Source organism: Pseudomonas sp. S04, assembly GCF_009834545.1.
Classification (GTDB): domain Bacteria; phylum Pseudomonadota; class Gammaproteobacteria; order Pseudomonadales; family Pseudomonadaceae; genus Aquipseudomonas.
On record NZ_CP019427.1, the window covers coordinates 1,465,001 to 1,522,671 of the forward strand.

The window sequence follows — 57,671 nt, forward strand, 5'->3', positions numbered from 1 at the left end:
TCACACCATGGGAGTGGGTTGCACCAGAAGTAGCTAGTCTAACCTTCGGGAGGACGGTTACCACGGTGTGATTCATGACTGGGGTGAAGTCGTAACAAGGTAGCCGTAGGGGAACCTGCGGCTGGATCACCTCCTTAATCGACGACATCAGCTGCTGCATAAGCTCCCACACGAATTGCTTGATTCATTGAAGAAGACGATAAGAAGCAGCCATAAATTGGGTCTGTAGCTCAGTTGGTTAGAGCGCACCCCTGATAAGGGTGAGGTCGGCAGTTCGAATCTGCCCAGACCCACCAATTTTGTGTGGGAAGAACCTGTAGAAATACGGGGCCATAGCTCAGCTGGGAGAGCGCCTGCCTTGCACGCAGGAGGTCAACGGTTCGATCCCGTTTGGCTCCACCACTACTGCTTCTGTTTGTTGAAAGCTTAGAAATGAGCATTCCATCATTGTGATGGTGAATGTTGATTTCTAGTCTTTGATTAGATCGTTCTTTAAAAATTTGGGTATGTGATAGAAAGATAGACTGAACGTTACTTTCACTGGTAACGGATCAGGCTAAGGTAAAATTTGTGAGTTGCTCTATGAGCAAGTGCGAATTTTCGGCGAATGTCGTCTTCATAGTATAACCAGATTGCTTGGGGTTATATGGTCAAGTGAAGAAGCGCATACGGTGGATGCCTTGGCAGTCAGAGGCGATGAAAGACGTGGTAGCCTGCGAAAAGCTTCGGGGAGTCGGCAAACAGACTTTGATCCGGAGATGTCTGAATGGGGGAACCCAGCCATCATAAGATGGTTATCTTAAGCTGAATACATAGGCTTAAGAGGCGAACCAGGGGAACTGAAACATCTAAGTACCCTGAGGAAAAGAAATCAACCGAGATTCCCTTAGTAGTGGCGAGCGAACGGGGACTAGCCCTTAAGTGGCTTTGAGATTAGCGGAACGCTCTGGAAAGTGCGGCCATAGTGGGTGATAGCCCTGTACGCGAAAATCTCTTAGTCATGAAATCGAGTAGGACGGAGCACGAGAAACTTTGTCTGAATATGGGGGGACCATCCTCCAAGGCTAAATACTACTGACTGACCGATAGTGAACTAGTACCGTGAGGGAAAGGCGAAAAGAACCCCGGAGAGGGGAGTGAAATAGATCCTGAAACCGTATGCGTACAAGCAGTGGGAGCAGACTTGTTCTGTGACTGCGTACCTTTTGTATAATGGGTCAGCGACTTATTTTCAGTGGCGAGCTTAACCGAATAGGGGAGGCGTAGCGAAAGCGAGTCTTAATAGGGCGTCTAGTCGCTGGGAATAGACCCGAAACCGGGCGATCTATCCATGGGCAGGTTGAAGGTTGGGTAACACTAACTGGAGGACCGAACCGACTACCGTTGAAAAGTTAGCGGATGACCTGTGGATCGGAGTGAAAGGCTAATCAAGCTCGGAGATAGCTGGTTCTCCTCGAAAGCTATTTAGGTAGCGCCTCATGTATCACTGTAGGGGGTAGAGCACTGTTTCGGCTAGGGGGTCATCCCGACTTACCAAACCGATGCAAACTCCGAATACCTACAAGTGCCGAGCATGGGAGACACACGGCGGGTGCTAACGTCCGTCGTGAAAAGGGAAACAACCCAGACCGTCAGCTAAGGTCCCAAAGTTATGGTTAAGTGGGAAACGATGTGGGAAGGCTTAGACAGCTAGGAGGTTGGCTTAGAAGCAGCCACCCTTTAAAGAAAGCGTAATAGCTCACTAGTCGAGTCGGCCTGCGCGGAAGATGTAACGGGGCTCAAACCATACACCGAAGCTACGGGTATCACTTAGGTGATGCGGTAGAGGAGCGTTCTGTAAGCCTGTGAAGGTGAGTTGAGAAGCTTGCTGGAGGTATCAGAAGTGCGAATGCTGACATGAGTAACGACAATGGGTGTGAAAAACACCCACGCCGAAAGACCAAGGTTTCCTGCGCAACGTTAATCGACGCAGGGTTAGTCGGTCCCTAAGGCGAGGCTGAAAAGCGTAGTCGATGGAAAACAGGTTAATATTCCTGTACTTCTGGTTATTGCGATGGAGGGACGGAGAAGGCTAGGCCAGCTTGGCGTTGGTTGTCCAAGTTTAAGGTGGTAGGCTGGAATCTTAGGTAAATCCGGGATTCTAAGGCCGAGAGCTGATGACGAGTGTTCTTTTAGAACACGAAGTGGTTGATGCCATGCTTCCAAGAAAAGCTTCTAAGCTTCAGGTAACCAGGAACCGTACCCCAAACCGACACAGGTGGTTGGGTAGAGAATACCAAGGCGCTTGAGAGAACTCGGGTGAAGGAACTAGGCAAAATGGCACCGTAACTTCGGGAGAAGGTGCGCCGGTGAGGGTGAAGGACTTGCTCCGTAAGCCCACGCCGGTCGAAGATACCAGGCCGCTGCGACTGTTTATTAAAAACACAGCACTCTGCAAACACGAAAGTGGACGTATAGGGTGTGACGCCTGCCCGGTGCCGGAAGGTTAATTGATGGGGTTAGCTAACGCGAAGCTCTTGATCGAAGCCCCGGTAAACGGCGGCCGTAACTATAACGGTCCTAAGGTAGCGAAATTCCTTGTCGGGTAAGTTCCGACCTGCACGAATGGCGTAACGATGGCGGCGCTGTCTCCACCCGAGACTCAGTGAAATTGAAATCGCTGTGAAGATGCAGTGTATCCGCGGCTAGACGGAAAGACCCCGTGAACCTTTACTATAGCTTTGCACTGGACTTTGAATTTGCTTGTGTAGGATAGGTGGGAGGCTTTGAAGCGTGGACGCCAGTCTGCGTGGAGCCAACCTTGAAATACCACCCTGGCAACTTTGAGGTTCTAACTCAGGTCCGTTATCCGGATCGAGGACAGTGTATGGTGGGTAGTTTGACTGGGGCGGTCTCCTCCTAAAGAGTAACGGAGGAGTACGAAGGTGCGCTCAGACCGGTCGGAAATCGGTCGTAGAGTATAAAGGCAAAAGCGCGCTTGACTGCGAGACAGACACGTCGAGCAGGTACGAAAGTAGGTCTTAGTGATCCGGTGGTTCTGTATGGAAGGGCCATCGCTCAACGGATAAAAGGTACTCCGGGGATAACAGGCTGATACCGCCCAAGAGTTCATATCGACGGCGGTGTTTGGCACCTCGATGTCGGCTCATCACATCCTGGGGCTGAAGCCGGTCCCAAGGGTATGGCTGTTCGCCATTTAAAGTGGTACGCGAGCTGGGTTTAGAACGTCGTGAGACAGTTCGGTCCCTATCTGCCGTGGACGTTTGAGATTTGAGAGGGGCTGCTCCTAGTACGAGAGGACCGGAGTGGACGAACCTCTGGTGTTCCGGTTGTCACGCCAGTGGCATTGCCGGGTAGCTATGTTCGGAATAGATAACCGCTGAAAGCATCTAAGCGGGAAACTAGCCTCAAGATGAGATCTCACTGGGACCTTGAGTCCCCTGAAGGGCCGTCGAAGACTACGACGTTGATAGGTTGGGTGTGTAAGCGCTGTGAGGCGTTGAGCTAACCAATACTAATTGCCCGTGAGGCTTGACCATATAACACCCAAGCAATTTGACTACTTCGAAAGAAGCATCAGATTGCGGTGTGTGAAGACGAAACGAACCGAAAGTTCGAATCTGCTCAAAGCAACGCACAACACCGAAAGCTATCACATACCCAATTTGCTGAAGCGAGGCCGTCTGGCCACGACTCAGTACCCGAATTTCTTGACGACCATAGAGCATTGGAACCACCTGATCCCATCCCGAACTCAGCAGTGAAACGATGCATCGCCGATGGTAGTGTGGGGTTTCCCCATGTGAGAGTAGGTCATCGTCAAGATTAAATTCCGAAACCCCTATCTGCGTATGCAGGTAGGGGTTTTGTTTTTGTCCGCGAAAAACTCAGCGTCCTTCCCACGCGATCTTTGTTCAGGTAAACCCAAGAATCTTCACCGATACCTTCAAGGGATTGCCCTGTCCGGCCGATAACCCGATGGACGGTAGTCTCATCCGATGCCAAACCGGGCAGCGAAGTTGAGCACGTCCTTGTGGTTCATCTTTTTAATTGCCTGGAATCTTCGATGCTGGCGTACCACCAAAAGAGCTTTTTGATCGTCGATGATTTCTCGGATTTCCGCAGTTCAGTCCGATCGATGTTGCGCGAGTTGGGTGTGAAAGATGTCGACACGGCCGACACCGGCGAGGTCGCGCTGCGCATGTGCTCGCAGAAGCGCTACGACTTCATCCTGCAGGATTACCATCTGGGCGACGGCAAGAAGAACGGCCAGCAGGTACTCGAAGACCTGATGATCGAAAAACTGATCAGCCACGAAAGTATCTTCGTCATGGTCACTGCCGAGAGCAGCCAGGCCATGGTGCTCAGTGCCCTCGAGCACGAGCCGGATGCCTACCTGACCAAGCCGTTCAACCGCGCCGGCCTGGCCCAGCGCCTGGAGCGGTTGCAGCAGCGCAAGACCCTGCTCAAGCCGATCATGCAAGCGCTTGATCGCGGCAAACCGGTCGAGGTTCTCAACGCCTGCATCGCCCTGTGCAGACAGGACCCACGTTACTCGCCGCTGTGCCTGCGTTATCGCGCCGACGCATTGCGCGACATGAACCAGAACGAAGTGCTCGAACGTTTGTACAACAGCATCCTTGCCGACCGTCCGTTGCCCTGGGCCTACGTGGGGTTGGGGCGCCTGCTGTTCAAGCGCGGCCAGGTCGCCCAAGCCAAAGCGTTGTACGAAAAGGCTTTGAAGGTCTTCCCGATGATGCCCGGTCTGTACGATGGGCTGGCCGATGTCCTGGTGGCGCAAGGCAACAGCAAGTCGGCACAACGGGTGCTCGAAGAGGCAGTGCGTCTTTCCCCGCTGGCGGTCCGTCGGCAATCGTTGCTAGGCAAGCTGGCCATGAGCAACGAAGACTTCGATACCGCAGCCAAAGCCTATCGCCAGGCGGTCTCGCAAGGCGCGCAGTCGCGCTTCAAGGATCCAGAGAGCAACCTCGGCCTGGCCCATGCGTTGATCAGCAAGGGCAGTGAAAGGGGCCTGGACACCCGTGCCCGCCTGGAGATCAACCAGACCTTGAGCGCGGTCGCCAAGGAAAACCCCAGTGATCCCGGGTTACAGATTCGCGCGCGGCTGATGAAAGCCACCAGTTTGCTGATCAACGATGCGGAAACGGCCGACAAGCTCACCGAGCAGGCCCTGACTCGCCTCGACGGCATGGAACAGTTCATGAGCGCCGATGCGGCCTTGCTGGTGGCCAAGCAGTTGAAGATGTTGGGGCAGGCACAGGCCAGCGACTCGATGCTCAAGAACTGTGCGGAAATCTACGGCGATGACCCCGCGGTGATGCGCGGTATCGCCAGGCAGACCGATGATCCGGCGATTCTCAACTCGGGTACGGCCGCCGCAGACCTCAACCGCCAAGGCGTGCGCAGCTACAAGGCCGGTGCCCTGACCGAAGCCCGCGAGCTGTTTCGCGGTGCCTTGTTGCTGCAGCCGAAGAACATCAGCATTGCCCTCAACATGGCGCAGGCGTTGTTGCATGGGGTCACGGCCGATCTCGATCCGGGATTGCTAGAGGAGTGTCGCAAGTGTTTGAAGATGGTCGGCTTGATGCCCGAGAGCGACTCGCGGTATCCGCGTTATCAGAAGCTGCAGAACAAGGCGTTTGAGCAATGAGTGAGATTGATCAGGGGCTGGATTTTTCCACGGTGATTGCCTCCACCGTACACGACATGAAGAATTCCCTGACGGTGCTAATGCAAGCGCACGGCCAGTGGCTCGCCCGGCTGCCCAGTGCCCAACAGCAAACCGATGAGCAGGGCGTGATCGACTTCGAATTCGCTCATCTGAACGGCATGCTGGTGCAGTTGCTCGGTCTGTACAAGCTCGGCGTCAATCAGTTGCCCGTACGCCCGGACTACCATGAGTTGGACGATTTCATCGAGGCCCAATTGGCGGCGCATCAAGAGGTGTTCAAGAGTCGCGGCATTCTCGTCACCTACGAAGTCGATCCCTTGAGTCCGCTGGGTTTTTTCGACCGCGAATTGATCGGTACGGTGCTGGCCAATGCCATCAACAACGCGATCCGTTTTGCCCGGCAGTCACTGCTGATCAGCGTCGGTGAAGAAACCGGGCAGTTGGTGCTGACCATCAATGACGATGGCGAAGGCTATCCGGCCCAGATGATCGAGCGCCAGGAGCAGTACGTACAGGGCATTAACCCGGCCAGCGGCAGCACCGGCCTTGGTCTGTACTTTGCCGCGCGTATTGCCCAGTTGCACCAGCGCAACGGCGTGCCGGGGCGTACCGAAATCAGCAATGGCGGGCCTTTGGGCGGCGGCTTGTTCAGTCTCTATCTGCCTTGAGGCGTGACAGAACCTGTGCCAACAGAGTCTGATTGAGCTTTTCAGCGGTTGTGCTTGATATTCCGAACGGCTGATGCCTATTTTGTGCGGATCGCCATTAACGGCCTGCACAATACCAAGGATAGCGTCATGACGACCGATGGCCAGGGTTCTCTCGCACAGCGATTGACCGGCATTGATGAAGTTGAATGTGTCACCCCGGACCTCAATGGGGTGCCGCGCGGCAAGGTGATGACTGCCGCAGGATTTCTCGAGGGGCGACGGTTGCAGATGGCACGGGGGGTGCTGCTGCAATGCATCATGGGCGGTTATCCCGCCCCACGTTTTTACGGCAGCGACGACGGTGACCTCGCGCTCAATGCCGATCCGCAACAGATCCATCGTTTGCCCTGGAGTGCCCAACCGCGCGCGCTGGCGATCTGTGACGCCGACGAGTTGAGCGGCGCAAGCTCCCGGCTGTCCACCCGTGGCCAGCTCAAGGCCGTGGTTGCTCGTTATGCCGCGCTGGGCCTGGCGCCCGTGGTGGCGACCGAGATGGAATTTTTTGTGTTCGCTCCCAATACCGACCCGACCCAGCCGTTCCAGCCGCCCATTGGCCTGGACGGGCGTCGCGAAGACGGCCTTTCGGCGTTCAGCATCAGTTCCAACAATGGTTTGCGTCCGTTCTTCAATGAGGTCTACGCCAGCATGGCGGCGTTGGGGTTGCCGCGGGACACCTTCATGCACGAAATGGGCGTCAGCCAGTTCGAGATCAACCTGCTGCACGGCGATCCCCTGTTGCTGGCCGACCAGACGTTCCTGTTCAAGCACCTGCTCAAGGAAGTGGCGCTCAAGCACGGCTTGACCGTGGTCTGCATGGCCAAGCCCCTGGCCCACACGGCCGGCAGCTCGATGCACATTCACCAGAGCGTGGTCGAGCTCGGCACCGATCGCAACGTGTTCAGTGACGAGTCCGGCGAGCCAACGGCGATGTTCCGTCACTTCATCGGCGGCCAGCAGGCCGGCATGGCCGACTTCACAGCGCTGTTCGCACCGAACGTCAATTCCTACCAGCGCCTGTGCCATCCCTACGCATCACCCAACAACGCCTGCTGGTCCCATGACAACCGCGCCGCCGGATTACGTATTCCCGCCAGTTCGCCAGCCGCGCGCCGGGTCGAAAACCGCCTGCCGGGCGCCGACGCCAACCCTTACCTGGCGATCGCCGCCAGCCTGGCCGCGGGGCTGCACGGTATCGAGCAGCAACTGGAACCGACCCCGGCAATCCAGGGCGAATTCAGCGTGCCGGAAAGTTTGTCTCTGCCATGTACCTTGCATGCGGCTCTTGAACGTCTGAAACGTAGCCAATTGGCGAAGGAACTGTTCGGCATGGAGTTCATCGAAGGCTACATCGCCTCGAAGACCATGGAGTTGACCAGCTTCTTTGATGAGATCACTCCCTGGGAACGGCGCGTTTTAGCTGCCCAGGCCTAACCGACCCGCCGCTGTCGGGCTATCGTAGAAGGTAGCCTGATCCTCACTGCAAGGAGCCGCTCGGAACGCCGATGCGCCAAATCTGGAAATCCTTTCGAGCGCTGTATTTCGCCTCGCTGATGATGTTGATCGGCTCGGGCTTGCTTAGCACCTACCTGGCCCTGCGCCTGGCCGCCGACCAGGTCGACGGCCTGTGGATCGGTGCATTGATGGCGGCCAACTATTTCGGCCTGGTCCTGGGCGGCAAGATCGGTCACCGGTTGATTGCCCGGGTCGGACACATCCGGGCCTATTCCGCCTGTGCCGGGATAGTCGGGGCCGCCGTGCTCGGGCATGGCCTGGTGGACTGGCTACCGGCCTGGCTGATTCTGCGGATGGTGGTTGGCCTGGGCATGATGTGCCAGTACATGGTCATCGAGAGCTGGCTCAACGAACAGGCCGACGCCAAGCAGCGGGGCATGGTGTTCAGCGGCTACATGATCGCCTCCTACCTGGGCTTGGTGCTGGGCCAGTTGATTCTGGTCATGCACCCGTCCCTGGGCCTGGAGTTGCTGATGCTGGTCGCCTTGTGTTTTGCCCTGTGCCTGGTCCCCGTGACCCTGACCCGACGCATTCACCCGGCGCCCTTGCATCCGGCGCCGATGGAGCCGCGCTTCTTCATGAAGCGGGTGCCACAGTCCCTCAGCACGGTGCTCGGGGCGGGGCTGATCGTCGGCTCGTTCTATGGCCTGGCGCCGCTGTATGCCTCCCAGCAAGGGCTCTCCACCGAGCAGGTCGGCCTGTTCATGGGTAGCTGCATCTTTGCCGGCCTGGTGGTGCAATGGCCGCTGGGCTGGCTGTCGGATCGCTACGACCGGGCGGTGCTGATTCGCAGCTTCGCCATTTGCCTGGCGTTGGCTGCGTTGCCTCTGGCGATCATGCCCAAGGTGCCGCTGGAAGTATTGTTCATCGCCGGGTTTGCCTGCTCGCTGGTGCAGTTCTGCCTGTATCCGCTGGCGGTGGCGTTCTCCAACGACCACGTCGAGGGCGATCGGCGGGTGTCGCTGACCGCGATGTTGCTGGTGACATACGGGGTCGGGGCGAGTATCGGGCCGTTGGTGGCGGGGGTGCTGATGAAGTTTTTCGGCAGCCAGATGCTCTACGCGTTTTTCAGCTTCTTCGCCCTGGTCCTGGTCTGGCGCATCCGGCCCAAAGCGGTGACCAACCTGCATCAGGTCGATGACGCGCCGCTGCACCACGTGGCGATGCCGGACAGCATGTCCAGTTCGCCACTGGTGGCTGCACTCGATCCCCGGGTCGACGAGCAGGTGGTGCAGGACCAGATGCAGAACGGTGCCAGTCCTGACCCCGAGCCTGAGCCGGAGACCGAAGCGGGGACCGAGGCCGAGCAGACGAATACCGATCCGCCGCCGGACGATGAACATCCCCACACTTTCACTGGGGCCAGGCCTTGATCTGAAGGCAAAAAAAACGGGCAGTCACCGCAAGGGGCTGCCCGTTTTTTTTGCCTGGCGAATCAGAAATCGTCTTTATCGAAACGCCGGGCTTCACGCTGCAACTGATAGACAAAACGCTCGACCTGGCGCTGCACCAGGCCGCTCATGTTGTGAAAGCGCACGCCGGCGAAGGTGGTGTCGATCCGCTCTTCGTGATGCAGGTAACGCAGCTCCACCGAGGTGGTCATGCTGCCGAAGGGCAGGGCGGCCAGGAAGCGGTCGTAGACCTGGCCCAATTGCAGCCCGCTGGTGATGTCGCCGTCAAAACGCAGCTTGCAGCCGGTGGCGGAGATGTCCAGCAACTTGCCGCTCAGGGGCACCTTGAGCTTCTCGCCAGCCAGTTCAATATTGACCAGTTGCGCCAGCTTCAAGGCCGCGCGAAAAGCATTGCGGCGCTGGTGGTAGACCACCTCGTCGGGCAGCGTGCCGCGGTAGCAGCGGCCACCGTTGGCTTCGTCGATGGCCAGGGTGCCGTTGCTCTCCCAGGCGATGCGCACGCCTTCATGAAAGCCTTCGATCCGGAACGGTTCACCCGCCAGCAGGAAACGCTCGCCATCGCGCGGGATCATTTCGTCGAGGGCAATCATGGCGCTTTCGCGATCGACGTCCACCAGGTAGCTCTGGAAGCGCTGGCTGCGCTCGTGGAACGTGATGATCAGGGGATCATGGCTCTCTTGCAGCATGCGCAGGGTGCTGGCGATTTCCAGAGGTGTCGTGAGCACTTTCGGTGGCTGCGGAGCATCTTCCGCGTTTGAGGCATTGAACACGGTTTATCACTCTCCAGACAGAATACGGTCACACGCAAGAGCCAGCATTCTGCCAGCATGTTTCGCGCCTTGATAGAGCGCGCTCAGAGGCGAGGTCAAGCCTGGCTGAGTGGGCGCGGCTTCACGAGCATGGCGGTTGAGCCGCGTGCGTCATAAAGGGTCGGAGACTCGCCGCCATTGAGGATTCTCAATTGATGGGCAGTGGAGGCTTGTTGCACCTGGATCGAGCGGCCGTTGTGCGCGTTGGCGCTCTGGCACTCGTTAAGCAGATGATTGAGCGCCTCGCTCTGGGCTAGCAGTTGCTCGCCGAGGCTGGACTGGGCGGCCAGCTGTTGCAGGCCGCTGGTGTCGGTTGGCAGGTTGAGGCTGGCGAGTATTTCGCTGCGCCGACGACCATGCTGATCGAGCAGGACGATCAGGCCTTGCTTGCTGGCAAGGATCTGCTCCAGCCGTTGCATGTCGCGACCGTGCAGTGCCAGGGATTCTTGCCCCAGCAAATCGAGCAACTGTTGAGCTGGCTCAAGGTCGTCGGTGATCAGTTGCAGTAAATTGTTATCGTGCATGGCTGGCCTTGGGTTTTAAGCGTCCAAAAGCCTGGCGCAAGCCTGGTGGGCTAGCGCTGGGCTTCGAAGTTGAGCAGTTTGCTGGCGACGCGGTTGCTGTCGACTTTATAGCTGCCATCGGCAATCGCGGCTTTCAACTCGGCCACACGGGCTTTGTCGACTGCGGGCTGATCGCGCAGCGTGTCGCTGATCTTCTGCAACTGCTGGGCCTCGTTGCTGAAGTGGACTGATTCCCCGCTCTGTTTGGCCGCGACCTGTTGGGTCTCGGTCGACAGCGGCGCGTTTTGAGCGGCGTCAGCAGATTCCTGGCTGGCACTGGTGCGCGTGCTGGTGAGCGTGGGGGAGCTGTTCAAACGGCTGAAATCGATAACCATGATGCGAAAAACCTCTGGGAATTTGGACGCTTGCCATGTTTTCGGCAAAATCGCGAAAAACTTTAGGCTCATTTCTCGATGAGCACGGGCGCGTCGGCATTTGCCCTGCGTGAGGCACAGTTTAGGGAATGGCTGGCACCTTCGCCAGTTATCTACATGGCCACTTCAACCTGGCCGGGGGCGATCACCTGAGCCTTGATCACCCGCTGGGAGTTCAGGTTCTTGACCCGGATCTGTTGGTTCATGCCGCCATTGGCCAGCGCCTCCCCGGGCATTCGTACGCTGAGCGTGCCACTGCGGGCGGTGATCACCACCTGATCGCCCTTGCGTACCACTTCGGCCTGCTCCAGGTGGACCAGGGTAATGACCTGGTCATTGACCATTGGTCGGACAATTTTTTGCCCGATCGCCTGGTCGACATTGGTCAGGTAACCCTGGTTGATCAGGCTGATGTCGCGCTCACGCAGGATAACGTCCGCCGGCTCGATGATTGCGGCGCGTTTGAGCGGGCGGGTGCTGGTCACCACCTCGCGGAACAGCCGGACTTGCGCGGGCACGAACACGGTCCAGGGCGAAGTGCCGTCGCAACGGACCTTCACCGTGACTCGGCCCACTGGCTTGGTCGGGCTCTCCAGGGACGCTGTCAATTCCTTGTCGCAGGTCGGCAGGCGCAGACGGGGATCGAGTTGCTTGACCTCGATCTCGTAGCGGCCTTCGGTTTGGCTGGACGCCAGATAGTCTTCAACAGTGAATTCAAGAAAGCCCTGAGTGACGCCGATAAGTAGATCAGGCAAGGTAAGCGGATCTGCAAGGGCAGGGCTGCCAGCGTTGAAAAGGCACGCCGCCGCAACCGCGCCGAGCAATCGGCGGCAGGTTGAGGTCAGGCGTCGGAAAAATGTCGTGTTCACGTTCATAGCGGTTAAAAAGCAAGCGCCGTGCCGTTTAGTGATGAATGTGCGTCGCAACACACTTAGCGTTGGTGTAGGGGGCTGGGCATGGCTGGTGTAATGGATTCAGTAAACCAGCGCACACAACTGGTGGGGCAGAATCGCCTGGAGCTGTTGTTGTTCCGTCTCGACGGTCCGCAGCTCTATGGCATCAATGTGTTCAAGGTTCGGGAAGTGCTGCAATGCCCGAAACTGACCCTGATGCCCAAATCCAATCCTGTCGTGTGCGGTGTGGCAAGTATTCGGGGCGCAACCATTCCGATCATGGACCTGGCAATGGCCACGGGGTCGGGCGGGTTGCAGGACCAGAGCAATCCCTTTGTGATCATCACCGAGTACAACACCAAGACCCAAGGGTTCCTGGTGCGCTCGGTCGAGCGGATCGTCAACATGAACTGGGAGGAGATCCATCCGCCACCCAAGGGCACGGGCCACGATCACTACCTGACGGCGGTGACGCGGGTCGACAATCAGTTGGTGGAAATCATCGACGTCGAGAAGGTCCTGGCCGAAGTGGCGCCGGCACCGGAAGCGATTTCCGCCGGGGTGGTGGATGACGAGACGCAACACAAGGCGCTGTCGCTGCGGGTGCTGACGGTCGATGACTCGTCGGTGGCGCGCAAGCAGGTTTCCCGTTGCCTGCAGACGGTCGGGGTCGAGGTCGTGGCGTTGAACGACGGCCGGCAGGCGCTGGACTACCTGCGCAAGCTGGTGGAGGAGGGCAAGAAGCCGGAAGAGGAATTCCTGATGATGATTTCCGACATCGAGATGCCGGAAATGGACGGCTACACCCTGACCGCCGAGATCCGCAACGACCCGCGCATGCAAAAGCTGCACATCATCCTGCATACTTCGTTGTCAGGCGTATTCAATCAGGCGATGGTCAAGAAAGTCGGTGCCGATGACTTCCTGGCCAAGTTCCGCCCTGATGACCTGGCATCCCGGGTAGTCGACCGGATCAAAGCAGCAGATATCAGCTAGGTGGCCTTTGCCCCTGGCGATCAACACGATTTTAGAGGCGGCATCATTGTCTACGGGTAATTTGGATTTCGAACAGTTCCGGGTCTTCCTGGAAAAAGCCTGTGGCATTTTGCTCGGTGAAAACAAACAGTATCTGGTCTCGAGCCGTCTCAACAAACTGATGGAACAGCAAGGTATCAAGTCGTTGGGTGAGCTGGTCCAGCGCATTCAAGTCCAGCCGCGCGGTGGGTTGCGCGAGATGGTAGTGGACGCGATGACCACCAACGAAACCCTCTGGTTTCGTGACACCTATCCGTTTGAAGTGTTGAAGAACAAGGTCTTGCCCGAAGCGATCAAGGCCAGTCCCGGCCAGCGCCTGCGGATCTGGTCGGCGGCCTGTTCGTCGGGGCAGGAACCCTATTCGCTGTCGATGTCGATCGACGAGTTCGAGCGGACCAACATGGGCCAGTTGCGGATGGGGGTGCAGATTGTCGCTACCGATCTTTCCGGGACCATGCTGAACAACTGCAAGTCCGGCGAGTACGACAGCCTGGCGATTGGCCGCGGTCTTTCGCCAGAGCGCCTGCAGCGTTTCTTCGACCCGAAAGGGCCGGGGCGTTGGGCGGTCAAGGCGCCGATCAAGAGCCGGGTGGAGTTCCGCTCGTTCAACCTGCTGGACAGCTATGCCAGCCTGGGCAAGTTCGACATCGTGTTCTGCCGCAACGTGCTGATCTACTTCTCTGCCGAAGTGAAGAAGGACATCCTGTTGCGCATTCACAGTACGCTCAAGCCGGGCGGGTACCTGTTCCTCGGCGCGTCCGAAGCCCTCAACGGCTTGCCGGATCACTATCAGATGGTCCAGTGCAGTCCGGGGATCATCTACCAGGCCAAGTGATGGTCAGGTGGCAAAAAAAGCGGGAGTCCTCAGGGGCTCCCGTTTTTTATCGTGCTGCACAATCCTTGTAGCGCGCCTGTCGAGCAGCCCAAGGCGGCAGAAAAGCGGCAGGTGCCGGAAGACGCTTGCCGCTTTTCTGGCATTGCCACCTTGCCGCTTTCGGCCAAGGCCCCTGTTTGCGGGGCCTGGCGAGCTGGCACGGGGCTTGCTTTGTGCCTGTTACGAAAAATCAGGTCACCCAAAGGTTTGCGCCATGAGCATCAGCTTCGATAAAGCGCTCGGTATCCACCAACAAGCCCTCAGCTTCCGCGCCCAGCGTGCCGAAGTGCTGGCCAACAACATCACTAATGCCGACACGCCGAACTACAAGGCGCGGGACCTGGATTTCTCGGCGGTCCTGGCCGCCCAGGCCGACAAGAGCAAGAACGGCAGCTTCGCGTTGAACAAGACCAACAGCCGTCATATCGAAGCCCGGGGCCTGAGCAGCGGTGACGAGTCGCTGCTGTACCGCACGCCGATGCAACCGTCGATCGACCAGAACACCGTGGACGCCCAACTGGAACAGGCCAACTACGCCGAGAACTCGGTGAACTTCCAGGCCAGCTTCACCTTGCTCAATAGCAAATTCAAAGGGCTGGTAGCGGCCCTGCGCGGAGAGTAATTCATGTCCCTGTCGAGTGTTTTTAATATTGCCGGTAGTGGCATGAGTGCCCAGACCACGCGCCTCAACACCGTGGCCAGTAACATCGCCAACGCCGAGACCGTCTCGTCGAGCATCGACCAGACCTACCGTGCCCGGCACCCGGTATTTGCCACCATGTTCCAGGGTGGCCAGTCGGGCGGCGGTGACTCGCTGTTCCAGAACCAGGACGCGGCCGGCCAGGGCGTGCAAGTGCTGGGCGTGGTCGAGGACCAGAGCAATCTGGAAGCGCGCTACCTGCCGAACCATCCGGCGGCTGACGCCAAGGGCTACGTCTACTACCCCAACGTCAACGTGGTTGAAGAGATGGCCGACATGATTTCCGCCAGCCGTTCGTTCCAGACCAACGCGGAAATGATGAACACCGCCAAGACCATGATGCAGAAGGTCCTGACCCTCGGTCAGTGATAAGGGGCAGCGTCGATGAGTGTTACCGATTCCACCAGTGGCCTGAGTCTCAACGACATTCTTGCGAACTCCAAGACCACCGTCACCAACACCAGCAATGACGGCCTGGCGGCCGCTGCCGGCAGCAAGACCGGCAAGAACGAGCTGGGCAAGGACGCGTTCCTGCAACTGCTGGTGACTCAGTTGAAGAACCAGAACCCCCTCGACCCGCAGGACAACAGCGAGTTCGTCGCCCAGCTGGCGCAGTTCAGCAGCCTGGAAGGCATCACTACCCTGAACTCCTCGGTGAACAACATCTCGAGCTCGTTCAAATCGTCCCAGGCCCTGCAGGCGTCGTCGCTGGTGGGTCGTTCGGTAGTGGTCCAAACCGGCTCGGCCTATGTCGACAGCACCAAGAGCATGACCGGCTCGGTGGTTATCCCGGCCTCGGTGGCTGGCACCACGGTGACCATCAGCGACAAGGACGGCAAGGCGGTGAAAACCATCGAGCTGGGCAGCCAGGCCCAGGGCAATGCCAGTTTCGTCTGGGACGGCACCAACACCGCGGGCGAGAAAGTCGACCCGGGTACCTACACCTTCAAGGCCAGTGCGCAGATCGACGGCAAGGCAACTGACCTGATCACCTACCTGCCGGCGACCGTCAACAGCGTGACCCTGAGCCAGACCGGCGGCGAGATGATGTTGAACCTCGCCAACATGGGCTCCATCGCCCTGTCCAAAGTACAGACCATTGGTCTATAGAGCCGGCTAGCGCGGCAACAAGGAGTGGAATATGTCTTTCAATATCGGCCTTAGCGGTCTCTATGCGGCCAACAAACAACTCGACGTTACCGGCAACAACATTGCCAACGTCGCCACCACCGGCTTCAAATCCTCCCGCGTGGAATTCGAAGACGTGTACGCGGCAAGCAAGCTGGGTAACGGCAACAAGTCCATCGGCAGTGGCGTGAGCCTGGCCAACGTCTCCCAGCAATTTCGCCAGGGTGATGTGACCAACACCGGCAACGTGCTGGACATGGCCATCCGTGGTTCGGGCTTCTTCGTGCTCAACGACGGCGGTTCGCTGACCTACACCCGCGCCGGTACCTTCAACGTCGACAAGGACGGCTTCATCACCAACAGTGCTGGCACCGCGCGCCTGCAGGGTTATGCGGTCGATGAGAACGGCAAGATCCTCAAGGATGTAATCGGTGACCTGAAAATCGACCAGGCGAACCTGCAGCCGAAAACCACCGGCAACATTTCCTCGAGTATCAACCTGAACTCCAGCAAGCCGATCATCGATCCGGCGGTCACCCCGTTCGACCCGACCAAGATCGACACCTACACCGACATGTTCACCACCCCGATCTACGACAGCCAGGGCAACCAGCACAACCTGGACCAGTACGTGGTCAAGACCGGTGCCAACACCTGGCAGACCTACACCCTGGTAGAGGGACGCAACCCGAACGGCTCGGCCTTCGTACCGGCCGGCCTCGGTTCGCCGGCAACGCCGAGCAACCAGACTGCCATGACCATGAACTTCGGTTCCGACGGCAAGCTGCTGGACATCGACGCACCGGCCAGCGGCAGCCCGTACACCGTCAGCGGCAACTCGATTGTCATGGGCGCGGGCGTCTGGACGCCGGGTACGGTCAAGGATGGCGTGTGGACGGCCAACGGTGCCGTGGGCAATGCCACCGGCGTCACCAACGACCTGGCCCTGACCACCCAGTACAACTCGGCAACCATCCGCAACCTGCCGACCCAGGACGGCTACGCCACCGGCCAGATCACCAACCTGACCATCGACGGTACCGGTACGCTGTTCGCCAACTTCAGCAACAGCAAGTCCAAGGCGATCGGCCAGGTCACCCTGGCCAGCTTCAACAACGAGCAGGGCTTGCAGGCCGCCGGTGGCACCAGTTGGAAGGAGACCTACCTGTCCGGTTTCGCCGCGTACGACGCCGGCCAGACCGGCACCCTCGGTTCGGTGGTGTCCAACTCGCTGGAAGACTCCAACGTCAACCTGACCAATGAGCTGGTGGACCTGATCAAGGGCCAGAGCAACTACCAAGCCAACGCCAAGACCATCTCCACCCAGAGCACCATCATGCAGACCATCATTCAGATGGCCTGATGCCGGTGGGTTAAGCCTGCGATACGAAAAAGCCCCTCATCGAGGTAATGCTGTTCACTTAAGCGGAGCAGCCTTACGGTCCACTGGGAACCGGGTCTTTGAAATCTTCACCGTCCTTGGCCTCGAAGGCCTGGGGCGGTGATCCAGAAACAATCCCCCGATACCTGCCCTCAGTTCCGCCAAGCGTCTCCCTGTCGCTGAAACTGGATTGGCTGCTGCCATCACGATCAATTGCACGGCGATGTACTGACAGGCCGGTTTGAAACGGATGTCCGAAGGCGCTCGACCAAACGCCACCGCCGCTTGGCTCGCTTCCCGGCGAATCACGTTGTAAGCCAGCAACAGCCCCCACACTTCCTGATAGATCAGCTCGATTTTTTTGCTGCGCAAGGTCATTGCGTTCTGTTGCATTGAACTCTTGATGTCCCTGAAACCCAACTCGATCTCCCAACGCTCCTGATAAAGTTTGGCAACAGCCTTAGTGGTGTAGGTCTTGGCCGGCAAGGACGTCATGACGGTTTTCACTTTGCCTTGAATTTCATAGCTGACTTCGCGTACCTCCCAGTGCGAGGGAAGAGTCGGATTTCGCTTTCTGGCCTGTGGCGAGACTTTCATACGCACCAAACGGTCGCGCTGGTTGTAGCGGGCCACTTCCTCGCAGACCAGTCCCTTTTTTGCCGGGATCAACCAATGACGGCTGGTGCCCGTTCTACTTAGGCTCAACAGCAGCTCCGCGCCCCAGAACCCTTTGTCGAACAGCGTCACCGAGTGGTCGGGAATCTGCTGCAAAAACTCGTCGGCCAGGCGCATTTCACTGCGTCGGTAGGGGCTCAATTGTGCATCTAGGATCACGTGCGAACGCACATTCATTAGCGCCACCAGGCGCAGCATCGGAAACGGTGTCTGGCGATCGCTGGGGGTGTTTCCCGACCCGAAGTGATCTCGAAGCTCGGGCGTATCCGGGGTGCGAAAAAGCGCACCGTCCACCGCGAAAACCTGCAAATTATGCCAGGCATCATCGTCATAGCGCTCTGCGCCCCAATGGTTGCCGGTCTTACGGAACAACCACTCAACAGGATCGGCGCCGAGCCGTTTACGAGCTTCGGTTACACCACTGCGCGCCAGCAAATGGTCAGAGGCCAGGCCTTGGGCGCAGATGTTCAAACGCCTGGCCACCTCGTGAACCGGCTCGTCACGAAATAACGCCATGCCAAGCACTAGCCACAGCACTTGATCAGCGGGCAGGCGCCGCCGGCGAATGGTCGCCTGACTGGAGAGGTCGAGCGCAGACGCTACCCACTCGATGGGAATGTTTTGGGTGAAGGTGCTCAGGTCGCAGAAGTTAAAAAGGTCGTCGAGGTCGAGCAGGTCCTGTTGAACAGACATAAAAAATCCGATGCCAGAGGTCTGGCATCGGATTTTCTAGGAAGCCCGGCGTGAGCTCAAATGCTTAAGTGAACAGCATTACCTCATCGAGGGGCTTTTTCATGGGGTATGTCCCTTTGTAGGAGCGAGCTTGCTCGCGATGGACTCAAAAACAACGCGTTTATTCAGGTAATACGCGTCATCGTTAGCGTCCATCGCGAGCAAGCTCGCTCCTACAAGGTACTGCGCTCACTTAACTGAACAGCATTACCCTCGTCGAGGGGCTTTTTCGTGGGGGCGGGAAGGGTCAGCCCATCATGTCCTTGATCATCCGCTCCTGTTCCATGAGCTCGCGTTGCCGGGCATCGATCCGTGACGACAGCGGGAAGTTGCTGCCGGCGCGTCGCTTGGCGAAGTCCAGCTGCTGAATGGCCTGGCGATAGTCGCCCACCAGCGCGAAGTACTCGGCGCGCGCCTGGTGCAGGCCAATGATGTTGCCGGACAGGCCACGGGTCTCGGCAACCATGTACCAGACATCCGGATCGTCCGGGCGGGTCTTGAGCAGGGCTTCCAGGGCTTTTTCGGCATCGGCCGGGCGATTCTGCTTGAGCAGCAGGTCAACCCGGACCTGATTGAGCGGATAGTTGCCCGGGAACTGGCTGAGCATCCGGTCGACCCGGCTTTGCGCGTCGGGCAGGCGATTGCTGGCCATGTCCAGGTCGATCTGGGCCAGGTTGTAGATGATTTCGTTGGGTGCCTTGGCCAGTAGCGGTTTGAGGCTCTCGCGGGCATCGCTGAGCTGGCCGGCCTTGACCTGGGCAATGGCCAGGCCGTAACGCGCCACGTCGTTTTTCGGGTTGTCGTCCAGCTGCGCGCGAAAACGCTTGGCGGCCAGCCCCGGGGTTTCCTCGTAGAACAACTGCACGCGGGCGCGAATCAGTTGGTAGGTCTGGGTGTCTTCCTTGCCGCCGACGGGTGCCTGTTCGGCGCGGTTACGGGTGTCGGCGATCCGCGATTCGGTCACCGGGTGCGTCAGGAGGAATTCCGGCGGCTTGGCATCGAAGCGGTACTGGCGCCCCAGACGTTCGAACATGCTCGGCATGGAGCGCGGGTCGTAGCCGGCTTTCTCCAGGTTGACGATGCCGATGCGGTCGGCCTCCTGCTCGTTCTGCCGGGAGAAGCGCCGTTGCTCCTGGATTGCCGCGGCCTGGGTCCCGGCGATGGCCGCGATCCCGGCGTCACCGGCGCCGGCCGCGGCCACGATGATCCCGGCGAGCAGGGCGGCCATCATCGGCACTTGCATGCGTTGCTGGGCTTCTACGCCGCGGGCGAAGTGGCGTTGCGACAAGTGCGCCAATTCGTGGGCCAGGACCGAGGCGTATTCGCCTTCGGTCTGTGCGTTGAGAAACAGGCCACCGTTGACCCCGACAATCCCGCCTGGCGCGGCGAAGGCGTTGAGCTGCGGGCTGTTGATCAGGATGAACTCAAGACGCCGGTCGTTCAGCTGACTGGTTTCCACCAGGCGATAGACACTGGTTTCCACGTAGTTTTTCAGTTGTGGGTCATTGAGTTGTGACACCTGGCTGCGCAACATGGCCAGCCAGGCGCGCCCCAGGTCATGTTCCTGCTGGGGCGAGACGATGGCAGAACTGGCGTCGCCAAGTGACGGCAAGTCGTCGGCGAAGCCTGGTGAGGCAAGCAGGCAAGCGAGCGTCAGCAGCGTGGGGCGCAGAAAAGTCATGCACAAAGCCTTAGTCGACAAAGAGCTTACTGTAGCCGGACACTTGCCTCGGGACCAGATATTCTAGGCGGCTCAATCACCTGTGCGGAGTGAAGTAATGACCGACGCTGTAGCCCATGATGCCGAACTGGACGCCAGTGGGCTCAATTGCCCATTGCCGCTGCTCAAGGCCAAGATGGCGCTCAATGGCTTGCCCAGTGGCGCCGTGCTCAAGGTGATCGCCACCGATGCCGGCTCGCAGCGCGACTTTCGCACCTTTGCCCGTTTGGCCGGTCATACCCTGCTGCGCGAAGAAGACGCAGCCGGTGTCTATCGCTACTGGCTGAAAAAAGCCTGACTGACTGGCCGCCTACCCTTAAGGATCATTGATGTTCAAAGTGCTACGCGACTGGATTCAGCGCTACTTCTCCGACGAAGAAGCGGTGGTGCTGGCCGTCCTCCTGGTCCTGGCCTTCACTGCCGTGCTGACCCTGGGCGGGATGCTCGCACCGGTGCTGGCGGGGATGGTCCTGGCGTACCTGATGCAGGGCCTGGTCAGCACCCTGGAGCGCCTGCGCCTGCCCGGCGGGGTCGCGGTGGGGCTGGTGTTCGCGTTGTTCATGGGCGTGTTGCTGGTGTTTATCGTGGTGGTGCTGCCCTTGCTCTGGCACCAGTTCATCACGCTGTTCAACGAACTGCCCGGGATGCTCGCCAAATGGCAGTCGCTGCTGCTGTTGCTGCCCGAGCGATATCCGCACCTGGTGTCGGACGAGCAAGTGCTGCAGGCCATCGAGGTGGCGCGCAGCGAAATCGGCAAGTTTGGCCAGTGGGCGTTGACCTTCTCGCTGTCGAGCCTGCCCCTGCTGGTCAACATCATGATCTACCTGGTGCTGGTGCCGATCCTGGTGTTCTTCTTCCTCAAGGACCGGGCCATGATCGGCCGCTGGGTGCGCGGCTACCTGCCGCGTGAGCGGGCGCTGATTACCCGGGTCGGCCAGGAAATGAACCGCCAGATCGCCAACTACATTCGTGGCAAGGTCATGGAAATGGCGATCTGCGGCGGGGTGACCTACATCGGTTTTGTCGCCATGGGCCTCAACTACTCGGCGCTGCTGGCGCTGTTGGTCGGGGTGTCCGTGGTGGTGCCCTATGTCGGCGCGGTGGTGGTGACGGTGCCGGTGATGCTGATTGCCTTGTTCCAGTGGGGCTGGAGCGATCAGTTCATTTATCTGATGGCGGTCTACGGGATCATCCAGACCCTGGATGGCAACGTGCTGGTGCCGTTGCTGTTCTCCGAAGCGGTCAACCTGCACCCGGTGGCGATCATTTGCGCGGTGCTGCTGTTCGGTGGGCTGTGGGGGTTCTGGGGCGTGTTCTTCGCGATTCCCCTGGCGACCCTGTTCAAGGCCGTGCTGGATGCCTGGCCGCGCAAGGAACCGGTGGTGGCGCCGCTGTTGTAGTGCGGGCCCCATCGCGAGCAAGCCGCAAGCGGGCGCTCGCTCCCACAGGATCAATGCAACCCCTGTGGGAGCGAGCGCCCGCTTGCGGCCTGCTCGCGATGGCGTCATCGCAGACGCCGAATAAATCAGCCCTTGGCCAGCGCCTGCGCCGCGGCCAACACCGCATCCACATGCCCCGGCACTTTCACCCCGCGCCATTCCTGACGCAGCACGCCGTGCTGGTCGATCAGGAAGGTGCTGCGATCAACCCCCATGTATTCCTTGCCATACAGCTTCTTCAGCTTGATCACGTCGAACAGTTGGCACAGGGCTTCGTCCTTGTCGCTGATCAGCTCGAAGGGGAATTGCTGCTTGCACTTGAAGTTCTCGTGGGACTTCAGGCTATCGCGGGAAACGCCGAACACTTGGGTGTTGGCCGCGAGAAACTGTGGGTACTGGTCACGAAAACCCTGGCCCTCGGTGGTGCAGCCCGGGGTGCTGTCCTTGGGATAGAAGTAGATCACCACCTGCTTGCCCTTGAGGGCGGCCAGGCTGACGGTCTGCCCGCTGGTGGCGGGGACTTCGAAGTCGGCGACCGGTTGGTCGATAGCGACGGCCATGGAAAGCTTCCTTACATTGGGTTCTGTGGGCGCCACGGTTCGATCAGCGCGTCGAGGTTCAGCGCGTCGGCGAAATCGAGGAACTGATCGCGCAGCCAACTGATCTGCACACCGGCCGGCAGGGTCACGGTAAAGGTGGCGTTGAGCATGGTGCCGCCAGTCTGGGGGGCCTGATAAGTGTCGCAGGTCAGGTTTTCCAGCTCGACGTTATGGTCGATGAAGAACTGGCACAGCTCATTGACGATGTCCGAGCGGTAGGCAGAACTGACGTAAGCCACATACGGCAGGGCTTGCGGGCGATTTTCCAGCGCCGCGCTGCGTACCACGTTGACGGTGAAGGCGTGTTTCTTGGCCAGGCTCGGCAGACCGGCTTCCAGGCGCGCCAGGGCGTCCCAGGAACCGGAAATCTCCAGGATGAGTGCACTGCACTCGCCATGGCGAGTCAGGCGGGAGGTGACCACGGCGCAGCGATTTTCATGGCTGGCGCGGCACAGGACGTTAGTCAGCTCCATGGGGTTGGCGCCGAGGGCACTGATGACAAGGAATTGTTCGCGAACTGTGGGGGTGGACATGCAGCATTCCTAAAGCGATGAGCGGTCGGTACGTTTATAGGCTGATTCGTCGGGTGTGGGTCCGGATGCGTTATCAACAAAGCCCGAGCCAGAGGGTTGCTGCGAGCTCAAACAAGGTGAGTTCGGGTAGATGGCAACGCAGGGGCGGGGCTTGTGGAGCCGAAAATGGAGGCTTGAACCCGGCACATGAGCCTGTCGGTACTGATCAAAGTCTGAAGGGTAGCGAAAAGCGGCGCCAAGGGGAATGGCATGAGCGCAGTACTTCGCTTGTGCAAGCATCTTGGCGCCAGTACCATTACCGCTCTCTTTTTCCGGCAGGAGCGGTTGCATGATTGCGGGCAGTATGGTGGCACTGGTCACACCCATGGATGCACAGGGTCGTCTGGACTGGGACAGCCTCAGCAAACTGGTAGACTTTCACCTGCAAAACGGCACCCACGCCATCGTGGCCGTCGGTACTACTGGTGAGTCGGCAACCCTCGACGTAAACGAACACATCGAAGTGATTCGTTATGTAGTCAAGCAGGTAGCCGGGCGTATCCCGGTGATCGCCGGTACCGGCGCCAACTCGACGCGTGAAGCGATCGAGCTGACCTCCAATGCCAAGACCGCCGGCGCCGATGCCTGCCTGCTGGTGACTCCGTACTACAACAAGCCGACGCAAGAAGGCCTGTACCAGCACTTCAAGGCTATCGCCGAAGCCGTCGACATCCCGCAGATCCTCTACAACGTGCCGGGCCGCACGGCGTGCGACATGCAGGCCGAGACCGTGATCCGCCTGTCGACCGTGAACAACATCATCGGGATCAAGGAAGCCACCGGCGACCTGTCCCGCGCCCAGGCCATCCTGGATGGCGTGAGCGAGGACTTCCTGGTGTTCTCCGGTGACGACGCGACTGCCGTGGAGCTGATCCTGCTGGGCGGCAAAGGCAATATCTCGGTAACCGCCAACGTTGCCCCGCGCGACATGGCCGACCTGTGCAACGCCGCCCTCAAGGGTGACGCCGTGACCGCACGGGCGATCCACGAAAAACTGATGCCACTCAATAAAACCCTGTTTATCGAGTCCAACCCTATCCCCGTGAAATGGGCGCTGCATGAGATGGGCTTGATGCCGGACGGTATCCGTCTGCCGCTCACCTGGCTCAGCGAAGCCTGTCACGAACCGCTGCGACAGGCCCTGCGCCAGTCCGGCGTATTGGTTTAATTGAGGAAGTAATACGCATGAAGCGACTGGCCGGACTTTCCGCACTTGCCTTGATTATCTCCAGCACCAGTGGCTGTGGATGGGTCTGGGGCCCGGAAGGTTATTTCCGTGACCGTGGTAGCGATTACCTCGAAGCGCAACAGACTGCCCCGATGCAACTGCCGCCGGACGTCCAGACCGCCAAGCGTCTGGACCCACTGCTGCCAATCCCGCGCAACGTGGCCGACGACACCGTCAAGGGCGAGTACGTGGTGCCACGTCCGCAGCCGTTGACGGCGATTGCCGAGGCCAGCGACTACAGCCTGCAGAAAAGCGGCGACTCGCGCTGGGTAATGGCGCAGCGTCCTCCGGCCGAAGTCTGGCCAGTGGCGGTGCAGTTCTTCCAGGACAACGGTTTCCGCCTGGACCAGCAGCGTCCGCAAACCGGCGAATTCACCACCACCTGGCAGCGTTCCGACGAACTGTCGGCAACCATGACCAAACGCCTGGCCAGCGCCGGCGTGGCCGCAGATGCCGAAACCCGGGTACGGGTGCGCATCGAGCCAGGCGTGCAGCGCAACACCAGTGAAGTCTACGTGGTCAGCGCCGAGCGTCCTGCTGGCAGCAGCGACGACGTGGCCTTCACCAACCGTTCGGTCAACACTGGCCTGGACGCTGCGCTGGTCGACGACATGCTGGTCAGCATGAGCCGCATCTCCGAGAAGGGCGGTTCGGTGTCGATGCTCGCTTCCCGTGATTTCGATGCCCCAAGCCGAGTCAGCCTGATCGAAGACGGCAGCGGCAACCCGGTGCTCAATGTCGGCAACGACCTCGACCGTGCCTGGTCGAGCGTGGGTCGCGCGCTGGAGCAGGGCGAATGGCGAGTGGAAGACATCAACCGCAGCCTGGGCCTGTACTACATCAACCTGGCTGAAAAAGCCGAGCGCAAGGACGAGAAGCCTGGCTTCTTCGCCAGCCTGTTCGGCAGCTCTCCGGTCAAGGAAGAAGTCGAGGCGCGCGCCGAGCGTTACCAGGTGCGCCTGAGCAAGGTTGGCGAGAACGTCCAGGTGACCGTCGAAAAAGACATCAACACCGTTGCGCCGGCTGAAGTGGCGCGCAAAGTGTTGGGCGTGATTCAGGACAACCTGGGCTGATCCGATGCGTTTTGCCGTTCTCGGCAGCGGTAGCCAAGGGAACGGCACGCTGATAGCCAGTGACGACACCGTCGTGCTGGTCGATTGTGGTTTCTCCCTGCGAGAAACCGAAAAACGCCTGCTGCGCCTGGGGATAAACCCGGCGCAACTGAGCGCGATTCTGGTGACCCACGAACATGCCGACCACGTGCATGGCGTGGGTTTGCTGTCTCGGCGCTACAATATTCCGGTTTACCTCAGTCGTGGCACCTTGCGCGGGATGCGCAAGCCGGTTGATCCGGCAGGGTTCGTGGCCGGGGGCGACCAGCTGCAGATCGGTGGGCTGGAGATTGGCGTGATCGCCGTGGCCCACGATGCGCAGGAACCGACGCAGTACGTCTTCAGTGACGGCACCCGGCGCTTTGGCCTGCTGACCGACCTGGGTTCGTACTGTGCCACCGTGCTGGACGGCTACAAGGACCTCGATGCGTTGATGATCGAGTCCAACCACTGCCGCGACCGCTTGGCTCGGGGTCACTACCCGACCTTTCTCAAGCAGCGGGTGGGTGGCGAGCTGGGACATTTGAACAACCACCAGGCGGCATTCCTGGTATCCGAGTTGGGCTGGAAAGACCTGCAACACCTGGTACTGGCCCATCTGAGCAGCAAGAACAACCTGCCGCAGCTGGCCCGGCAATGTTTTGTCGACACCCTTGGGTGCGACCCGGACTGGCTGCAACTGGCCGATCAAGATTCAGGGCTCGACTGGCGACATATCGCCTAGCCCATCTACTTAGCAAGCGGAGCCCATCATGGAAAAACGTGAAGAACTCTACCGCGGCAAAGCCAAGTCGGTTTACCAGACCGACGACGCTAACCGCTTGATCCTGCTGTTTCGCAACGACACCTCGGCGTTCGACGGCAAGCGCATCGAACAGCTCGACCGCAAAGGCATGGTGAACAACAAGTTCAACGCCTTCATCATGCAGAAACTCGAAGCAGCCGGCGTGCCGACCCAATTCGACAAGCTGCTGGGCGACAACGAGTGCCTGGTGAAGAAGCTGGACATGATCCCGGTTGAATGTGTCGTGCGTAACTACGCCGCCGGCAGCCTGGTCAAGCGCCTGGGTGTGGAGGAGGGCATGAAGCTCAACCCTTACACCTTCGAGCTGTTCCTCAAGGACGACGCCAAGGGCGACCCGTTCATCAACGAATCCCACGTCGTGGCATTCGGTTGGGGCACTGCCGAGCAACTGGTGCGCATGAAGGAACTGTCGCTCAAGGTCAACGAAGTGTTGAGCAAGCTGTTCGACGACGCAGGCCTGCTGCTGGTCGACTTCAAGCTCGAATTCGGCGTGTTCCATGACGGCAGCATCGTCCTGGGCGACGAATTCAGCCCGGACGGCTGCCGTCTGTGGGACAAGGCCACCGGCAAGAAAATGGACAAGGACCGCTTCCGCCAGGGTCTGGGCGACGTAATCGAAGCCTACGAAGAAGTCGCCAACCGCCTTGGCGTACCGCTGTAATCGACGCAAGCATCTGATAGCACGGAAAAAAATTCACTTTAGGGTTTGCATTCGGTGAACCTGCTGTTATGATGCGCGCCGTTGGAGAGATGCCAGAGTGGCCGAATGGGACGGATTCGAAATCCGTTGTACCTTCACCGGTACCTAGGGTTCGAATCCCTATCTCTCCGCCATTATTTAGCCTAAAGGCCCCGTTTACGGGGCCTTTTTGCATTCTGTGGTTTCTGTTCCCTCATTTTTCCCCCCATGTGGATTTTGGAAAGATATCCGTGTCGTTAGATGGCTCGGGATCTAGTACTTTGCCGTGCTGGCGAGTGCGTCAGGCCCCAGGGTCGTCGTTTGTGTCGCATTGGCACTGCCATAGCGCTCTCTAGCGCATGTTGAGTCCATAAGGCCATAAGGAGGGGGGTATTCCAGGTGCATGCCCGTCGGCTCCTGTGTCGCTCCCTGCAGCACAGGGTAACCAGCATCCATCAATCTACAGGTACCCGCCGGCGGAGAGGGGCCCCTGGAATCTGAATCTCTCCAGTTAAAAACAACCAGCTTGAGGTATGACCTAACAAACAGGACATACCGTCATGACCCTTTCATTCAAACCCAAACGCATCTGGAAAAGCTATGCCAGACCCTGCAATACGCTCTGTCTGACTACGCCCGTGTATTTGCCTTCAGATTTGACTTAAGGCTGCCCTGTGGGAAGCCGTTGCCTGATGATGCGATGACCAATCAGGTGATACAGCGCTTCAAGGCGTCACTGGATGCACAGTTCAGTCATGATCGTGAGCGAGCGCGGATACGCAATAGATCATCCCATGACACTTGCGTGAGGCTCTTTTGGGTGAGAGAAGTGGGGCGGGCTTGTCGTCCTCATTACCACTGCATTGTGTTCCTCAATCGTGATACTGAATGCTTTTTTTCCATCTGCAGCAACGTGAGAGACACTCTGTTTGTGGGCATAAGGCTAGGCAATCGAATCGAATAAATATCTAAGTGGAAGGGAGCACCTGCGGTATGCCCCCCCGTAATGGCTGCTATCGCTCGGTCATCGTCGCCGCAATTATCAATAAAGGCGCGCAATAAGTTACGCGATGCTGCGCAACTTATTGCGCACTTTTCTGTGAGTTTTTAAGTACGTGTACTGTAATGTTTGTTCGCAGAGTTATCAGCAGCTGATTGTGCAACTTCTTGCGCATAGTGACGGTTTGGTTTTGGTCGGTGGGCGCATCGTAAGCGGGCAGGGTGTTCTCAGAAAAATCAGCTAAATAAATCTGTTTATTTTTGGTGCTGTATAAAGGGTTGTTCGTACATCTGTATTTTTTAGGGTAAGGTATTTTGGTAGATAGGGTGCGGGTATTTCAAGTTTTTACCTTACATGAATAATGATAAGATTTGAACTTTCAGTTAGCACGTATAAGGACATTTCAATGGTCGAGCGCGTTTTACTACCCCTTTGCACTTTACTGCTGCTAACAGGCTGCCAAGCGCAATCCTCCTCACTGCCAAAAAGCCAGAAGCTCTCGCCGGATAAAGTCGCCCAGATCGCTGCGACCATTGAACAGAAATATCCAAAACTCTCCACCGAGGTTCGTGGCAAGCTACTGAGCACCGTAGTGCAGTCATTGGATAACATGGTGTTTGTCGAGGGTGGTGAATTCCAGATGGGAGATTTTGGCTGGCCTTATGACGATGACCCGACAAACATGTGCGACTGGCCATGCGGTGTGGACCCGGAACGGATGGGGCGTATCAGCATGCACGGTGATGACGACTTCGTCCATCCAGTCAAGCTGAGCAGTTACTCCCTGTCAAAATTCCATACAACACTCGGCGATTTCGATTTGTTTTTTATCGCTCAGGGCAAACCTTTGTTTGATGCGGAATATCGTGAGCGAGAAAATTTAAAGATCAAACTCTACGCGCCCATGCTGCCTGCTCCGGTCCAAAGCTGGCAAGAAGCCAAAGATTACTGCGGTTGGTTGGGGACGCTCAGTGGTTTTCCTGTGGATCTGCCCACAGAGGCTCAGTGGGAATATGCAGCACGCAATCGCGGGCAACATGTGGCGTTCTCCACCGACAATGGCAGTTTAAACTACGGACGCAATTTTCCTGCATCGGGTAAAGGTAAACGCACCTTTGCGGTTGATAGCTTTGTCCCCAACCCCTTGGGGATTTACAGCCTGTCCGGAAATGCCACTGACTGGGTCAATGATTGGTACGACAAAGACTATTACCGGGTGTCACCACTGATAAACCCTGCCGGCCCCGAGACAGGCACACTCAGAATTCGTAGGGGTTCGGGGTATGGCGAAGACCCATTGCTCAGCGCGAGTACCGTACGACGGTGGGCAGATGAACCTGTAAGAAAACGGCACGCCCCAGGCTATAGCTTCCGCTGTTCAGTGCAATCCGATCAGCCGCTATAGAGCAGAAACAATGAGGGCGCTATCAATACGCCCTCATTATTTGCTCAGCGTTTAGGCCAAACCATCAAACCGGCCGCTGTTCTGTGCTGCCATCAGCACTTTCTCCTTGCGCCAGGCATTGCTGGGGTTCCAGGCCAATCGGGCCGGACTGTCGGAAGTTTGGTTTACCGCCAGGCTATCAATAAAACGATTGAACTGGTCTTGTTCGTGTCCATTTAGCAAGGCGTTAATCCGCTCCAAACTCGCCATGGCCTTGACCTTTGTCCCGTCGAGGGAGCAATGCTCCAGCACTTCGATAAATTGCCGCCAGCGACGTACCTCGGACAGCAGAATGAAGAGGGCCTTCTCCTGTCTTTCGTTGAGGCTACCAATCTCCCTGGCGATAACACCCTCTGTCAGCAGGTAGACCATGGGACCAATGGTTTCCGGCGGCAACACGCTCAGAGGTACATCCTGCTTTCGAACCCGGATGATTCTATCTTTCTCATGAACGATTAGATAATTGACCGGCGCTTCCACCTCAACAAGTTGCACAGTGCTGTGCGGCTACTTGCGCACTTGTTTGTGAGTTTTTAAGTGCGCGCACTGTAATGTTTGTTTGCGGAGTTATCAGCAGCTGATTGTGCAACTTCTTGCGCATAGTGGCGGTTTGGTTTTGGTCGGTGGGCGCATCGTAAGCGGGCAGGGTGTTCTCAGAAAAATCAGCTAAATAATCTGTTTATTTTTGGTGCTGTATAAAGGATTGTTCGTACATCTGTATTTTTTAGGGTAAGGTATTTTGGTAGATAGGGTACGGGTATTTCAAGTTTTTACCTTGCATGAATAATGATAAGATTTGAACTTTCAGTTAGCACGTATAAGGATATTTCAATGGTCGGGCGCGTTTTACTACCTCTTTGCACTTTACTGCTACTTACAGGCTGCCAAGCGCAAACTTCCCCATTGCCAGAAAGCCAGAAGCTCTCGTCTGACAAAGTTTCCCAGATCGCTGCGACCATTGAACAGAAATACCCAAAACTCTCCACCGAGGTTCGCGGCAGGTTACTGAATACCGTGGTGCAGTCATTGGACAATATGGTGTTTGTCGAGGGGGGGGAGTTTCAGATGGGGGATTTTGGTTGGCCTTATGACGATGACCCTACAAATATGTGCGACTGGCCATGCGGTGTGGACCCGGAACGGATGGGGCATATCAGCATGGACGGTGATGACGACTTCGTTCATCCCGTTAAACTGAGCAGTTACTCCCTGTCGAAATTCCAAACAACACTGACTGATTTCGACTTGTTCTTTATTGCTCATGGTAAACCGTTGTTTGATGCGGAAAATCGCAAGCGAGAAGACCTGAAGGAAATTATTTACGCGCCCAAGCTGCCAGCGCCTGTCCAAAGCTGGCAAGAAGCCAAAGATTACTGCGGTTGGTTGGGGGCGCTCAGTGGTTTTCCAGTGGATCTGCCCACAGAGGCTCAGTGGGAATATGCCGCCCGCAATCGGGGGCAACATGTGGCGTTCTCCACCGACAACGGGAGCTTGAACTATGGACGCAATTTTCCTGCATCAGGTAAAGGTGACCGCCTGACCTTTGCCGTTGATAGCTTTGTGCCTAACCCCCTGGGGATTTATAACCTGTCTGGAAATGCCACCGACTGGGTCAATGACTGGTATGACAAAGACTATTATCGCCACGCACCGCTTGAGAATCCGACCGGCCCCGAGACAGGCACACTCAGAATTCGTAGGGGTTCGGGGTATGGCGAAGACCCATTGCTCAGTGCGAGTACCGTACGACGGTGGGCAGATGAACCTGTAAGAAAACGGCACGCCCCAGGCTATAGCTTCCGCTGTGCTATTCAATCCGATCAGCCGCTATAGAGCAGAAACAATGAGGGCGCTATCAATGCGCCCTCATTATTTGCTCAGCGTTTAGGCCAAGCCATCAAACCGGCCACTGTGCTGCGCAGCCACCAGCACATTCTCTTTACGCCAGGCATTGCTGGGGGTCCAGGCCAATCGGACTGTACTATCGGAGGTCTGGTTTACCGTCAGGCTATCAATAAAACGATTGAACTGGTCTTGTTCGTGTCCATTTAGCAAGGCGTTAATCCGCTCCAAACTCGCCATGGCCTTGACCTTTGTCCCGTCGAGGGAGCAATGCTCCAACACTTCGATAAATTGCCGCCAGCGGCGTACCTCGGAGAGAAGAATGACCAGGGCCATCTCCTGCTTTTCGTTGAAACTACCAATCCCTCTGGCGATAACCCCTTCTGTTAGCAGGTAGACCATAGGACCAATGGTTTCAGGCGGCAATACGCTCAGTGGAATGTCTTGGTTCCGTACCCGCATGATCTTATCTGTCTTATGCGTAAGCAAATAGTCGGCCAGTGCTTCAGCTTCAACCCTTGTGGCTTGCCTCTCCTTCCACCACAAGGTTAGATCAATAAAGTTATCTTCAAACGCTTCTCGGGCCATTTTTGCGGGGGAAGTCGCCACCTGATACAACCCCGAGGCCATATACTTGAAAGCATCCTCGGTCACTCCCAACAGGTGCCTGTAATCCATATCAGCCAAGGCATTACAAAACAGCAGCGTCAGCTTCCCGACCTGCTCAAGATCCACCATCGTACCAAACCCACCACCGGCACCAGGACCGAATACCAGCGAGCCTTTGCAGTTAAATGCCAACCGGTCTTTCGCGATGCTGAAGCCAAACTCACCGCTGGCACCGATCCCCCAGGCGACATTTCCTTCAGCCTTGATCTCGGCCAGCTTAACCCAGTTGTTACTAGCATTAGTCTGGCCGACGACTGCCTGTCCTATCCCTTGTTTTTCCGGTTCAACCCACTCAAACGCACCACTCAGCGCACCACCAGTTTGCGCACCAGCAAAGGCCTCGCACTTGACGCCGATATAGCCACTGGGGCCGACTTCCATGGTCGGAGTACCCAGCAGCGCGGTGGCTCCTGCGGGTGTTTCCGTCGGTTTGTATTGCGTTTTGACTCCGGCCGCGCCCTGTGACTTCGCGCCGACAAAGCACGACAGCTCCAACTTACCACTCAGACGAAATACGCCCATCGGGTGAAGCACTTCCTTACCCAAAGCATTGCGATAGGCCATGTTCGCGACGTGGCCACCCTGGTCAGGAAAATACGAATTCAGGGATACTGAAGCTTCCGCCAGCGAGAACGCCGCGCTCCCTTTAACACCCACGTCGATATTGCCCTCCTTGGGGTTCCAGTCATTGACTCCAGCACTGGCACTCGCCGCGAATCGCAGGGCATGAGCTTCGGCGGATATGGCATAAGGCGATGCATCGCGTTCATTAGAAGTCCAGGACACTTCCTGATGCAGCGCGTTGAGCAGGTTGTCCTGTTTGCTGGTCCAGGTACTGATCTTGAGTTCCAGGTTGCCCAACGGCCCTGCTTTGCGTCCTCCACCGACCGCATTTTTGATGTCCTTGATCAGGTCAGCGGCCAGTTGCTTGTTGAAGGGTTTTCCGGCCATGACGCGGGTAGGGACTCGGACATTCCATGGGGTGGTAGTTCGCCACGGGATCGAGATGTAATGACGCCGAGTCGGGTCGCTGAATAGGATGATTTCAACTACGGTAACGCCGGACTTGGTCTGGCTCCCGCGTTGACGTTCAGTGCTGCGTCCCTTGCCATGTTTGAGATCCGGGGCGGCGCTGTTGGCACTGGTAGAGCTGTCTTCGGGTTCGGCTTTTTTTTGGGCCGCCAACCGAGCACGGAGCTTGCCGATTTGCTGATCCAGCTCCAGGGTTTTCTTGCTCTGCAATGACTTCCAGTTGGCTTCAAATTGCGTAAACCCAAAAGAACTGGGTGTGTAATCCTGATACCAGTCACGCGCCTCCTGCAAGGCCGCCATTGTCCCCTGAAGATCTTTATCGGTGGTCAGCAGCGTGGCTTTTGTTTGCTGGGATTTGGTATCCCGCATCAGCAACCCGGCGCCTTCAGCCTTGACCGTCCAAGCGTCTTTCACGCATCCGGCACACGAGCATCTGGCATTTGGGTCTTGAGGTTTCGCGCACTGAATGGAAGGCAAAGCCTTGGCCAGGTTCTGATGCAGCTCATCCATCAGTTTCTGGACAGCGCTGATTTCCTGCTTCAGTGCCTTGGACTGTTTGTCGGTCAGGACATAAAAATGCGGCTCGCCGGTAATGTGGGCCACATCGACCAGCTCTTCATCACACTCGGCCTGCCCCTTGAGTGCGGTGGAGGTGGCACTGTCCGCATGCATCGGTGGCGGCAGTGCCGGCTTAGGCGCGGTGTTGGGGAGCTTCAGCTCCCAGCCAGGCTTGATGTAGTTGGGATCGGTGATGATCGGGTTAAGTGCTTGTATCTCAGCCGTTTTAGCGCCGTGTTGCTGGGCAATTGCCCCCAACGTATCGCCGCTTTTAACCGTGTAGGTGTTGTTCATCGGATCATCGTCCTTGTGATTCAGAGACGCTCAAGCTCGATTAACTTGTCGCCAAGGCCCAAGTCATCACGGGCCAATAATTCGGTATTTGGAAAACTGCTCCAGAAGCCATCGCCCTGACGCAACGCCAGGCGTAACCAACGCTCCTGCTCGGCCAGTTGCAGATACCCTGTTTGCCGGGCCCCGAGCAGTTGCCGATGAACGAACTCCACCGGTTCAGGCATCGACAGTACCGTCTGATAGTCCAGGGCGAATCGTCCGGCCAGTACTTTCAAGCGGTGCTCATCCATCTGAGCCTGGCGCTCGAAGCTCAGGTGCAACCAGCCAGGCTCCTGAATCTCAACGTCCGGGTCAGGTCGAGGGTTAGCCAGATGGCGCCAGCCCAGCTCGTTGCGCCAGACCATATCGGTGAGCGGCCCCATGAACTGCAACAACTCCGTTTCATCGAGGCTGTTCAGCAGTGGCTCCAGCCAGCGCGGATCGAAAAAACGCATCAACTGGGCCGGCGTGTCATCGGTGCTGATGGTTAGCAGGCTGCGCCAATGCTCAACGGCTTGCTTGAAGGATTGCTCATCCTCCAGATAGGCAACACACCCGGCATCGGCCCGATCCAGCAGCCTGCTGGCGTACTCCATCGAAGCACCTGGTGCCGGACACAGCAATGCAAATGGCCCGGCAGCTTGCAACCCGGCGTAGGGGGTATCGTCGAAGAGCGGCATACAGCGTTCGACGCCATAGCCAATGACCTGATCTAGATAAGCTGGTAACTCCGGGTCAAAACTGGCATCCAGAATCACGCACAGGACTCCCGGTGCTTCAGGCGTCTGAAAGGGTGAGGCGATGGACTTGATCATACCGTCTTACCTGGATGGTGGATTGGGCAATGACCTGATGCGTCGAGTTGGCAACCAGGAATAGGTAAGAGAGCACCTGCCACCGCCTGCTGTTGGTAAAACAGCAGACTGGGAAGCGGCAATGCGGGTGGCGCCGTCACCCCTTCAAGCATCCCAGGCAACACCGGAGCAGCAGCGGTTCCCGAAGCGGGGGCGCCACCTATTTGAATCTCGGTACTGCTGAAAATACCGCCAGGGCCAATCACGATATGCTGGCCACCGCCTTTCAAGGTAATGCTGGCTCCAGCGTCCAGGATCAGATGGGCACCGACCTTGAGGTGGACTTGTAGACCCGCCTCAATCACCACCGTTTGCCCTACACGGGTGTGGCTGCTGCTAGCGACCTGCAAATAGTCATTAGCCTTGAGCTGGACTTTGCGGTCAGCGGTGACGGTGCGTTGCTCTTCAGCTTCTAGTACCGCAATGCTGTTGCCCTTGATGGTTTCCCGGCGCTCGTTACCTACTTCCAGTCGGCTGTCATTTTCGACCTTCTGCTCCATGTCACGCTGAGCACGCAGGTAGATCAGTTCCTGGCCGCTGCGGTCTTCAATTGATAACTCGTTGTAGCCACCACTGGCGGGCGAGCTTTGGCTACGCAGGACCGTTTTGGTTTTGTTCGCGGGCAAGGGGTACGGCACAGGCATGACCTTGTTAGGTACGCACCCGGTAATCAACGGATTGTCGGGATTACCTTCCAGGTAAGTCACCACCACTTCCATGCCGATACGCGGGATGGTCACCGCACCGAAACTGTCTCCCGCCCAACTGGATGATACCCGCAGCCAGCAACTGCTCTTGTCGCTGCCCAATTCGGTGCGGTCCCAGTGAAACTCGACCTTAACCCGCCCGTATTCATCGCAAAAGATTTCTTCCCCCGCAGGCCCGGTGACTCTGGCAGTCTGACTGACCAATACCGATTTACGCGTGACCAGCGGTGGACGGTAAAACACGTCCCAGGGGATCGCGCTGAAGGTATTGCGGTAACCTTGAGTGAAGCCGTCTTCGGACTTGACGTCGCTAGTAACTGATTCCTCAAGAGCCTGGGGCTGCTTACCGGAGTGAGTCACACTGAGCAGCAGCCACAACGCGTTGCACTGCTGACGCGGGTGTTCAGTCAGGTCGAAGAAGTGTCCACTGCGCAGGGTTGGCTGGTCGCTTTTACCCTCGGCCAACTGGTAGTCGGTGCGGTGCCGCTCCAGAGCCTGCCGGGCAATCTGTTTGCCGCGCTTTTCATTTTCGATCAGCACCGGGTAGCGGTAGTCTTCGAGCGCAGGACTGAACTCGGCGGTAAATCGGCTTTCCAGCAACTGGCTTGGGCGTTTTAAATCATAACCCCGACGGGTGGTTGTGCTGGTGCGGGAGCTGAAACGCATCGAGAACTGGCTGACGACCGGGTGATCCGCGGCCAGACCAGAGCCTTGCTGATACGGTGTGCCCCCTAGCTTGGGAAAATAGGTTTGATCGTCCGTGAACACCAACTGATGTCCATCCTGGCTGTGTTGGTGGTGCCACGAAATCCCATCCTCACTGCACAACCTCTGAATGAACTCAAAGTCGTTTTCCCCATATTGAGTGCAGTATTCGCGCTCTGGGCTGGTGCTGACATTAAAGGTAAATGCATCGGCCTGAATCCCGTGGCCCTGGAGCACTTTGGCCACGATCTGCGGCACCGTCAGGTGCTGGAAAATCCGTTGATTGTGACTGAACTGCAAATAGTGCAGAGCCGGCACCAGGGTTAGGTGATAGCGGGTCAGGCGCTTACCCGCTTCACCCACAAACACATCTTCGATACGCCCATGAATACCTTCCCCATCCAGGCCAAACTGGAGAAAAGCCGGCTGACTGAGCAGGCTCTCCAGATCGAAATCAGGGGACTCACTGACGAGTTCAATCTGGATCGCATACAAGCTGCTGATGGCTTCAGTGCCCTTGAAGGCCAGCACCTTGAAATCGTTACGAACAGAGGGGATCAGTAACGTGAAGTGCGCAGCATTGGCCGGCGCGAACATACGCTTATCCTTAGCTGAGAGAGGAGGCAAAACGCGACGAAACGGCATCAACCGCCAAAGAGGTTGATGCCGTGAAACGGCGAGTCAGTTTTAGCCCGCGACAGGGGTGCGCCAGTCATCGGAACCAGAGGTGCCAGACACTTCGTGGGTCCAGGTGATTTTGCGGTAGGTGAACTCAACGTCTTCCAGATGCGTGAAGTGCGAGTTCGCCGGGTCCTGGCAGTTATGCATGTAGTCCTTGATATCAACGATGATCGCGTCTTCGAGCTTGGTGGTGTAGTAGTGCTCTTGAGTACCCGCTGCCGAGGTGCGATACCACTTGATGGTGATCTCAGTCAGGCGCTCGCCGGAAGTCAGTGCTGCCAGCAGCAGCGGCGAGGACTTGTCAAACACTTTGGTGATTTTGACAGGCTTGTGAACGCGCTGACCGGTCGGTTGGCCCGATTGCGGATCGCGAGGAATGATCACTTCGTGGTTGAAGCCCTGAACCATGACCTGGTCTTCATGACCTTCCTGGTAAGTGTTGCCGACCGAGTCAGCGGTGAAGGCACCGGCGGTGATCAGGCCCTGTTTGGTACCCGTGATAGACATATATGCTGGCGTAGCCATGGATGCTCTCCTTGCTGAGAATATAGGGACCCACAGGCATGTTTGCGCTGCAGGTTCCAAAACAATCATCAAGGTTTATGCCAACAATATTAAATTCCTTATTTATCAACGGCATTGATTTAAAGCCGTAGATTTGGCTAGCGCCTAACATAGAAATTATCAATAAAAGTGCGCAAGAAGTTGCGCAATGCTGCGCAACTTCTTGCGCACTTGCCTGTGAGTGTTTAAGTGCGTGCGCTGTAGAGGTTTATTCACAGGGTTATCCACATTTCAGTGTGCAACTTATGGCGCATAATGGCAGTTTGGTGCTGCGCGCTTCAGTATCCATAAATATCAATCGCGCGGGAAATTTCCACGTGTATTTCCAGACGAATCCTACACCTTTGTCTATTGCGAAGTGTAAGGTGCTCCCGCAATATTTATTCACGGGCCGTTCTCAAACCGCAAAAAAGAGAAATGTTAGGGAATAGAGGCATATTTCAAAGCTTAGGCTCGGCAAGCAAGCGCTAAAGCACTAAGGCGGTGGCGCGGATTTTAAAACTTGCTGAAGTGTGAGTTTCTGATGATTGCGTCGCGCACGCACAAAAATAGCACGCTCGCAATGAATAATTTAAACCTCATCGTTTTGCCCTGGCTCATTGCAACTCTAACGGGTGTGTCGCGGCAATCTTAATTTAAGGTCATGGATGTCGTACTCCAGTAAACTTTCTGCTCATTATCTTGAACTCGCGAAAACCTCTATTTCCAATGAGAGTTTTGCGGGCGAGGACGTTCGGTTTTCGAGCGAATATGAAGCATTGGAAAGCGAGCTGGGTAAAGCCCAATCCATGCATGAAAGCGGCCAGATCGATTGGCTGAAAATCTGCGAAAACAGCGAAACCCTGCTGCGCACCCTATCCAAGGATGTACGAGTCGGGGCTTGGCTGGCTTGGGGCCTGTACCAGCGCGAATCCTTCCAGGGGCTATTGGCTGGACTCGGATTTCTGCAACATCTATGTGAGAACCATTGGGCTGAGATTCATCCAAACAAGACCCGCACCCGCGCGGCTGCCCTCAGTTGGTTAGTGCCACGCCTTGAGCAGGTGCTAAACGAAAATATCGCGATCAAAGAGCAGTTGCCGCTGTTCCGCCGGATGGTGGAGTACCTAGAAGGTCTCGATGCCGCCTGCACCGAACATTTGGGCGACGACGCCCCGCTGTTGCTGCCAATCTCCCGCCGTTTAAAAAACATGGTCCAGCGTGCTGCTGACAACCAGCCGGAACCCGGCTTGGTCGGCGCCGCTGTGGCCCAGGTCAAGCAGGCCGCTACGCAATTGTTTGCCCCTGGCGCGCCGATCGACAACGAGAAAGAGGCCCACAAGGCCTTGCGCGTTCAGCAAGAAAACGCCCGTCCATTATGCGCCTGGTGGCTCAAGCAGAAGGCCACAGACTTGCGTGCGCTGCGCCTCAATCGCACGCTGTTGTGGCTGCCCATTGATGCGATTCCCGAGCGTAACACCGAGCAGATCACCGTGTTGCGCGGTCTACCGGAGGACAAACTGAAGACCTATCAGGATCGCTTTGATCAAGCCAAATACGCAGACCTGCTCGTGGAGCTGGAGGCGAGCTTGGCGAAGGCGCCATTCTGGTTCGATGGCCAGCGAATGGTCTGGGAATGCTTGCAAGGGCTGAACGCGGAGATGGCGATGCGCGAAGTGGAAATTCACTTCGCGTTATTTATTCAGCGCCTGCCCGGCATCATCGAGCTACGTTTCCATAACGGCACCCCGTTCGCAGATCTGGCCACTCGCGCCTGGATCAGTGCCAACGTCGCGCCGCATCTGCAAACCTCCAGTTTGCCACGCAAGGTTGAAGCAACCGACACCCAATTGGCCTGGGAGTTGGCCCTGGAGGAAGTCCTGCCGATCTTGCACAAAGACGGCCTCAAGGCTGCCGTGCAGATACTCAAGCAAGGCCTGCAAAGCGCCCACGGCGGACGAGTTCGATTTTTCTGGCAATTTGCCCTGGCCCGGCTTTGCTTCGCAGCAAAGAAATACGAACTGGCCAAGACGCAACTCGAAGCCCTCGACCAAACACTACAGGACTCAGGCCTGCACGCCTGGGAACCCGATCTCGTGCTCGAAGTGCTGCATTTGCTGCATAGCTGCTGCGAGTTATTACCGCAAAACCATGCTGTGAGAGAGCGTAAAGAAGAGACTTATCGCAGGTTGTGCCACCTCGATCTCGAAGTGGTACTCGAATAGGCCCCAGGGCCACAACCGCAAGGAGAAAAGCCATGGCCAAAGAAGGCTCGGTAGCCCCCAAAGAACGCATCAACGTCACCTTCAAACCCTCCAATGGCGGTGCTCAGGAAGAGATTGAGCTGCCGCTGAAGCTGCTGGCAATCGGTGACTACACCCACCGCAAAGACGAACGCAAAGTCGAAGATCGCAAGCCGATCAGTATCGACAAAATGACCTTCGACGAAGTACTGGCCAAGCAAGAGTTGGAGCTGACACTGAGCGTACCGAACCGTCTTCAGGAAGAAGGCGACACTGAAGAACTGGCGGTGAAAGTACGCGTCAGCTCGATGAAGGACTTCAACCCAGCCTCGCTGGTCGAGCAAGTGCCTGAGCTGAAAAAACTGATGGAATTGCGCGACGCGCTGGTGGCCCTCAAAGGCCCGCTGGGTAATGCGCCTGCGTTCCGCAAAGCTATCGAAGGCGTTCTCGCCGACGACGAATCCCGCGGTCGCGTACTGGGTGAGCTGGGGTTGAACTCCGCCGCCCAGGACGCTTGAGTCCCCATCAGCCAAGGAAACCAACACGATGAGCAAGAGTGCATTGCAGCAGAAAACTACCGGGAACGGCGAATACAGCATTCTCGACAGCATCATCGCTGAAACCCGTCTGACGCCGGACGACGAAGCCTACGACATCGCCAAACGTGGTGTGTCGGCCTTCATCGAAGAGCTGCTCAAACCGCAGAACAACGGTGAGCCGGTTAAGAAGGCCATGGTTGATCGCATGATCGCCGAGATCGATGCCAAGCTCAGCCGCCAGATGGATGAAATCCTGCATCACCCAGCGTTCCAGTCCCTGGAGTCGTCGTGGCGTGGTCTGCAGTTACTGGTTGATCGCACTAACTTCCGCGAAAACATCAAGATCGAAATTCTCAACGTCTCCAAAGAAGACCTGCTGGACGATTTCGACGATTCGCCGGAAGTGATGCAGTCTGGCCTGTACAAGCACATCTACACCGCTGAATACGGCCAGTTCGGTGGTCAGCCTGTTGGCGCAATTATCGCCAACTACTTCATGTCCCCAAGCTCGCCGGACGTGAAGCTGATGCAGTACGTGTCCAGCGTTGCCTGTATGTCTCACGCACCGTTCATTGCTGCTGCCGGCCCGAAGTTCTTTGGCCTGGAAAGCTTCACCGGTCTGCCAGACCTGAAGGATCTGAAAGATCACTTCGAAGGCCCGCAATTCGCCAAATGGCAGAGTTTCCGCCAGTCGGAAGACTCCCGCTACATCGGCTTGACGGTGCCGCGGTTCCTCCTGCGTAACCCGTACGACCCGGAAGAAAACCCGGTCAAATCGTTCGTCTACAAAGAAACTGTCGCCAACAGCCACGAACACTACCTGTGGGGCAACACCGCCTATGCGTTCGGCACCAAGCTGACCGACAGTTTCGCAAAATTCCGCTGGTGCCCGAACATTATTGGCCCGCAGAGCGGTGGTGCGGTTGAAGACCTGCCTTTGCATCACTTCGAAAGCATGGGCGAAATCGAAACCAAGATCCCTACCGAGGTTCTGGTTTCCGACCGCCGTGAATACGAACTGGCTGAGGAAGGCTTCATCTCCCTGACCATGCGCAAAGGCTCCGACAACGCCGCGTTCTTCTCCGCGAGCTCGGTGCAAAAGCCCAAGCTCTTCGGCGTCAGCGCAGAAGGCAAGGCTGCAGAGCTGAACTACAAGCTCGGCACCCAACTGCCGTACATGATGATCGTCAACCGCCTGGCCCATTACCTGAAAGTGCTGCAGCGTGAGCAACTCGGTTCGTGGAAGGAGCGTACCGACCTGGAGCTTGAACTCAACAAGTGGATCCGCCAGTACGTCGCCGACCAGGAAAACCCAAGCGCTGAAGTCCGTGGTCGTCGTCCACTTCGCTCTGCCCAGATCATCGTCAGCGATGTCGAAGGCGTGCCTGGCTGGTACCGCGTCAGCTTGAACGTGCGTCCGCACTTCAAGTACATGGGAGCCGATTTCACCTTGTCGCTGGTTGGCAAGCTGGACAAAGAGTAAACGGAGCAGCTCATGACTGGATACGGCAGCCTTTTCGAACGCCTGGGTGGTGACGCGGACAAACGCGTCGGCTGGAGCCGCGAGGTTTCCGCCATGGCGTCCGTGGCTGCCCATCTGGCCAAGATGCTCAGCACCCGTGCGGGCAGCGTACAAACGCTGTCCGATTACGGGCTACCCGATCTCAATGACATGCGTCTAAGTCTGCACGACTCCCTGAGTCAGGCCCGTCTGGCCATCGAAAATTTCATCGAAGCCTACGAGCCACGCCTGAGCAATGTGCGTGTCATCTCCCTGCCGCGTGATCACGATCAGCTTCGCCTGTCCTTCAACATCGAAGGCCTGCTGGAAGTGGATGGTTTCAAGCGTCAGGTCAGTTTCGCCGCGTGCCTAGATGGCAGCGGCCAAGTCAAGGTCAGCTAATGAGACTCGAATGCCCTGACGTCCCAAAGGCAGCAAGCAAATAATCATGACCACAGTTAAAGCGCAGGGTTACCTGGACGGTGTTGTCGTGGGTGATTTATTCAGCCGTCTGGCATTTAGGACGTTTTGTTCATGAGCTCGAATACCAGGCAGGTACCCCGTGTCCTTTAACCACTATTACCAAAGCGAACTCACTGCACTTCGTCAGTTAGGTCGTCGCTTTGCCGAGCGTAGCCCGGCGTTGGCGCCTTTCCTCGGTCAAGCCGGACGGGATCCAGACGTGGAGCGATTGCTGGAGGGTTTTGCATTCCTGACCGGGCGTCTGCGTCAGAAACTCGATGACGAGTTACCGGAGCTCAGCCATTCTCTGATGCAACTGCTGTGGCCCAACTACATGCGGCCGCTGCCATCGTTCAGTATTTTGCAGTTCGGACCGTTGAAACGTTCTGGTCCGGCATTGATGGTCGAACGCGATACACCAGTGGAAAGCGTTCCGATTGATGACGTGCGTTGCCGATTTCGCACCTGTTATCCGACTGAAGTCCTGCCGTTGGACCTAACTGCGCTGAACTACTCGGTGAAGGGCGACGGTTCGCTGATGAGCCTGCGTCTGGAAATGAGCGCCGACGGGCACCTCGGTGAGCTGGAGTTGAGCCGCTTGCGACTGCACTTTGCCGGCGAGCGCTACATCAGCCAGATGCTGTACCTGAGCCTGTTGCGTAACCTGGAAGGCATCGAGCTGATCCCGCTGGACGGCGCCGGCAACCCCATTAATGGCGTCAACGGCACGCCAATGGCGTTCAAAATGCCCGGCGACCGCGTGCAGCCGGTGGGTTTTGCTGAAGAAGAAGCGTTGATCCCTTATCCGCTGAACACCTTCCGCGGTTATCGCTACCTACAAGAGTATTTTGCCTTTCAGGACAAATTCCTGTTTGTCGATATCAGCGGCCTGGACCTACTCAAGGCTTTGCCGGCATATATCCTCAAGCAGGTGCGCGGTCTGGAGTTGCGTTTCGACATTCGCAAGAGTGGAGTCCTGCGTATGCGTCCGACCCTGGACAACGTGAAGCTTCACTGTACGCCCATCGTTAATCTGTTCACGCACGATGCACTGCCGATCCGCCTTGACGGCAAGCAAGACGAGTACCTGCTGCTACCCGCCGAGTACGACCTGGAAAACTGCGGTGTGTTCTCGGTGGAAACCGTGACTGGCTGGAAACCTGGCGGCCTCGGTTATCAGGAGTATGTTCCGTTCGAGTCCTTCGAGCACGACCCCAGTTTCGACGTACCCAACAGCCGTCCTCACTACAGCATTCGCCAGCGCTCTTCCTCGCTGCACGAGGGCCTCGACACTTACCTGAGCTTCGGTATTCGCCACACCGAAGCCCAGGAAACCCTATCGGTCGAGCTGATGTGCACCAACCAGAACCTGCCGCGCAAGCTCAAGCTTGGCGACATCAGCCAGGCCTGCGAAGAAACGCCGGAGTTCCTGAGTTTCCGCAACATTACCCCTGCCACTTCGAGCTTCGCGCCGCCGCTGAATCATGACTTCCTCTGGAAGCTGATCAGCAACATGTCGCTTAACTATCTGTCGCTGGCCGACGTCAACGCGTTGAAGGTGATTCTCGAAACCTATGACCTGCCACGCTATTACGACCAACACGCTGAAAAAGTCAGCAAACGCCTGCTCGGCGGGCTCAAGTCGATCAAACATCAACACGTCGATCGATTGCACCGAGGGTTGCCGGTTCGTGGGCTGCGCACCGAACTGACCATCGACCCGCAAGGGTATATCGGTGAGGGCGACCTGTTCGTTTTCGCTTCGGTTCTTAACGAGTTTTTCGCGCTTTACGCCAGTCTCAATTCCTACCACGAGCTGCGGGTAAAAAGCACACAGGGAGAGGTGTACCAATGGACACCACGTATGGGCCTGCAACCGCTTCTTTAAGTGCACTGACCCGAGGCATACGCGAGTACTCGCTGTTTCAGGCCGTACTGTTGGTAGTTGACCGACTACGCGAAGCACACCCTCATCTGAGCCAAGACGATTTGTACGACCAACTGGAATTTCAGGCCAATCCCAGTCTGGGGTTCCCCGGCAGTGACCTTGATCGCGTTGAGTTCTTTCACGAGCACGGGCTGATGCGCGCGCGCCTGCGATTCAATTTGATCGGACTGGTTGGTTCTGGGTCACCGCTGCCGGCGTTTTACGCAGAACAGGCCCTGGGCGACAGCGAGGATGGCAACCCAACCCGCAACTTCCTAGACCTATTTCACCATCGCCTACAACGGCTGATGCTGCCGATCTGGAAAAAATACCGCTATCGCGCCAGTTTCGAGAGTGGTGCCCTCGACCCTTTTTCCTCTCAGCTGTTTGCCCTGATCGGCCTCGGCGGTGAAGAGATCCGGCGCGCCCAAGAGCTGAATTGGAAACGCCTGCTGCCGTATCTGGGCTTGCTCAGTTTGCGTGCGCATTCGGCTGCGCTGATCGAAGCGGTGCTGCGTTACTACTTCAAACACGCCGAACTGACCATTGAACAGTGCATTGAGCGCCATGTGGAAATCCTCGACGAACAGCGTAATCGCCTAGGACGAGCCAACTCCACGCTTGGTGACGACGTGGTGTTGGGGGAGACCGTACGCGATCGCAGCGGCAAGTTCCGGATCCACATCCGTGAGCTGGACTGGCAGCGCTTTCACGAGTTTCTGCCAATCGGTTTCGGCTACCAGCCGCTGTGTGCACTGGTGCGGTTCACCCTCCGTGACCCGCTCGATTACGACATTCGCCTGATGCTGCGCCACGAAGAAATTCGCGAACTGCGTATTGGTGAGCAAAACGCTTGTCGCCTGGGATGGACCAGTTGGCTCGGCCGCGAAAAAGCGGACGGTGTGGTGACTCTGGGTAGCAAAATTCATTAAGGACAGATGACAAATGATTAACGTAGACCTACAGCAACTCATCCAGGCGCTGGATGCCGAAACCCGTCGTGACCTGGAAAGTTCCGCCGAACGCTGTGTGGCTCGTGGCGGCAGCAAGATCCTCGTCGAGGACCTGCTGCTGGGTTTGCTGGAGCGTCCGCAAGGCTTGCTTGCCCGTGCGCTGCTGGATGCTGAAGTAGACGCTGGTGAACTCAGTGCAGTGCTGCAATCACGGGTCGAGCACAGCGCTTCGCGCAACCCGGTGTTCGCCCCGGAACTGGTGCAGTGGCTGCAAGACGCCTTGCTGGTTGCCAACCTTGAACTGGGCCAGACCCAGGTCGAACAGGCTGCACTGATTCTCGCGTTGCTGCGTAACCCGATGCGCTACGCCGGCAGTCGCTACCAACTGTTGCTGGCCAAATTGAATATCGACCGCCTGAAAGAGTTCGCTTTATCCCGGAAAGAGCCGTCGGCCACCGGTAAATTGAACGTGTCGAGTGAGTTCCTGCTGCAACGCTTTACCCACAACCTGACCCAGCAGGCCCGCGACGGCAAACTCGACCCGGTGTTGTGCCGCGACGGCGCGATCCGGCAGATGGTTGACATCCTTGCTCGGCGACGCAAGAACAACCCGATTGTTGTTGGCGAAGCTGGCGTCGGTAAAACGGCCATCGTCGAAGGCCTGGCCTCGCGTATTGCTACTGGTGAAGTGCCGCAAGCGTTGAAAGGCGTCGAATTGCTGTCTCTGGACATGGGTCTGTTGCAAGCCGGCGCCAGCGTCAAAGGGGAATTCGAACGTCGCCTAAAAGGTGTGATTGATGAAGTCAAAGCGTCGCCGAGGCCAATCATCTTATTCATCGACGAAGCCCATACCTTGATAGGTGCGGGCGGCAATGCCGGTGGCTCTGACGCCGCCAACCTACTTAAGCCAGCGTTGGCCCGAGGAGAGTTACGCACCATCGCTGCGACTACCTGGGCTGAGTATAAAAAGTACTTTGAGAAAGACCCTGCCCTGGCCCGTCGATTCCAGCCAGTGCAACTGCACGAACCGACCGTCAGCGAGGCGGTGACCATTCTGCGTGGCCTTGCTCAGGTTTATGAGAAGAGCCACGGTATCTATTTACGTGATGACGCGGTGGTCGCCGCTGCCGAGTTGTCCGCTCGTTACCTGGCGGGTCGTCAACTGCCGGATAAAGCCGTCGACGTACTGGACACCGCCTGCGCTCGTGTGCGCATCAGCCTCGCAGCCGCTCCGGAAAGCCTGGAACGGCTGCGTGGTGAGCTGGCAGAGGGTGGCCGCCAACGTCAGGCCCTGCGCCGCGATGCCGAGGCCGGCTTGCTGATCGACCACGAAGCGCTGGATGCGCTGGAAGAACGTCTGGAAGAAGCTGAAACCAAAATGGTCACGCTGGAAACCCTCTGGACCGAACAGAAAACATTGGCTGAGCATCTGTTGGATCTGCGCCAAAAATTGGCCAAGGCCCGTGAAGCCGCCAACGTTGTGGTCGAAGAAGACGTTGAAGACACCTTAGGCGAAGCTCAAAGCGTCGAAACCCTGGAAGCTGCACTCAACGAAACTCACAAAGCCCTGACCGAGTTGCAAGTCAAAGAGCGACTGGTGAGCTTCGAAGTCTGCCCGCGGCTTGTGGCTGAGGTGGTCAGTGCCTGGACCGGCGTACCGCTGGCGCAACTGGCCCGTGAGCACAATGCCAAGGTTGCCAGCTTCGCTACTGACCTGCGTACCCGCATTCGTGGTCAGGAACAAGCCGTTCACGCCCTTGATCGTTCGATGCGCGCTACCGCCGCCGGCCTGAACAAGCCCGATGCGCCCGTGGGGGTGTTCCTGCTGGTTGGCCCAAGTGGCGTCGGCAAGACCGAAACGGCATTGGCCCTCGCTGATTTGTTGTACGGCGGTGATCGTTTCATCACCACCATCAACATGTCCGAATTCCAGGAGAAACATACCGTTTCGCGCCTGATCGGTGCGCCACCAGGCTACGTCGGCTATGGCGAGGGCGGCATGCTCACCGAAGCGGTGCGCCAGAAACCGTATTCCGTCGTGCTGCTCGATGAAGTCGAGAAGGCCGACCCGGACGTGCTCAACCTCTTTTACCAAATCTTTGACAAGGGCGTAGCCAACGACGGCGAAGGGCGCGAGATCGATTTTCGCAATACGCTGATTTTGATGACCTCTAACCTGGGCAGCGACCACATCAGCGAACTCTGCGAAAACGGCGCACGGCCATCGGCTGAAGTCCTCGAACAAACCATTCGCCCGGTGCTGAGCAAGCACTTCAAACCGGCACTGTTGGCGCGGATGCGTGTGGTGCCCTATTACCCGGTCGGGGGGCAGGTGCTACGCGAACTGATCGAAATCAAACTCGATCGTTTGGGCGAGCGCCTGAACCGTCGTCAACTCGACTTCACTTATTCACAGCACCTCGTCGACCACCTGGCCGAGCGCTGCACCCAAAGCGACAGCGGCGCGCGCCTGATCGACCATTTGCTGGACCTGCACGTGCTGCCGTTGGTGGCTGACCGTTTGTTGGACGCGATGGCCACTGGCGAAAGCCTCAAGCGTGTGCACGCAACGCTTGACGGCAACGCCAGCGTGATCTGCGAGTTCGCCTGAGGTGGGTGTGATGTTCAGTCAAGTGCCGCAACCGCTGGTCTATGCCGAAGCCTTACTTGCGCAGTTCGCCAGCCTGTCGCGAGCGACGGATGGAACTGCGCTGCTGGGTGACTTCGTGCGCGGTCTGGCCGAGCTCAGCGGGTGTGAATTGGCACAACTGTACCTGCTGGACGCTACCCACACCTGTCTGGAGATGAATGCGGAGTGCCTCAATGGCAACCTGCAACCCCGTGAAACGGCTAGCTTGCCAGCGGACTACAACGGCGAGCAACTGCTGCAATTTGCTCTGTGCCAGAACCGCGTAGTGTTCATTAGTGAATTGAGCGGCAGTCTGCACGAGACCAGTTTTCTGCCGAGCCAGGCGAGGCCGTGGCAGTCACTGCTGTGCGTGCCGCTGGTCAATCAGCAGAAATCTGTGGAAGGGTTATTGCTGTGTGCCAGCCATCAGCACATCGAACTGCAAGGCTTCGCCGATTCGTTTGGTCGACTTGGCTCGTTCGTGCTGGGCCATTTGCATTTGCTGCAGCGTTTACGATGGCCGAGCGGCAGCGCATCGCCGGCACCGCTCGCCGCTCCGAGCGCCAGCGGTTATGGCCTGACGGGTAAAAGCGTAGCCATGCGTCAGGTCTATTCGCTGATCAGCAAAGTTTTGCACAGCTCTTACACCGTGCTGCTGGGTGGCGAAACGGGTACTGGCAAGGAAGTGGTTGCCCGGGCGATCCACGAATGCGGACCGCGTCGCTCCCAGGCGTTTATCGTGCAGAACTGCGCGGCGCTCCCGGAAAGCTTGCTGGAAAGCGAGCTATTCGGTTACCGCAAAGGCGCCTTCACGGGTGCCGACCGTGACCGATCCGGGCTGTTCGACGCAGCCAACGGCGGCACCTTGTTGCTTGATGAGGTCGGTGACATGCCATTGTCGCTGCAAGTCAAGCTGTTGCGGGTTCTGCAAGAGGGAGAGGTTCGTCCTCTGGGCTCCAACGACACCCACAAAATTGACGTGCGCATCATTGCCGCGACACATCAGGACTTATCGGTGCTGGTCAGCCAAGGGAAGTTTCGCGAGGATTTGTACTACCGTCTCGCGCAGTTCCCTATTGAGCTACCGGCCCTGCGCCAACGCGAAGACGACATTCTCGACTTGGCACGACACTTCGCCAACAAGGCCTGTACGTTCTTGCAGCGTGATGAGGTGAGTTGGTCCAACGAAGTGCTGGATCTTTTGGGCCGTTACGCATTCCCCGGCAACGTGCGTGAACTCAAGGGTTTGGTCGAGCGTGCGGTGCTGCTCTGCGAGGGCAATGAGTTGCTGGAGGAGCACTTCTCCCTGCGTATGGACGCCATACCTGAACTCGAAAATCTGAACTTGCGCGAACGGCTGGAACGAATTGAGCGCAACTTGCTGATCGATTGCCTGCGTAAAAACGACGGTAATCAGACCCTCTCCGCTCGCGAACTCGGCCTGCCACGGCGCACATTCCTCTACCGCCTAAGGCGCCTGAACATCAATGTGGGAAATGTCGATGTGTAGGCCAAACACGCTCGATTTCAATCCGTCCTTTTTTAACAGCCTCAACCGTAAGGGCTGGTGCTTTGTGCCGTCCCTGGAGACCCTCTGATGTCTATTCGTCACTGGCAAGCCGTCCTTCTGACAGTTGTCGTTCTATGTGGCCTCGGTGGCTGCAGCGGCAATTACAAATACAACGACAACACCTATCGCCCCTTGGGTGATCCGCAGTCGGTCAATCGCGGCAAGTGACCGCAAGGAGCATCACCATGGAACTGGTTTTCGAAATGCTGAACACCAAGCAGTTCGTACCTACGCAGCTGTGCCAGAAGACCTTCAAACAGGCCGGCGGCGTGATTGGTCGGGGGGAAGATTGCGACTGGATAATTCCGGACCGCAAGCGTCACCTGTCCAACCATCACGCGTTGATCAGCTACCGCGAGGGCACGTTTTTCCTGACCGATACCAGCAGCAACGGAATCCAGAATAGTACCAGCGGCGCACGCTTGCACAAGGGCGATACGGTACGTATCGAGCACGGCAGCGTATACGTGCTGGGTGATTTCGAGATCCGTGCACGGCTAGTTCACGCCCTGGCGACTTGCGATGTGGAGGTCGGTCGTCCGCAAGCCGCTGGCAGTATCATTCCTGATGATGCGTTCCTCGACCTCGACCCGCTGAACGCACTCGATCAGCAAGAGCGTGTGTATTCGGAAATCGACGAACTCATTTCGCCAAACAACGCATCACACGACACACGTCAACGCGCCGACTACGCGCGCATCGACATGGAAAGCCTGATGGTGCCGGAGCTGATCGCCGCCCCGGCAGAGCCTGCGCCAGCCCCGCCGCCGAAAGCGGTCGAACGTCAGAGCGAAGGGTTCTGGGAGCACTTCGGCGCGGCGTTGGGCGTGGACCTCAAAGGCCTCGACCACGACGCTCGCGAAGCCCTGGCGCTGAACGCCGCACGCCTGCTCAAGCAGAGCATCGGCGGTTTGCAGCAGAGCCTACGCACCCGCAGCGAACTGAAAAACGAATTGCGCCTGGCCCAGACCACCGTGCAAGGCCCCCACAAGAATCCGCTGAAATTTGCCGTTGATGCCGGTGAAGCGCTGGGCATTCTGTTGCAGCCGAACAGGCCAGGGCAGTTACCGCCTGAACAGGCTATATCTCGTGCGTTTCGCGATTTACAGGCGCATCAGGTGGCCTTGCTGACGGCCAGCCGCGCCGCCGTTCGCAGCACCTTGGAGCACTTCTCGCCGCAACAGCTCACCCTGCGTTTCGAGCGAGACAACAAACCGTTGCTCGCCACCTCCGGCAGTCGCTGGAGGGCTTACGGTCGTTATCACCAGGCCCTGCGTCAGGACGATGACTGGAGCGAGCGCTTGTTGGCCCGTGACTTCGCCCAGGCCTACGAAGAACAGATCCGCCTGATTTCCACCCTTCACACCGACCACCAAGGATGATGCGCATGTCTCGCCGCCCGATTGTTTTTTTTAAGGCGCTGACTGCGCTGACCACCTTGGTACTGCTGGGCGGTTGCTCAACGCTATCGCCGTATTCGCACATCACCAAACTCAACCTGAAGTTGACGGCCAGCGACCAGTTGAACCCGGATCTCAACGGTCGCCCGTCGCCGATTGTCGTACGCCTGTTTGAACTCAAGCACCCGGTGGCGTTCGAGAACGCGGATTTTTTCAGCCTGTACGAGCGCGCCAAGGAATCCCTGGCTCCCGATATGGTTGCGACCGAGGAGCTTGAGTTGCGTCCGGGAGAAACCGTCGAATTCAAGCTCAATGTCGAGGAGGGTAGCCGCTATGTCGGTGTCCTCGCCGCCTACCGGGACCTGCCGGATACCAAATGGCGCTACACCCTGCAAGTCGCCCCGGAGGAAGTCACCGACGCCGACCTGACGCTCGACCAGAGCGGCATTCGCAACACCCATGAATTGCTAGTCAAGGCGGCTGACTGACCATGAACTCCCATAAAGTCATTTGGCAGGAAGGCATGTTGCTGCGTCCGCAGCACTTCCAGCACAACGATCGCTACTACGACCACCAGATGAAGACCCGCACCCAATTGCTGGGCAGCTACATCTGGGGCTTCCTCAACCTGGACATCGACTTGCAGTTCCTCAACATGGGCAAACTGGTGATTAGTCAGGCATCGGGGATTCTGCCGGACGGTAGTCTGTTCGAGTTGGGTGGTAACACCGAGCCGTTGGCCCTGGACGTGCCACCGAACACCGGCAACACGCCAATCTATCTGGCGTTGCCGCTGGTCACCGGCAACCACATCGAGTCCCGTCGCCCGGAGCAGTCCGACGTGCTGGCGCGCTATACCGCGTACGAAGCGGAAGTAGCCGACTCCAACGCTGGCGACGACTCCGCCAGCCAGGTTAGCTGCGCTCGACCGGACTTCAAGCTATTGCTCGGCGAGCAGCAGAGCGATCAGGCGTACGTGAAGCTGAAGATCTGCGAAGTACTCGATACCACGCCGGACGGCGTAATCAGCCTCGACTCGGAATTCGTACCAACCTACATCCAGGCGCACGCCTCCAGCTACTTGCTGTCGTGCCTTAAGGAAGTAATTAGCATGCTCGGCAACCGCGGGGACGCCATTGCTGACCGGATCCGTTCCAATGGCAAGGTGGGTGGCGCAGAAGTCGGCGACTTTATGATGCTTCAACTGATCAACCGTACCGAACTACTGCTGCGTCACTACCTCAGCCTGGAACAGGTGCATCCGGAAGAGTTGTACCGCACGCTGCTGACCATGCTCGGCGATCTGGCGACATTCTCCAGCGAAAGCAAACGTCCTCGTCTGGACAGTCGTTACCAGCACAGCGATCAGGGTGCAAGCTTCCGTAAATTGATGGACGCGATCCGTCAGGTGTTGTCGATGGTGCTGGAACAGCACGCCATTGAGTTGGAGTTGCAAGCACGTCAATACGGGATCATCGTCTCGCCATTGCACGACCACAAACTACTAGGTTCTGCCTCGTTTGTACTGGCGGCGAGTGCCAACTGCGACTCCGAAGAACTGCGCCATCGCTTACCGGCGCACCTCAAGGTCGGCCCGGTGGAGCGTATTCGTCAACTGGTCAACCTGCACCTGCCAGGCATCAAGGTCAAACCGTTGCCTGTGGCCCCGCGGCAGATTGCGTTCCACTCCAACAAAACCTACTTCATTCTCGAACTCAGCTCCGAAGACTTGGCGCAACTCGAACGCTCCGGCGGTTTCGCGTTCCACGTGTCCGGCGAATTCGCCGAGCTTGAACTGAAATTCTGGGCCATCAGGAACTGACCGACATGATCAAGAATACGGAATACAGCCAGGACGATAGAACCGTCCTGCTCGACCGTCAGGGCCACGGCCCGGCGTCGAGTCCGATGACGGACTTTGCTGCGCCTCCACGCTTCGAGCAGCTTGAAAAACGCATGATCTACGCTGCGCGCTTGCGCCCGGCCGAAGCGTTCAATATCAGTCTGAACTCGCTGGTGGCTGCTGCCTCAGAATTATTGTCTGAAGTAGTGCGGCTCAAGCACAGCAGCACCCGCGAAGACTTGCTTGTTCTCAACGAGCGACTGACCACCGGGCTGAAATTATTTGAAGTCAGCGCCTTGCACAATGGCGTAGAAAGCAGCCAGGTGATGGCTGCCCGTTACGTGCTCTGCACCGTGGCTGACGAAGCTGTCGTCACCACGCCGTGGGGTAACGAAAGCGAGTGGTCGCAAATGAGCCTGCTCAGCAGCTTTCACAACGAAACCTTCGGTGGTGAGAAATTTTTCCAGTTGCTTGATCGGCTGTCGAAAAATCCGGTCAAGCACCTGCCGATGCTGGAGTTGATGTACCTGTGCCTGTCTTTGGGCTTCGAGGGCAAGTACCGCGTACAGGCTCGCGGCATGCTCGAACTCGACGGCATCCGCGACGCCTTGTATCGCCAGATCCGCCAGTTGCGCGGTGATGTACCACGCGAGTTATCACCGCACTGGGAAGGCCTGAGCGATCAGCGTCGCAGCCTGGTACGTATCGTGCCGGCGTGGATGGTGGTGCTGTTCACCTTTGTTTGCCTAGTGGTGATGTATTCGGGCTTCGCCTGGGTACTGGGCGAGCAACGCGATACCGTTCTGCAGCCTTATCAGTCGTTTGATCCGGCAGCGGCCCAGCCGCAGTCGCAGCCGTAAACAGGGACGCGTGATGAAAAAGCTTTTCAAGAAAGTCGGTGAATTCTTGCGCAAGACCTGGGTCTGGACGCTGCTGCTGGTGCTGTTTGTCGCGCTGTTGGTGTGGTTCGCCGGGCCGCTGCTGGCGGTTGATGACTACAAGTTTTTGGAAGACTCGACCTCCCGCTTGCTGACCATCAGTGTGCTGTTCCTGTTCTGGGGCCTGACCATGGTCTTTGTCAGTTGGCGCGCGGGTGTTCGCAAAAAAGCCATAGAAGACACGGAGTACGGCCAGGATCGTATCCGCCGCGAAGAACAGATCGACGAAGACCAGAAAGAGTTAAGGACGCGTTTCAAAGACGCGCTGAAAACCCTGAAGACGTCGAGCCTGTATCGTGGTCGCAGCGAACGCTGGCGCAATGATTTGCCGTGGTACGTGCTGATTGGTCCGCAAGGCAGTGGAAAAACCAGCTTGCTGGACTTCTCGGGGCTTGAGTTTCCGATCAACAAGATTGATCGAAAACTGACCCGCGATACCCTCGGCACCCGTCACTGTGACTGGTATTTTGCCGATCACGGCGTGCTGATCGACACCGCTGGCCGTTACTTGACCCAGCCAGATGCCGACGTCGATGGCAGTGCCTGGAGCACGTTGCTCGACCTGCTGCGCAAGCGTCGCCGCAATCGTCCGCTGAACGGTGTACTGGTGACCATCCCGGTGGAAACCCTGTTGGGCGGCAGTGAACGGGAGCTTGAAACCCTGGCCCGCCAAGTGCGTGCGCGCTTGCAAGATGTGCATCAGAAATTGCACGTCGATGTGCCGATTTACCTTGTATTGAGCAAGGCTGATCGCCTGCTTGGTTTCGATGAGTTCTTCGACCAATTGACTCGCGAAGAAAGCGATCAGGTGCTCGGTACCAGTTTCCGCAAGGATCAGAGCGGCACTGATGTGACGGTGCTGCGCACTGAGTTCGAAGCGTTGCTGCATCGCCTCAACAGCCAGGTGATCATGCGCATGTACCAGGAGCGTGATACCCAGCGCCGTGGCCGCATCCTCGACTTCCCGCATCGACTGGGGAAAATCGGCGAGCGTCTGTGCCTGTTCGTCGATATGGCGTTCACCGGAAACCGCTACCAGCGTGTAAGCCAGTTGCGCGGTTTCTACTTGACCAGCGCACCGCATCTGACTGAGGAAATGGACGCAACCACCGCAGGTATCGGTGCCAACCTGGGCATGAACGCCGGCGTTTTGCCGACGCTGCGCAGTGGCCATTCGCGCTTCATCCACCATTTACTCAGTCGGGTAATTTTCCCTGAGGCCGATCTTGCAGGCCTGGACAAACGCGAACGCAGCCGCATCCACTGGGGCCAGCGTGCACTGTACGTGGGCGCACTGGCCGCACTGACGCTATTGGGCATGCTCTGGGCGGGCGGTTTCTCCGCGAACTACGAGCGCCTGGAAAGCCTGCGTAACCTGGCACAAACCTGGAGCCAACAGAGCTCGACCCTCACCACCCGTGATGACTCCATGGCGGTGCTCAAGACCCTCGACACCCGCTACGCGGCTACTCAGGTGTTCCCAAAAAAAGGCGATGTGGGTTACTACGAGCGTGGAGGTCTGTATCAAGGTGAAGACGTTAATCCGATGGTTAAGACTGCCTATGAACGTGAGCTTGAAGGACAGCTATTACCACGGGTCGCGACCCTGCTAGAAGGGCAGATTCGCGCCAATATGAAGGACCGCGAACGCCTGCTCAATAGCCTGCGTGCGTACCTGATGTTGAATATGAAGGATCGCCGCGACGGGCCATGGCTCAAGGACTGGGTTGCCACCGAATGGTCCCAGCGATACACCGGCAACACCACTGTGCAAAACGGCTTGAACAGCCACTTCGAGCGCTTGCTACAACAGCCGTTTATCTATCCGCTTAATGATCAGTTGGTGGCTCAGGCGCGTCAGGTTTTACGCAGTGAGTCCCTGGCTAACGTGGTATATCGGATGCTGCGCGAGCAGGCCCGTAACCTGCCGGAATACCGTTTGAGCCAACATCTTGGCCCACAGGGGCCGCTGTTTGTTGGCACCGATTACGTGATCCCGGGGTTCTACACCCAACAGGGCTATCAGCAGTATTTTTCGGTTAAGGGCTCGATGCTGGTTACCGATATCCTGAGTGACAACTGGGTACTGGGTGAAGGCTCGAGTATCAGTGGTATGGACTTACGTCGCCTGATGGTCGAACTCGAGCAGCTTTATTTTCGTGACTACGCCAACTACTGGGGTGAGGCGGTGGGCCGGATCGCGCTGCCGGCCATCAACGACTTTAGTGACGGCGCCGAGCAATTGGCGGGCCTGACATCTGCCAACTCGCCGATCCTGCAACTGCTAGTGGAAGTGCGTGAAAACACCCGATTCCCAGTGGTCGCTGACACGGTAGATGACGCCGCCGATGCGGCAGGGAAACTGGCAGATAAGGGCGGTAAGCTCGGAAAACTAGCGGTCACCGCGGCCGGCAAGGCGGCTGACACCTTGGTGAAAAAATTGCCGGACACCGCGAAGAAGTCCCTGCAAAGTCGCTTTGAGTCGCTGCACCGCTTGCTGGATGACAACAACGGCCCAACCGCTGACCTGATCCCGGCCCTGACCGCCCTCAATGACCTGCAAATGCAGATGGCCAGCCTGGCTCGTGCCAGTTCACCAGAGCAAGCCGCGTTCGAAATGGCCAAGACCCGTATGGGTGGCCAGCGTGATGCGCTGAGCAACTTGCGCAATGCGTCGGGCCGTCTGCCGCGCCCGGTGAGTGTGTGGTTCAACGTATTGGCTGAAGACACCTGGCGTCTGGTACTCAGCGATTCTTATCGATATCTGAATCAGCGCTATCAGAGTGAACTGTATAGCTTCTACGGCAAGGCGATCAGCAAGCGCTATCCGTTCAGCGCCCACAGCGCCAGCGACGTAGCGATCAGCGATTTCCGCGAGTTTTTCAAGGCCCGGGGGATTGTCGACCGCTTCTTCGACAGCTACCTGCGTCCGTTTGTCAGCGGTGATCCGGGTAACTACCGCATGCGCAGTGTCGATGGTCACAGTCTACCGATCTCCAAGGTCTACCTTGATCAGATGGCCGCCGCGCTCGTGATCCGCCAGAGCTTCTTCGCCGATAACCCAGCCGAACCTCAGGTGCAGTTCAAACTGGAGCCTTACACCCTCGACCCGGCTGTCAGCCGTTCCGAGTTCAAGTTTGGCGACAAGACCATCGAATACCGTCATGGCCCGATAGTACCGGTGTCGTTCAAATGGCCAACCGACGCTGAAGACGGGCGTACCAGCCTGGTGCTCGACAAAATGGTCGGCCGCCCGCTGGGTATCGAGAAGAACACCGGCCCTTGGTCGTTGTTCCGTCTGTTTGATTTGATGCAGACCGAATACCTGACCGGCCGTGACGTACTGGTGCTCAAGGCTGACGTAGGAGGCCTGCGCGCCAACTACTTGCTGACCAGCCAGCGCACGCCAAATCCGTTCGACATGGGCGTGCTGCGTACCTTCCGCATGCCGGTGCAGCTTTGACGCTGGTGGCCGGCCCCTGGCGCAGCGCAGCACGCACCGATGCCGGCAAGGTTCGGGCGCGCAACGAAGATGCTTTTCTGGACGCCCCACAGCAGGGGTTGTGGGTGGTTGCGGACGGCATGGGCGGTCATCAGCGGGGCGATATCGCCAGCCAGTTGATCGTCGCCAGCCTGGCGGAACTGCCAGTGCAGGATGATTTCGACGAACGACTCAAAGGCATTCGCCAGTGCCTGCACTGGCTCAACCGTCGTTTGGGTCAGGAGTTGACCGTCACCGCCGGGCGCCACGACAGCATCATAGGCAGCACCGTGGTGGCGTTGCTGGTGGAAGGCAATCGTGCGGCCTGTATCTGGGCCGGCGATAGCCGTTGCTACCTGTGGCGCGGCCAGCGTTTGTATCAGCTCTCCAAGGACCATTCACTGCAACAACAACTGATCGACGAACAGCAAATGAGCGTCGAACAGGCCAAGGCCCATCCTGCCGCATATGCCTTGACCCGAGCGGTCGGGGCTGCGGAGCAATTGACCCTGGATGTGCTGGAGCTTGAGATCTGTCCCGGCGATGCGTTCTTGCTCTGCAGCGATGGCCTGTACCAAGGACTCGGCAGCGATGCACTCGGCGACGCCTTGAGCCTGACCGCGCCGCAGGTTGCGCTGGATCGTTTGTTTAACGGCGCACTGCGTGGCTCGGCCCGAGACAACCTGACAGCTGTAGTGATCCGGCAATGACTGAACACATGCGACCGATCGACGACCTGCTGGAGAGCGAGGCGCAGGACAGCAACCTGACCTACTTTGCGTTCGCCAAGTCGTACAAGGCTGAAGCCGTGCTAGCGCCAACCAGGGCTACCATTGGTGAAATACCCGATGTGCTGGCAGGCCGTTACCGCATCGAGCGCTTGCTCGGTGCCGGTGGCATGGGCGCGGTTTACCGTGCACGAGACTTGCTGAGCGAACAGTTCGGCGAACCCGACCCTTACGTCGCGCTGAAAGTTCTCAGCGAAGAATTTTCCGAGTCGCCGGACGCCAGTGCGTTGCTCTACAACGAGTTCGCCCTGACCCGGCGCCTGCGGCACGACAACGTGCTGCGTTTGCACACTTTTGAGGTGGACACTGACTGCCAGCGTGCCTTCGTCACCATGGAGTTCATGCGTGGATTGACCCTGGATAACTTACTCTGCGAGCGCCCCCA

Annotated in this window: 48 protein-coding genes, 3 tRNA genes and 3 rRNA genes (2 of these 54 running past the window's edge); 41 read left to right on the top strand and 13 right to left on the bottom strand. The window is 57.7% G+C overall.

Annotated elements, in window-relative coordinates; genetic code table 11:
- The 9 genes from PspS04_RS06400 to PspS04_RS06440 all read left to right on the top strand — a co-directional run.
- Positions 1–137, top strand: a 16S ribosomal RNA gene (locus PspS04_RS06400) (it extends 1,400 nt beyond the left edge of the window).
- Between the two features lie 82 nt (positions 138–219).
- Positions 220–296, top strand: a tRNA-Ile gene (locus tag PspS04_RS06405).
- A gap of 30 nt (positions 297–326) precedes the next feature.
- Positions 327–402, top strand: a tRNA-Ala gene (locus PspS04_RS06410).
- Between the two features lie 246 nt (positions 403–648).
- A 23S ribosomal RNA gene (locus PspS04_RS06415) occupies positions 649–3,539 on the top strand.
- A 170-nt stretch (positions 3,540–3,709) separates the two neighbouring features.
- Positions 3,710–3,825: ribosomal RNA gene (gene rrf, locus PspS04_RS06420) — 5S ribosomal RNA — on the top strand.
- The 16S, 23S and 5S rRNA genes sit together here with 2 tRNA genes alongside, the layout of an rRNA operon.
- A gap of 241 nt (positions 3,826–4,066) precedes the next feature.
- Positions 4,067–5,671 carry a tetratricopeptide repeat-containing response regulator gene (locus PspS04_RS06425; RefSeq protein WP_095171798.1) on the top strand — a complete coding sequence of 535 codons (1,605 nt, stop codon included), beginning with the start codon at positions 4,067–4,069 and terminating at the stop codon, positions 5,669–5,671.
- On the top strand, positions 5,668–6,360 hold the full coding sequence (locus PspS04_RS06430) for a sensor histidine kinase (protein WP_095171800.1): 693 nt from the start codon (positions 5,668–5,670) through the stop codon (positions 6,358–6,360). Before PspS04_RS06425 ends, PspS04_RS06430 begins: the two co-directional genes overlap by 4 nt.
- Positions 6,361–6,591: 231 nt before the next feature.
- A complete protein-coding gene (locus tag PspS04_RS06435; protein ID WP_162530220.1) occupies positions 6,592–7,833 on the top strand; it encodes a glutamine synthetase family protein in 1,242 nt (413 codons plus the stop codon).
- 71 nt (positions 7,834–7,904) lie between these two features.
- A complete protein-coding gene (locus PspS04_RS06440; protein ID WP_095171803.1) occupies positions 7,905–9,287 on the top strand; it encodes an MFS transporter in 1,383 nt (460 codons plus the stop codon).
- A gap of 62 nt (positions 9,288–9,349) precedes the next feature.
- Here PspS04_RS06440 and PspS04_RS06445 read toward each other — a convergent pair whose 3' ends face one another.
- From PspS04_RS06445 to flgA, 4 genes are all read right to left on the bottom strand, one after another.
- Entirely contained in the window at positions 9,350–10,096 is a 747-nt protein-coding gene (locus PspS04_RS06445) for a flagellar brake protein (protein ID WP_159994225.1), read from the bottom strand.
- Positions 10,097–10,191: 95 nt separating this feature from the next.
- Positions 10,192–10,659, bottom strand: coding sequence for a flagella synthesis protein FlgN (locus PspS04_RS06450; protein ID WP_095171806.1), 468 nt, complete (start codon positions 10,657–10,659; stop codon positions 10,192–10,194).
- A gap of 50 nt (positions 10,660–10,709) precedes the next feature.
- On the bottom strand, positions 10,710–11,033 hold the full coding sequence (flgM, locus tag PspS04_RS06455; RefSeq protein ID WP_159994227.1) for a flagellar biosynthesis anti-sigma factor FlgM: 324 nt from the start codon (positions 11,031–11,033) through the stop codon (positions 10,710–10,712).
- A 152-nt stretch (positions 11,034–11,185) separates the two neighbouring features.
- Positions 11,186–11,947: a flagellar basal body P-ring formation chaperone FlgA gene (gene flgA, locus PspS04_RS06460; RefSeq protein ID WP_159994229.1), complete on the bottom strand. Its 762-nt coding sequence runs from the start codon at positions 11,945–11,947 to the stop codon at positions 11,186–11,188.
- Between the two features lie 81 nt (positions 11,948–12,028).
- On the opposite strand from flgA, the gene PspS04_RS06465 reads away from it, so the two are divergent.
- The 6 genes from PspS04_RS06465 to flgE all read left to right on the top strand — a co-directional run bounded on the left by PspS04_RS06465 (position 12,029) and on the right by flgE (position 17,065).
- A complete protein-coding gene (locus PspS04_RS06465; RefSeq protein ID WP_095171810.1) occupies positions 12,029–12,961 on the top strand; it encodes a chemotaxis protein CheV in 933 nt (310 codons plus the stop codon).
- A 46-nt stretch (positions 12,962–13,007) separates the two neighbouring features.
- The gene (gene cheR / locus PspS04_RS06470) at positions 13,008–13,835 is read left to right on the top strand and encodes a protein-glutamate O-methyltransferase CheR (protein ID WP_095171812.1); all 828 of its coding nucleotides are present in this window, start codon (positions 13,008–13,010) and stop codon (positions 13,833–13,835) included.
- A 253-nt stretch (positions 13,836–14,088) separates the two neighbouring features.
- Positions 14,089–14,496 (top strand): flagellar basal body rod protein FlgB, encoded by a 408-nt coding sequence (gene flgB / locus PspS04_RS06475; protein WP_159994231.1) that lies wholly within the window; start codon positions 14,089–14,091, stop codon positions 14,494–14,496.
- A 3-nt stretch (positions 14,497–14,499) separates the two neighbouring features.
- On the top strand, positions 14,500–14,943 hold the full coding sequence (gene flgC, locus PspS04_RS06480; RefSeq protein ID WP_095171815.1) for a flagellar basal body rod protein FlgC: 444 nt from the start codon (positions 14,500–14,502) through the stop codon (positions 14,941–14,943).
- Positions 14,944–14,958: 15 nt separating this feature from the next.
- Entirely contained in the window at positions 14,959–15,684 is a 726-nt protein-coding gene (gene flgD, locus PspS04_RS06485) for a flagellar hook assembly protein FlgD (RefSeq protein ID WP_095171817.1), read from the top strand.
- Positions 15,685–15,715: 31 nt separating this feature from the next.
- On the top strand, positions 15,716–17,065 hold the full coding sequence (gene flgE / locus PspS04_RS06490) for a flagellar hook protein FlgE (protein ID WP_095171818.1): 1,350 nt from the start codon (positions 15,716–15,718) through the stop codon (positions 17,063–17,065).
- Positions 17,066–17,119: 54 nt separating this feature from the next.
- Here flgE and PspS04_RS06495 read toward each other — a convergent pair whose 3' ends face one another.
- Together PspS04_RS06495 and PspS04_RS06500 are read right to left on the bottom strand one after the other, a co-directional pair.
- Positions 17,120–18,451: an IS4 family transposase gene (locus tag PspS04_RS06495; RefSeq protein WP_159993239.1), complete on the bottom strand. Its 1,332-nt coding sequence runs from the start codon at positions 18,449–18,451 to the stop codon at positions 17,120–17,122.
- Between the two features lie 286 nt (positions 18,452–18,737).
- Entirely contained in the window at positions 18,738–20,171 is a 1,434-nt protein-coding gene (locus PspS04_RS06500; protein WP_095171820.1) for a M48 family metalloprotease, read from the bottom strand.
- Positions 20,172–20,268: 97 nt separating this feature from the next.
- On the opposite strand from PspS04_RS06500, the gene PspS04_RS06505 reads away from it, so the two are divergent.
- Together PspS04_RS06505 and PspS04_RS06510 are read left to right on the top strand one after the other, a co-directional pair.
- Positions 20,269–20,508, top strand: coding sequence for a sulfurtransferase TusA family protein (locus PspS04_RS06505; protein WP_095171822.1), 240 nt, complete (start codon positions 20,269–20,271; stop codon positions 20,506–20,508).
- A gap of 31 nt (positions 20,509–20,539) precedes the next feature.
- A complete protein-coding gene (locus tag PspS04_RS06510; protein WP_095171823.1) occupies positions 20,540–21,610 on the top strand; it encodes an AI-2E family transporter in 1,071 nt (356 codons plus the stop codon).
- Positions 21,611–21,735: 125 nt separating this feature from the next.
- Here PspS04_RS06510 and PspS04_RS06515 read toward each other — a convergent pair whose 3' ends face one another.
- Both PspS04_RS06515 and PspS04_RS06520 read right to left on the bottom strand, forming a co-directional pair.
- The gene (locus PspS04_RS06515; RefSeq protein WP_159994233.1) at positions 21,736–22,209 is read right to left on the bottom strand and encodes a peroxiredoxin; all 474 of its coding nucleotides are present in this window, start codon (positions 22,207–22,209) and stop codon (positions 21,736–21,738) included.
- An 11-nt stretch (positions 22,210–22,220) separates the two neighbouring features.
- The gene (locus PspS04_RS06520; RefSeq protein WP_095080353.1) at positions 22,221–22,781 is read right to left on the bottom strand and encodes a glycine cleavage system protein R; all 561 of its coding nucleotides are present in this window, start codon (positions 22,779–22,781) and stop codon (positions 22,221–22,223) included.
- A 328-nt stretch (positions 22,782–23,109) separates the two neighbouring features.
- On the opposite strand from PspS04_RS06520, the gene dapA reads away from it, so the two are divergent.
- From dapA to PspS04_RS06555, 7 genes are all read left to right on the top strand, one after another.
- Complete coding sequence (gene dapA, locus PspS04_RS06525) at positions 23,110–23,988, top strand: 4-hydroxy-tetrahydrodipicolinate synthase (protein ID WP_095171828.1); 879 nt, start codon at positions 23,110–23,112, stop codon at positions 23,986–23,988.
- Between the two features lie 17 nt (positions 23,989–24,005).
- Positions 24,006–25,121 (top strand): outer membrane protein assembly factor BamC, encoded by a 1,116-nt coding sequence (gene bamC, locus PspS04_RS06530; RefSeq protein WP_095171830.1) that lies wholly within the window; start codon positions 24,006–24,008, stop codon positions 25,119–25,121.
- 4 nt (positions 25,122–25,125) lie between these two features.
- Positions 25,126–25,884, top strand: a complete 759-nt coding sequence (locus PspS04_RS06535) for an MBL fold metallo-hydrolase (RefSeq protein ID WP_095171832.1) — start codon at positions 25,126–25,128, stop codon at positions 25,882–25,884.
- A 28-nt stretch (positions 25,885–25,912) separates the two neighbouring features.
- On the top strand, positions 25,913–26,626 hold the full coding sequence (gene purC, locus PspS04_RS06540; RefSeq protein ID WP_095171833.1) for a phosphoribosylaminoimidazolesuccinocarboxamide synthase: 714 nt from the start codon (positions 25,913–25,915) through the stop codon (positions 26,624–26,626).
- A gap of 83 nt (positions 26,627–26,709) precedes the next feature.
- Positions 26,710–26,799: transfer RNA gene (locus PspS04_RS06545), tRNA-Ser, on the top strand.
- A 371-nt stretch (positions 26,800–27,170) separates the two neighbouring features.
- Positions 27,171–27,608 carry a YagK/YfjJ domain-containing protein gene (locus PspS04_RS06550; protein ID WP_237234963.1) on the top strand — a complete coding sequence of 146 codons (438 nt, stop codon included), beginning with the start codon at positions 27,171–27,173 and terminating at the stop codon, positions 27,606–27,608.
- A 442-nt stretch (positions 27,609–28,050) separates the two neighbouring features.
- Entirely contained in the window at positions 28,051–29,049 is a 999-nt protein-coding gene (locus tag PspS04_RS06555) for a formylglycine-generating enzyme family protein (RefSeq protein ID WP_159994235.1), read from the top strand.
- A gap of 51 nt (positions 29,050–29,100) precedes the next feature.
- On the opposite strand, the gene PspS04_RS06560 is transcribed toward PspS04_RS06555, so the two are convergent.
- Positions 29,101–29,583 carry a hypothetical protein gene (locus PspS04_RS06560; protein WP_159994237.1) on the bottom strand — a complete coding sequence of 161 codons (483 nt, stop codon included), beginning with the start codon at positions 29,581–29,583 and terminating at the stop codon, positions 29,101–29,103.
- A 336-nt stretch (positions 29,584–29,919) separates the two neighbouring features.
- Here PspS04_RS06560 and PspS04_RS06565 point away from each other — a divergent pair, with 336 nt between their 5' ends.
- Positions 29,920–30,921 (top strand): formylglycine-generating enzyme family protein, encoded by a 1,002-nt coding sequence (locus PspS04_RS06565; RefSeq protein WP_159994239.1) that lies wholly within the window; start codon positions 29,920–29,922, stop codon positions 30,919–30,921.
- A gap of 51 nt (positions 30,922–30,972) precedes the next feature.
- Here PspS04_RS06565 and PspS04_RS06570 read toward each other — a convergent pair whose 3' ends face one another.
- From PspS04_RS06570 to PspS04_RS06585, 4 genes are all read right to left on the bottom strand, one after another.
- Entirely contained in the window at positions 30,973–33,483 is a 2,511-nt protein-coding gene (locus PspS04_RS06570; protein WP_159994241.1) for a LysM peptidoglycan-binding domain-containing protein, read from the bottom strand.
- A 20-nt stretch (positions 33,484–33,503) separates the two neighbouring features.
- On the bottom strand, positions 33,504–34,337 hold the full coding sequence (locus tag PspS04_RS06575; RefSeq protein WP_095171842.1) for a DUF4123 domain-containing protein: 834 nt from the start codon (positions 34,335–34,337) through the stop codon (positions 33,504–33,506).
- On the bottom strand, positions 34,334–36,385 hold the full coding sequence (locus PspS04_RS06580) for a type VI secretion system Vgr family protein (protein ID WP_159994243.1): 2,052 nt from the start codon (positions 36,383–36,385) through the stop codon (positions 34,334–34,336). The genes PspS04_RS06575 and PspS04_RS06580 overlap by 4 nt, the downstream gene beginning before the upstream one ends.
- A gap of 90 nt (positions 36,386–36,475) precedes the next feature.
- Complete coding sequence (locus PspS04_RS06585; RefSeq protein WP_159994245.1) at positions 36,476–36,994, bottom strand: Hcp family type VI secretion system effector; 519 nt, start codon at positions 36,992–36,994, stop codon at positions 36,476–36,478.
- 686 nt (positions 36,995–37,680) lie between these two features.
- On the opposite strand from PspS04_RS06585, the gene tssA reads away from it, so the two are divergent.
- From tssA to PspS04_RS06665, 16 genes are all read left to right on the top strand, one after another.
- The gene (tssA, locus tag PspS04_RS06590; protein WP_159994247.1) at positions 37,681–39,237 is read left to right on the top strand and encodes a type VI secretion system protein TssA; all 1,557 of its coding nucleotides are present in this window, start codon (positions 37,681–37,683) and stop codon (positions 39,235–39,237) included.
- 32 nt (positions 39,238–39,269) lie between these two features.
- Positions 39,270–39,773, top strand: a complete 504-nt coding sequence (gene tssB, locus PspS04_RS06595) for a type VI secretion system contractile sheath small subunit (protein ID WP_095171741.1) — start codon at positions 39,270–39,272, stop codon at positions 39,771–39,773.
- A 28-nt stretch (positions 39,774–39,801) separates the two neighbouring features.
- Entirely contained in the window at positions 39,802–41,277 is a 1,476-nt protein-coding gene (tssC, locus tag PspS04_RS06600) for a type VI secretion system contractile sheath large subunit (RefSeq protein WP_159994249.1), read from the top strand.
- A 12-nt stretch (positions 41,278–41,289) separates the two neighbouring features.
- Positions 41,290–41,697 carry a type VI secretion system baseplate subunit TssE gene (gene tssE, locus PspS04_RS06605; RefSeq protein WP_095171738.1) on the top strand — a complete coding sequence of 136 codons (408 nt, stop codon included), beginning with the start codon at positions 41,290–41,292 and terminating at the stop codon, positions 41,695–41,697.
- Positions 41,698–41,857: 160 nt separating this feature from the next.
- Positions 41,858–43,645: a type VI secretion system baseplate subunit TssF gene (gene tssF / locus PspS04_RS06610; RefSeq protein WP_159994251.1), complete on the top strand. Its 1,788-nt coding sequence runs from the start codon at positions 41,858–41,860 to the stop codon at positions 43,643–43,645.
- The gene (tssG, locus tag PspS04_RS06615) at positions 43,609–44,616 is read left to right on the top strand and encodes a type VI secretion system baseplate subunit TssG (RefSeq protein WP_095171735.1); all 1,008 of its coding nucleotides are present in this window, start codon (positions 43,609–43,611) and stop codon (positions 44,614–44,616) included. The genes tssF and tssG overlap by 37 nt, the downstream gene beginning before the upstream one ends.
- A 13-nt stretch (positions 44,617–44,629) precedes the next feature.
- Entirely contained in the window at positions 44,630–47,248 is a 2,619-nt protein-coding gene (gene tssH / locus PspS04_RS06620) for a type VI secretion system ATPase TssH (protein WP_159994253.1), read from the top strand.
- Positions 47,249–47,258: 10 nt separating this feature from the next.
- Positions 47,259–48,776: a sigma-54 interaction domain-containing protein gene (locus PspS04_RS06625; protein WP_159994255.1), complete on the top strand. Its 1,518-nt coding sequence runs from the start codon at positions 47,259–47,261 to the stop codon at positions 48,774–48,776.
- Positions 48,777–48,863: 87 nt separating this feature from the next.
- Positions 48,864–49,004 carry a type VI secretion protein gene (locus PspS04_RS06630; RefSeq protein WP_159994257.1) on the top strand — a complete coding sequence of 47 codons (141 nt, stop codon included), beginning with the start codon at positions 48,864–48,866 and terminating at the stop codon, positions 49,002–49,004.
- A gap of 17 nt (positions 49,005–49,021) precedes the next feature.
- A complete protein-coding gene (gene tagH / locus PspS04_RS06635; RefSeq protein WP_159994259.1) occupies positions 49,022–50,218 on the top strand; it encodes a type VI secretion system-associated FHA domain protein TagH in 1,197 nt (398 codons plus the stop codon).
- 5 nt (positions 50,219–50,223) lie between these two features.
- The gene (tssJ, locus tag PspS04_RS06640) at positions 50,224–50,724 is read left to right on the top strand and encodes a type VI secretion system lipoprotein TssJ (RefSeq protein WP_159994261.1); all 501 of its coding nucleotides are present in this window, start codon (positions 50,224–50,226) and stop codon (positions 50,722–50,724) included.
- A 2-nt stretch (positions 50,725–50,726) separates the two neighbouring features.
- Positions 50,727–52,058: a type VI secretion system baseplate subunit TssK gene (gene tssK / locus PspS04_RS06645; protein ID WP_159994263.1), complete on the top strand. Its 1,332-nt coding sequence runs from the start codon at positions 50,727–50,729 to the stop codon at positions 52,056–52,058.
- Between the two features lie 5 nt (positions 52,059–52,063).
- The gene (gene icmH, locus PspS04_RS06650; RefSeq protein ID WP_095171722.1) at positions 52,064–52,939 is read left to right on the top strand and encodes a type IVB secretion system protein IcmH/DotU; all 876 of its coding nucleotides are present in this window, start codon (positions 52,064–52,066) and stop codon (positions 52,937–52,939) included.
- Positions 52,940–52,952: 13 nt separating this feature from the next.
- On the top strand, positions 52,953–56,480 hold the full coding sequence (tssM, locus tag PspS04_RS06655; RefSeq protein WP_162530193.1) for a type VI secretion system membrane subunit TssM: 3,528 nt from the start codon (positions 52,953–52,955) through the stop codon (positions 56,478–56,480).
- 2 nt (positions 56,481–56,482) lie between these two features.
- Complete coding sequence (locus PspS04_RS06660) at positions 56,483–57,208, top strand: PP2C family protein-serine/threonine phosphatase (RefSeq protein ID WP_159998746.1); 726 nt, start codon at positions 56,483–56,485, stop codon at positions 57,206–57,208.
- Positions 57,205–57,671, top strand: partial view of a serine/threonine-protein kinase gene (locus tag PspS04_RS06665; RefSeq protein WP_162530194.1) — the start only. Its footprint extends 541 nt past the window's final position; the window shows 467 of its 1,008 coding nt (coding positions 1–467); it begins with the start codon at positions 57,205–57,207; its stop codon lies beyond the right edge, outside the window. The genes PspS04_RS06660 and PspS04_RS06665 overlap by 4 nt, the downstream gene beginning before the upstream one ends.

Coding starts and splice junctions, on each gene's coding strand:
- PspS04_RS06425 (WP_095171798.1), top strand. CDS start 4,067: ATGCTGGCGTACCACCAAAAGAGCTTTTTGATCGTCGATGATTTCTCG.
- PspS04_RS06430 (WP_095171800.1), top strand. CDS start 5,668: ATGAGTGAGATTGATCAGGGGCTGGATTTTTCCACGGTGATTGCCTCC.
- PspS04_RS06435 (WP_162530220.1), top strand. CDS start 6,592: ATGACTGCCGCAGGATTTCTCGAGGGGCGACGGTTGCAGATGGCACGG.
- PspS04_RS06440 (WP_095171803.1), top strand. CDS start 7,905: ATGCGCCAAATCTGGAAATCCTTTCGAGCGCTGTATTTCGCCTCGCTG.
- PspS04_RS06450 (WP_095171806.1), bottom strand. CDS start 10,659: ATGCACGATAACAATTTACTGCAACTGATCACCGACGACCTTGAGCCA.
- flgM (WP_159994227.1), bottom strand. CDS start 11,033: ATGGTTATCGATTTCAGCCGTTTGAACAGCTCCCCCACGCTCACCAGC.
- flgA (WP_159994229.1), bottom strand. CDS start 11,947: ATGAACGTGAACACGACATTTTTCCGACGCCTGACCTCAACCTGCCGC.
- PspS04_RS06465 (WP_095171810.1), top strand. CDS start 12,029: ATGGCTGGTGTAATGGATTCAGTAAACCAGCGCACACAACTGGTGGGG.
- flgB (WP_159994231.1), top strand. CDS start 14,089: ATGAGCATCAGCTTCGATAAAGCGCTCGGTATCCACCAACAAGCCCTC.
- flgC (WP_095171815.1), top strand. CDS start 14,500: ATGTCCCTGTCGAGTGTTTTTAATATTGCCGGTAGTGGCATGAGTGCC.
- flgD (WP_095171817.1), top strand. CDS start 14,959: ATGAGTGTTACCGATTCCACCAGTGGCCTGAGTCTCAACGACATTCTT.
- flgE (WP_095171818.1), top strand. CDS start 15,716: ATGTCTTTCAATATCGGCCTTAGCGGTCTCTATGCGGCCAACAAACAA.
- PspS04_RS06495 (WP_159993239.1), bottom strand. CDS start 18,451: ATGTCTGTTCAACAGGACCTGCTCGACCTCGACGACCTTTTTAACTTC.
- PspS04_RS06500 (WP_095171820.1), bottom strand. CDS start 20,171: ATGACTTTTCTGCGCCCCACGCTGCTGACGCTCGCTTGCCTGCTTGCC.
- PspS04_RS06505 (WP_095171822.1), top strand. CDS start 20,269: ATGACCGACGCTGTAGCCCATGATGCCGAACTGGACGCCAGTGGGCTC.
- PspS04_RS06510 (WP_095171823.1), top strand. CDS start 20,540: ATGTTCAAAGTGCTACGCGACTGGATTCAGCGCTACTTCTCCGACGAA.
- PspS04_RS06515 (WP_159994233.1), bottom strand. CDS start 22,209: ATGGCCGTCGCTATCGACCAACCGGTCGCCGACTTCGAAGTCCCCGCC.
- PspS04_RS06520 (WP_095080353.1), bottom strand. CDS start 22,781: ATGTCCACCCCCACAGTTCGCGAACAATTCCTTGTCATCAGTGCCCTC.
- dapA (WP_095171828.1), top strand. CDS start 23,110: ATGATTGCGGGCAGTATGGTGGCACTGGTCACACCCATGGATGCACAG.
- bamC (WP_095171830.1), top strand. CDS start 24,006: ATGAAGCGACTGGCCGGACTTTCCGCACTTGCCTTGATTATCTCCAGC.
- PspS04_RS06535 (WP_095171832.1), top strand. CDS start 25,126: ATGCGTTTTGCCGTTCTCGGCAGCGGTAGCCAAGGGAACGGCACGCTG.
- purC (WP_095171833.1), top strand. CDS start 25,913: ATGGAAAAACGTGAAGAACTCTACCGCGGCAAAGCCAAGTCGGTTTAC.
- PspS04_RS06555 (WP_159994235.1), top strand. CDS start 28,051: ATGGTCGAGCGCGTTTTACTACCCCTTTGCACTTTACTGCTGCTAACA.
- PspS04_RS06565 (WP_159994239.1), top strand. CDS start 29,920: ATGGTCGGGCGCGTTTTACTACCTCTTTGCACTTTACTGCTACTTACA.
- PspS04_RS06570 (WP_159994241.1), bottom strand. CDS start 33,483: ATGAACAACACCTACACGGTTAAAAGCGGCGATACGTTGGGGGCAATT.
- PspS04_RS06575 (WP_095171842.1), bottom strand. CDS start 34,337: ATGATCAAGTCCATCGCCTCACCCTTTCAGACGCCTGAAGCACCGGGA.
- PspS04_RS06580 (WP_159994243.1), bottom strand. CDS start 36,385: ATGTTCGCGCCGGCCAATGCTGCGCACTTCACGTTACTGATCCCCTCT.
- PspS04_RS06585 (WP_159994245.1), bottom strand. CDS start 36,994: ATGGCTACGCCAGCATATATGTCTATCACGGGTACCAAACAGGGCCTG.
- tssA (WP_159994247.1), top strand. CDS start 37,681: ATGTCGTACTCCAGTAAACTTTCTGCTCATTATCTTGAACTCGCGAAA.
- tssB (WP_095171741.1), top strand. CDS start 39,270: ATGGCCAAAGAAGGCTCGGTAGCCCCCAAAGAACGCATCAACGTCACC.
- tssC (WP_159994249.1), top strand. CDS start 39,802: ATGAGCAAGAGTGCATTGCAGCAGAAAACTACCGGGAACGGCGAATAC.
- tssE (WP_095171738.1), top strand. CDS start 41,290: ATGACTGGATACGGCAGCCTTTTCGAACGCCTGGGTGGTGACGCGGAC.
- tssG (WP_095171735.1), top strand. CDS start 43,609: ATGGACACCACGTATGGGCCTGCAACCGCTTCTTTAAGTGCACTGACC.
- tssH (WP_159994253.1), top strand. CDS start 44,630: ATGATTAACGTAGACCTACAGCAACTCATCCAGGCGCTGGATGCCGAA.
- PspS04_RS06625 (WP_159994255.1), top strand. CDS start 47,259: ATGTTCAGTCAAGTGCCGCAACCGCTGGTCTATGCCGAAGCCTTACTT.
- PspS04_RS06630 (WP_159994257.1), top strand. CDS start 48,864: ATGTCTATTCGTCACTGGCAAGCCGTCCTTCTGACAGTTGTCGTTCTA.
- tagH (WP_159994259.1), top strand. CDS start 49,022: ATGGAACTGGTTTTCGAAATGCTGAACACCAAGCAGTTCGTACCTACG.
- tssJ (WP_159994261.1), top strand. CDS start 50,224: ATGTCTCGCCGCCCGATTGTTTTTTTTAAGGCGCTGACTGCGCTGACC.
- tssK (WP_159994263.1), top strand. CDS start 50,727: ATGAACTCCCATAAAGTCATTTGGCAGGAAGGCATGTTGCTGCGTCCG.
- icmH (WP_095171722.1), top strand. CDS start 52,064: ATGATCAAGAATACGGAATACAGCCAGGACGATAGAACCGTCCTGCTC.
- tssM (WP_162530193.1), top strand. CDS start 52,953: ATGAAAAAGCTTTTCAAGAAAGTCGGTGAATTCTTGCGCAAGACCTGG.